This is a genomic window from Paracoccus albicereus (assembly GCF_024359525.1).
Taxonomy (GTDB): Bacteria; Pseudomonadota; Alphaproteobacteria; order Rhodobacterales; family Rhodobacteraceae; genus Paracoccus; species Paracoccus albicereus.
Genome location: NZ_JAKZEU010000006.1, coordinates 1 through 57,347, shown reverse-complemented (window position 1 = coordinate 57,347; position 57,347 = coordinate 1). Strand labels below are relative to the sequence as shown.

Sequence of the window (57,347 nt, the reverse complement as noted above, 5' to 3'; positions counted from 1 at the left end):
CACCCCGAACATCCGGTCCTGCGCGACGCCGATGCGAAATGGTATGTGCGCGAGGAACGCGGCGGCTGGATTCTCGGCCCCTATGAGGACGGCGCCCCCGCGCGCTTCCCCTATGAGGTGCCGGCAGGCTTCCGCGCCGACCTGTTCCCCCTGGACCTGGAGCGGATCGAGGAGGAATACATGTCCTTCATCCACCGCATCCCCTCGTCCGAGGAAGTCGGCCTCAAGGACGATTTCAACGGCCCGATCTGCTACACCCCCGATGGCAACCCGTTGGTCGGCCCGGCGCCCGGCCTGCGCAACATGTGGCTGGCGGAAGGGTTCAGCTTCGGGATCACCGCGGCGGGCGGCATTGGCCACTACCTGACCCAGATGATGACCGAGGGCGAGGCCGAGATCGACATGGCGAGCCTCGACCCCAAGCGGTTCGGGCGCTGGATGACCACGGAATATGCCGCGCGCAAGAACGAGGAAGCCTACGCCAACGTCTTCGTGCTGCATCACCCCGACGAGGAACGAGAGGCCTGCCGTCCGCTGCGCACCGCACCCGCCTATGACCGCCAGATTGCGGCGGGCGCGCAGATGGGTCAGGTGAACGGATGGGAACGGCCGAACTATTACGCGCCGCAGGGTTTCAGCGATCACGATTCCCGCAGCTTCCGCCGCGGCGGCTGGTGGCAATACGCGCGTGACGAGGCGCAGGCGCTGCGAGAGACGGCGGGCCTGATCGACGCTTCGGCCTTTGCCAAGCACGAGGTTTCGGGACCCGGCGCGACGCAATTCCTCGACTGGTTCACCACCAACAAGCTTCCCAAGGTCGGTCGCATCAACCTGACCTACGCGCTGACCGAAACCGGCACGACGCGGACGGAATACACGATCGTGCGGCTGGCCGAAGACCGCTACTACCTGATCTCCGCCGGTGCCTGGGCGGACTATGACAGCGACTACCTGCGCAAGATGGCCGAAGAGATGGGCGGTGAATTCGGCGCGGTCGACATCCACGATGTGACCAACCAGTGGGGTGTCTTCGCCTTGGCCGGTCCGAACAGCCGCGCGATCCTCGCCGACCTGATCCGCGATGCCGAGCCCGAGACGGCGTTGTCGAACAAGCGGTTTCCGTGGCTTTCGATGCGCGAGATCGAACTGATGATGGCGCCGGTCCGTGCGATTCGCGTGGCTTACACGGGCGAACTCGGCTGGGAACTGCATCATCCGATCGAATTCGGGCGCTACCTGTGGGATCTGCTGATCAAGGCGGGCGAGAAGCACGGGCTGAAGCTGGTCGGTGCGCGGGCGCAGAACTGGCTGCGGCAGGAGAAAAGCTATCGTGCCTTCGGAACCGAGCTGGGCCGCGACGCGACACCGCTGGAGGCCGGGCTGGACCGCTTCGTCGATCTGGACAAGGATTTCAACGGCAAGGCGGCGATGCAGGACAAGGGTATCCGCAGCCTTTGCGTGACGCTGCTGATCGACGGGCCCGACGATGCCGATCCCTGGGGTCGTGAAGGGCTTTTCGCCAATGGCGAGCGGGTCGGGCGCCTGACTTCGGGCGGATATTCGGTGGGATTCGGCAAGCAGATCGGCATGGGCTATGTCCGCCCCGATCTGGCGACACCGGGCACGAAGCTGAAGGTTCGGATGCTGGGCAACCTTTACGATGCCGAAGTGGCCGAGGATTCGCCCTATGATCCCACCAATGCGCGTATCCGGGTGGACGGCTGACGCCGTCCATTGCAGGAGCTGATGCCAAACAAAAAGGCCGGACCCGTGAAGGTCCGGCCTTTTTGTTTTGGAGCGGGCGATGAGATTCGAACTCACGACCCTAACCTTGGCAAGGTTATGCTCTACCCCTGAGCTACGCCCGCACTCCGTCCCGATGGCCTCAGCCGCCGGTGGAGGGTGATGTATGAAAGTCCGGCGGAAGGCGCAAGCGAAAAGTCGGAAATTTTCCGACTGGCGAGCGTCGGGTCGCTGACGCATGATCGCGAGACGGATGGAGGCGGAATGAAAAGCGGCGACGTGCTTGGCGAATTCGTGCGGCAGGCACTGGCGGAGGGGCGCGACCGGGCCGATGTCACCGCCGCGCTGACGGATGCCGGCTGGTCGGCGCGCGAGATCGAGGGGGCGCTGGACCGCTGGGCCGTCTCTCCGGGCCTGCCGCCGGTGCCACGGCCGTCGGCCTATGTATCGGCACGGGAAGCGTTGCTTTACGGGCTTCTGTTCATCGCGCTGGCCAACGTCGTCATCTACACCGTGATGCTGGGTTTCGGGATCATCAATCGGCTTCTGCCCGACCCGACAGAGATCTATTATTCGGGGCAGGGGGTCCTGCGCTGGCCCATCGCGGCGCTGATCGCGTTCCTGCCGCTGTTTTTGTACCTGAACCACCGGGCCAACCGGCGTGGTGACGATCAGGCCGCGCGGCAGCGTTCCTTGGTGCGGCGCTGGATCGCCTCGCTGGTGACGCTGATCGCGATTCTCGCGCTGGTCTGCGATCTGGTGACCGTGCTCTATGTGTTCCTGAACGGTGACCTGTCGTCGCGCTTCATCGCCAAGGTCGCGCTGGTCGCGATAGAGGGAGCGCTGGTGCTGGCCTATTGCCGGGAGGAGTTGGATGGCTAGGGCCGCGCAGGGATGGGCGACTGCGGCGATCTCCGCCCTTGCGGTGGTTGCCATCGCAGGCGGCATCATGATTGCAGGCGGTCCGGCACAGGGCCGCGCTGAGCGGCGTGACGACCAGCGGCGCGTCGATCTGAGCGAGATCGAGAACCAGCTTCGCTGCCTGTCGATGGAAGCACGCGCCTTCGTCACCGATCCGACCGCGACCGAATCCTGTCCGGACATCCCGCAACGGGCCGATCGCCAGACCGGCGAAGCCTACCGGATCGAGCCGATTGACGACGAGAACCTGCGGCTTTGCGCGACGTTCGAAACTGCGCCTGATCGGGCTAGGGGTCCGTTCAATCGCGAATTCGACGATCAGGGATGCCGCGTCGTCAACATCCCCGAGGCCATGTACCGCGACGGCGGCTGACGGCCAGCATCTGCCACGGCGCACTGCTGTCAGCGATCACTCGGCCGCCTTCACCCGCGCGTGGTTCAGCATCGGGGCGAGGTAGTGCCCGGTATGGCTGGCCTCGACGCCGGCCACATCCTCGGGCGTGCCGGTGGCCACGATCCTGCCGCCGCCATCGCCGCCCTCGGGGCCGATGTCGATGATCCAATCAGCGGTCTTGATGACGTCCAGATTGTGTTCGATCACGATCACCGTGTTGCCCTGATCGACCAGCTCGTGCAGCACCTCCAGCAGCTTGCGCACATCCTCGAAATGCAGGCCGGTCGTCGGCTCGTCGAGGATGTAGAGCGTGCGGCCCGTGGACCTGCGCGACAACTCTTTCGACAGCTTCACGCGCTGCGCTTCGCCGCCCGACAGCGTCGTCGCCTGCTGGCCGACCTTGATATAGCCAAGGCCCACCTGCATCAGCGCATCCATCTTTTCACGGATCGACGGTACCGCGGCGAAAAAGGACTGCGCGTCTTCGACCGTCATATCAAGAACGTCGGCTATGCTCTTGCCCTTGAACTGGATCTCCAGCGTCTCGCGGTTGTAGCGCTTGCCCTTGCAGGTCTCGCATTCGACATAGACGTCAGGCAGGAAATGCATCTCGATCTTGATGACGCCGTCACCCTGGCAAGCCTCGCAGCGGCCGCCCTTGACGTTGAAGCTGAAGCGGCCGGGTTTGTAGCCTCGTGCCTTCGCCTCGGGCAGACCAGCGAACCAGTCGCGGATTGGGGTGAACGCGCCGGTATAGGTCGCCGGGTTCGAGCGCGGCGTGCGGCCGATCGGACGCTGGTCGATGTCGATGACCTTGTCCAGATGCTCAAGCCCTTTGATCGTCTCGCAGGGGGCGGGGGTCTGTCGGGCGCCGTTCAGCCGCAGGCTCGCCGTCTTGAACAGCGTCTCGATGGTCAGCGTCGACTTGCCACCGCCCGAGACGCCGGCAACACAGACGAACTTGCCCAGCGGAAACTCTGCCGTCACGTCCTTGAGGTTGTTGCCGGTGGCCTTGACCACGGTGACCTTCTTGCCGTTGCCCTTGCGACGCTCGGCAGGCACCGCGATCTCGCGCGCGCCGGACAGATACTGGCCGGTCAGGCTGTCGGGATCGGCCGCGATTTCGTCCGGCGTGCCTTTCGCGACGACGGTGCCGCCATGAACGCCTGCGCCCGGACCCATATCGAAGACATAGTCAGCGTGGCGGATCGCATCCTCGTCATGTTCGACCACAAGCACCGAATTGCCCTGATCGCGCAGGTTCATCAGGGTGCGCAAAAGCCGGTCGTTGTCGCGCTGGTGCAGACCGATCGAGGGTTCGTCGAGGACGTAAAGCACGCCTGTCAGGCCCGAGCCGATCTGGCTGGCCAGCCGGATGCGCTGGCTTTCGCCGCCTGACAGCGTCCCGGCCGCCCGGCTGAGCGTCAGGTAATCGAGACCGACATTGACCAGGAAACCCAGCCGTTCGCGGATTTCCTTCAGGATCGCCTGCGCAATCTCGTTCTTCTGCTTGGACAGCGCGGCCGGCGCTTCCTCGATCCAGGCCAGCGCGTCGCGGATCGACAATTCCACGACCTCGCCGATATGGTTGCCGGCGATCTTGACCGCCAGCGCCTCGGGCTTCAGGCGGTAACCGTTGCAGGCACCGCAGGGGCGGTTGTTCTGATAGCGCTCGAACTCCTCGCGCACCCAGGCGCTGTCGGTTTCGCGCAAACGGCGCTCCATGTTCGGGATCACGCCCTCGAACACGCGGCTGACCTCATAGACGCGGCCGGCATCATCGAAGCGGAACTTGATCTGATCCTTCCCCGACCCGCGCAGGAACATCTGCTGGACGTCTTCGGACAGGTCCTTCCAAGGCGTCTTCTTGTCGAAACCGTAATGCTTGGCCAGCGCGTTGACGGTCTGCGTCAGATAGGCCGATTTCGATTTGGACCAGGGCGCGAGCGCGCCTTTTTCCACCGACAGCGCCGCGTCGGGCACGACCAGCCGTTCGTCAAAGAACAGCTCGACGCCCAGGCCATCGCAGACCGGGCAGGCGCCGAATGGGGCGTTGAACGAAAACAAGCGCGGTTCGATTTCGGGGATCGTGAAGCCCGACACCGGACAGGCGAAGTTTTCGCTGAAGGTGATCCGTTCGGGCTCGGCGCCCTCCTCGGTCGGTGCGGTTTCCAGCACCGCGATGCCGTCGGCCAGGTCCAGCGCGGTTCGGAACGAATCGGCCAGACGGGTTTCCAGCCCCTCGCGCACGACGATCCGGTCGACCACGACATCGATGTTGTGGCGGAACTTCTTGTCCAGCGTCGGCGGCTCGTCCAGATCGTGGAAGGCGCCGTTCACCTTGACGCGCTGGAAACCCTGCTTGCGAAGCTCGATGAATTCCTTGCGGTATTCGCCTTTGCGGTCCCGGACAATCGGCGCCAGCAGGTAGGCGCGGGTCCCTTCCTCCATCGCCATCACGCGGTCGACCATGTCCTGGACCTGCTGCGCCTCGATCGGCAGGCCGGTCGCGGGCGAGAAGGGCGTGCCCGCGCGGGCGAACAGCAGGCGCAGGTAATCGTAGATCTCGGTGACGGTGCCGACGGTCGAGCGGGGGTTCTTGCTGGTCGTCTTCTGTTCGATGCTGATGGCGGGAGACAGGCCGCTGATGTGATCCACATCCGGCTTGCCCATCATGTCGAGGAACTGCCGCGCATAGGCAGACAGGCTTTCGACGTAACGGCGCTGACCTTCAGCGTAGATCGTGTCGAAGGCGAGACTGGACTTGCCGCTGCCAGACAGGCCGGTGATCACCACCAGCTGGTCGCGCGGAATGTCCATATCGACGCTTTTCAGATTGTGTTCGCGCGCGCCGCGAATTTCGATGAACTTCTGTTCCATGGACCGCGCCCCTTCAGGTCAAGCGCATCAGATAGTCACGCAGGTCGAAAACGCAACCGGCGCATGGGAACATATCTAGAACATCCGAACAAGGTTTCTATCGGAAAGTGCCGCCTGATCGTCCTGGCGGCAGCTTGCCGCGCGGCTCAGCCCTTCAGACGAGCCGTTCGCGCTGACGCTTGCGCTGCATTGCGGCATTGCTAGGATGCGACGAACCAGCTTCAGGAGTGGCGCATGTTCAAGAAGATCCTCGTGGCAAACCGCGGAGAGATCGCGATCCGGGTAATGCGTGCCGCAAACGAGCTGGGCAAGCGAACCGTCGCTGTCTACGCGGAAGAGGACAAGCTGGGCCTGCACCGCTTCAAGGCGGACGAGGCATATCGGATCGGCGAAGGACTGGGGCCGGTCGCGGCCTATCTGTCGATCCCGGAAATCATCCGCGTGGCCAAGGAATGCCACGCCGACGCGATCCATCCCGGCTACGGCCTGCTGTCGGAAAATCCCGAATTCGTGGACGCTTGCGACAAGGCGGGCATCACCTTCATCGGCCCGCGGGCCGAAACCATGCGCGCCTTGGGCGACAAGGCCAGCGCGCGCAAGGTCGCGATCGAGGCCGGCGTCCCCGTGATCCCCGCGACCGAGGTGCTGGGTGAGGACTTCGAAGCGATCAAGGCGGAGGCCGCCGAGATCGGTTATCCGCTGATGCTGAAGGCGTCCTGGGGCGGCGGCGGGCGCGGGATGCGTCCGATCAACGGGCCCGAAGAGCTGATCGACAAGGTCCGCGAGGGAAGGCGCGAGGCCGAGGCCGCGTTCGGCAACGGCGAGGGCTATCTGGAAAAGATGATCCTGCGCGCCCGGCACGTCGAGGTGCAGTTGCTTGGCGACACGCATGGCGGACTCTATCACCTTTACGAACGCGACTGCACCGTGCAGCGCCGAAACCAGAAGGTCGTCGAGCGCGCGCCCGCGCCCTATCTGACGGAAGCGCAACGGCAAGAGGTCTGCGGGTTGGCGCTGAAGATCGGGCAGGCGGTCGGCTATGAATGCGCCGGCACGGTCGAGTTCCTGATGGATATGGAAAACGACCAGTTTTACTTCATCGAGGTGAACCCGCGGGTTCAGGTCGAGCATACCGTAACCGAGGAGGTCACCGGGATCGACATCGTCCAATCCCAGATCAAGATCGCCGAAGGCGCGACACTGGCCGAAGCCACCGGTGTCGCCAACCAGGCCGACATTACGCTGTCCGGTCATGCGGTCCAGTGCCGTGTGACGACCGAGGATCCGCAGAACAACTTCATCCCCGACTACGGCCGCATCACCGCCTATCGCAGCGCGACCGGCATGGGCATCCGCCTGGACGGCGGCACCGCCTATGCGGGCGGCGTCATCACCCGCTTCTACGATTCACTGCTGGTGAAGGTCACGGCCTGGGCGCAGACGCCGGACCAGGCGATCAAGCGGATGGACCGCGCCTTGCGCGAATTCCGCGTGCGCGGCGTCAGCACGAACATCGATTTCGTCATCAACCTGCTGAAGCATCCGACCTTTCTGAACGATACCTATACGACCAAGTTCATCGACACGACGCCGGACCTATTCCAGTTCCGCAAGCGCCGCGACCGGGCCACGAAGATCCTGACCTATATCGGCGACGTGACGGTGAACGGACATCCCGAAACAGCGGGGACACCGAAACCGGCCGCCGAGGTAACCCTGCCCGAGCCGCCCGCCCTGCGCGCCGATCCGGCGCCGGGCACGCGCCAGATGCTGGAGGAAAAGGGTGCGCAGGCCGTGGCCGACTGGATGGCCGCGCAGAAGCAGTTGCTGATCACCGACACCACGATGCGTGATGCGCACCAGTCGCTGCTGGCAACGAGGATGCGATCCATCGACATGGTCCGCGTGGCGCCCGCCTATGCCGCGAATCTTCCGCAACTCTTCAGCGTCGAATGCTGGGGCGGTGCGACCTTCGACGTGGCCTATCGCTTCCTTCAGGAATGTCCGTGGCAGCGGTTGCGCGACATCCGCGAGCGCATGCCGAACCTGATGACCCAGATGCTGTTCCGGTCCAGCAACGGTGTCGGCTACACGGTCTATCCCGACAATGTCGTTCGCGCCTTCATCAAGCAGGCGGCGGAAACCGGAATCGACGTGTTCCGGGTGTTCGACGCGCTCAACTGGACCGAGCAGATGCGCGTGGCGATCGACAGCGTGGTCGAAAGCGGCAAGATCTGCGAGGCGTCGATCTGCTACACCGGTGACGTGACCGATCCGGCCCGGTCCAAATACGATCTGAAATACTATGTCGACATGGGCAAGCAGTTGCGCGACGCCGGCGCGCATATCCTGGGCCTGAAGGACATGGCAGGCTTGCTGAAACCGACCGCCGCCGGGATGCTGGTCCGCGCGCTGAAGGAAGAGGTTGGCCTGCCGATCCACTTCCACACCCACGACACCAGCGGGATGGGCGGCGCCTCGATCCTTGCTGCCGCCGCAGCGGGTGTCGATGCGGTCGATTGCGCGATGGACGCGCTGTCGGGCAACACCAGCCAGCCGACGCTGGGTTCGGTGGTCGAGGCGCTGGCGCGCACCGATCGCGACACCGGCCTCGACATCGGTGCGATCCGCGAGATCAGCAATTACTGGGAGCGTGTTCGCGAGAATTACGCGGCGTTCGAGAGCGGCCAGCAATCGCCCGCCTCCGAGGTCTATCTGCACGAGATGCCGGGCGGGCAGTTCACCAACCTCAAGGCTCAGGCCAAGTCGATGGGGCTGGACGATCGCTGGCACGAGGTCGCCCAGACCTATGCCGACGTGAACGCGATGTTCGGCGATATCGTGAAGGTCACGCCGTCCTCGAAGGTGGTGGGCGACATGGCGCTGATGATGGTCAGCCAGGGCCTGACCACCAGGGACGTGCTGGACCCCAAGCGCGACGTCAGCTTCCCCGACAGCGTGATCGACATGATGCGCGGCAAGCTGGGCCAGCCCCCCGGCGGTTGGCCCGAAGCGATCCAGAAACGTATCCTGAAGGGCGAGAAACCGATCGAGGGGCGGCCGGGTGCTCAGCTGAAGCCGGTCGATCTGGAAGCGACCCGGCAGGAGGTCAGCGACGAGCTGGAGGGTCTGGCCGTCGATGACGAGGACCTGAATTCCTACCTGATGTATCCGAAGGTCTATCTCGACTACATGGGGCGGCGCCGCATCTATGGCCCGGTCCGTTCACTGCCGACGCGCACCTTCTTTTACGGGATGGAGCCGGGTGAAGAGATCACGGCCGAGATCGACCCCGGCAAGACGCTGGAAATCCGGCTGCAGGCCGTGGGCGAGACCGATGAATCGGGTGACGCCAAGATTTTCTTCGAATTGAACGGCCAGCCCCGCGTCGTCCGTGTGCCCGACCGCAAGGTGAAGTCCGAAGCGAGCGTGATGCCCAAGGCAGATCCCGCGAACCCCGCCCATATCGGCGCGCCGATGCCGGGTGTCATCGCCTCGGTCGCGGCCAGTGCGGGCGCCAAGGTCGCACAGGGCGACCTGCTTCTGACCATCGAGGCGATGAAGATGGAGAGCGGACTTCACGCCGAGCGCAACGGCACGGTCAAGGCGGTTCACGTCAAGGCCGGCCAGCAGATCGACGCCAAGGACCTGTTGATCGAGATGGAGGACGAGTGAGCGAGGTGCCGCGGAACGCGGGCGTCATCGCACCGCCGCCGCTGATCGTTCTTGCGGCACTGTTCCTCGGCCTCGGGCTTGATTCCGCCATTGGATGGGGCGGCGCTGCACCCGCTGGATGCGCGCCCTCGGCGTCATCACGGGACTCGCGGCGTTCGCGCTCGCCGGGCTTGCCGCGTGGACGATGCACCGCGCGAAGACCGCGATCGAGCCGTGGAAGCCGTCCACCAATCTTGTCACGACCGGGATCTTCGGGCGGACCCGCAATCCCATCTACGTCGGGCTTCTGCTGCTGCTTGCGGGTTTCGGGCTGTGGTTTGGCAGTCCCGGCATCGCGCTGATGTGGCTGGTCGCGGCTTCTGTCCTTCATGTGGGCGTCGTCCGTCGTGAGGAACGCTATCTGCAGACGATCTTCGGACAGGAGTTCCGCGACTACACCGCCCGCGTGCGGCGCTGGCTGTAGCTGGACGCACGCGCGCGCCCGTGCCACAGGTCGCGGTGAAGGAGCCCGCCATGTCCAGCGACACGACCGCCGAACTGCCCGTCATCCGCCTGCGTCCGAAATCCAAGCCGCTGGCAATCCGCCACGGTTTCCCCTGGGTCTATGCCGATGAGGTCGTGCTGGATCGCCGCAGCCGCAGCATTACGCCCGGCAGCTTCGCGGTGCTGGAGGATGCCGAGCGGCGGCCGCTTGCGCTGGTCACGGTGAATCCCGACAGCAAGATCACCGGCCGGGTCATGGACGCCGATCCGAATGCGCGGATCGATCCTGATTGGCTGACCACGTGCCTGTCCCGCGCGTTGGCGCTGCGCGAACGGCTGTTCGATCGGCCCTTCTACCGGTTGGTCCATGCCGAGGCGGATGGGCTGCCCGGCGTGATCATCGACCGTTTCGGCGATCATGCGGTGATCCAGCCGAACGCCGCATGGGCGGATCGCATGGCCGGCGATCTGGCAGCCGCGCTGGTAGCGGTGACGGGCGTCTCGACCGTGATCCTGAACGGGCAGGGGCGGGCGCGCAGTCTTGAAGGGTTGGACGAGCGGATGGAGGTGCTGATTGGGGCCACGCCCGATGCGCCGATCCCGGTGCCGATGAATGGCGCGATCTATCTGGCCGACCTGATGGGTGGGCAGAAGACCGGCCTGTTTTTCGATCAGCGCCCCAACCACGCCTTCGCACAGCGCCTGCATGGCGGCGGCCGGGTGCTGGATGTCTTCAGCCATGTAGGCGGGTTCGGGCTGGCGGCACTCGCCTCGGGCGCGGCGGGCGCCGTCTGCGTCGACGGCAGCGCCGCGGCGCTTGACCTCGCCCGCGGGGGGGCACAGGCGATGGGCATGGCCGAGCGGCTGGAAGCGCGGCAGTCGGACGCGTTCAAGGCGCTGGAGGGCATGGCCACCGATGGCGAGCGCTTCGACTTGGTGATCTGCGACCCGCCCGCTTTCGCGCCCAGCAAGCAGGCACTGGAGGCAGGCTTGCGCGCCTATGAACGCGTTGCGCGTCTGTCCGCGCCGCTGGTCGCGCCGGGCGGTTATCTCGTCCTTTGTTCCTGCAGCCACGCGGCCGACCTGACCGCGTTCCGCAATGCTTCGGCCCGCGGGATCGGTCGCGGCGGACGTCGGGCGCAACTGATCCAGACCGGGCAGGCCGGACCCGACCACCCGGTCCTGCCGCAACTGGCAGAGACCGGCTATCTCAAGGCACTGTTCTTCCGGCTGGACGGATGAAGGCGCTTCTCGACGCCAACGTGCTTTACCCGACCGTGCTGCGCGAGATCCTGATCGGGGTCGCGGCGGCCGGTCTGTACACACCGTCCTGGTCACAGCGGATTCTGGACGAATGGCGCCACGTCGCCGCGCGGCTCGGCCCGGAGGGCGAGACGGTGGCGGGCGCCGAGATCGCCCTGATGGTCGACGCGTTTCCCGAAGCGAAGGTTTCCGACGCAGGTGTCCGCACCGCCGGCTTCGACCTGCCTGACCCCGCCGACGCGCATGTGATCGAGGCGGCGCTGAACGCGGATGCCGATCTGATCGTGACTGCCAATCTGCAGGACTTTCCGCGTCGGGTGATCGCGCCCCTGGGGCTGCGTGCCATCCATCCCGACCCGTTCCTGACCGATCTTTGGGCCGCGCATCCCGATGCGGTCACTGCGGCCGTTGTTGCCGCGCACGCCAAAGCCGAACGACTGGGCGGGGCAATGCCCTTGTCCAACCTGATGAAACGCGCGCGGCTGCCCCGTCTGGGTCGGGCGCTGCGGCGCTGATCCGGGTTGTCGTTAACGCTAACATAGGCTAGAGCAAAGCCGGACAGCGAAGGAGAGTTTGATGGTTTCGCGCGTCATTCCGGTCGATGATTTCGACCTAGTGATCTTCGGCGCCACGGGGGATCTGGCCCATCGCAAGATCCTGCCCGGTCTTTATCGCCGCTTTGTCGCCGGCCAGATTCCGAAGACGGCGCAGATCATCGGCGCGGCACGAACCGAACAGGACGACGACGCCTTCCGCGCCGAGGCCAAGGCCGCAATCGTCGAGTTCGGCAAGGTCGATGAAGGTTCGGATACGCTCGCCGATTTCCTGCGTCATCTGGGTTACGTCTCGATCGACGCCAAGGGCGACGGGGGTTGGGACGAGTTGAAGTCGCGGATGCGCGCGGGCGCGATCCATGCCTTCTACTTCTCGGTCGCGCCCTCGCTTTTCGGCGATCTGGCCGAACATCTCGCCCGCTTCGGGATCGCGGACGACCACACCCGCATCGTCGTCGAGAAACCCTTCGGCCGCGATCTGGCCAGCGCCCATGCATTGAACGCCGTCCTGCGCGAGCACTTCAAGGAAGAGCAGATCTACCGGATCGACCATTATCTTGGGAAGGAGACGGTCCAGAACCTGATGGCCGTGCGCTTCGCCAACATCCTGTTCGAGCCGCTGTGGAAGTCCGAATATGTCGATCACGTCCAGATCACCGTCGCCGAGACGGTGGGCGTGGCCGGGCGCGGCAGCTATTACGACAAGTCCGGCGCGATCCGGGACATGGTCCAGAACCACATGATGCAGCTTCTGTGCCTGATCGCGATGGAGCCGCCCTATCATTTCGACCCCGACGCCGTGCGTGACGAGAAGCTGAAGGTGATCCGCGCGCTTGAGCCGTTGGAGCCCGGCGACATCGTGCGCGGTCAGTATCAGGCGACAGAGGACGCGCCGGGCTATACCGACGATGCCGAGAATCCGGCTTCTCGCACGGAAAGCTATGTCGCGCTGAAGGTCCGCATCTCGAACTGGCGCTGGCAGGGAACGCCCTTCTACCTGCGCACGGGCAAGAAGCTTCGGGCGCGCACGTCCGAGATCGCCATCACCTTCAAGGAGCCGCCGCACTCGATCTTCGACGATGAGGGCGGGCCGAAGGCGAACGAGCTGGTGATCCGCCTGCAACCGAACGAAGGCATGAACCTGAAAGTGATGATCAAGGAGCCGGGTCCGGGCGGGATGCGCCTGACCCAGGTCCCGCTGGACATGTCCTTCGCCGACGCGCTCGGCGACGATGGCACCGACATGCCCGACGCCTACGAACGGCTGATCATGGACGTGATCCGTGGCAACCAGACGCTGTTCATGCGTGGCGACGAGGTCGAGGCGGCCTGGGCGTGGACCGACCCGATCATCGAGGCCTGGGAAGGCTCGAAGATCCGACCCGAACCTTACGATGCTGGATCCTCCGGCCCTGAGGAGGCGTTGCGCCTGATGCACCGCGACAATCGTCGCTGGAGAGAAATACGGGCCTGAGCCAAGGAAGCCTGCCATGGAATTCGTCGAATATCCCGACCGCGAGATGCTGGCGCTGATGCTGGCCGACAAGCTGACCGGACAACTGGGCCAGCACCTGCGCACGAACGACCGTTCAAGCCTGTGCGTCCCGGGTGGCACCACCCCCTCGCCGGTCTTCGACAACCTGTCGGGCAACGACCTCGATTGGGGCCGGGTCACGGTCTTTCTGGGCGACGAACGCTGGGTGAACGGGGACCACAAGCGTTCCAACAGCCGCCTGCTGCGTCGTCATCTGCTGAAGGACAAGGCTGCCGCGGCCGATTATGTCGATCTCTACACAGGCGATCCCACACCCGAGGACGCGATCGAGGTGCTGGGTCAGCGGATCGAGCCGCATCTGCCGATTACCGTCGTGGTTCTGGGGATGGGCACCGACATGCATACGGCGAGCCTGTTTCCGGGCGCGCCGGGGCTGGAACAGGCACTGGCGCCTGACGCGCCTCCGCTGATGGCGATACGGGCGGAAGGCGCCGACGAGCCGCGCGTGACGCTGACCGCGCGGTTGCTGAGAAACGCGATCCACACCCATGTGCTGATCATGGGACCGGAAAAGCGCGAAGCGCTGGAACGAGCACGCAAGGCGGACCCGGTTGATGCGCCGATCCGCGCCTTCCTGGACGATGCGACGGTTCACTGGGCGGAATGAAGGGGGCGGACATGGGCGACATCTGGCGCAGGCTCGACGATCACCGCAAGGCAAGCATGGGGACAAGGATCGCGGACCTGCTGGACGCAGATCCCGGCCGTGCGGAAAGCCATTGCCTGCGCGCGGATGGCCTTGCCTTCGACTGGTCCAAGACCGCCATCGATGACGACGCGCGCGCGCTGTTGTTGGCCCTTGCGGGCAAAGCTGAGGTGGAAGCGCGGCGCGAGGCGATGTTCGCAGGCCAGCGCATCAACGAGACAGAGGATCGCGCCGTCCTGCACACTGCGCTGCGCAATCCCGGCCGCGCGGTGACGGTCGACGGCAAGGATGTGTCGATCGGAGTGCGCGACGGTCTGGCGCGGATGCGGGCTTTCGCCGATGCAGTGCGGTCGGGCGAGATCGCGGGGCAGGGTGGGGCCTTCACCGACGTCGTCAATATCGGCATCGGTGGATCGGATCTTGGTCCCGCGATGGCGACACTGGCGCTGGCTCCTTACGCCGACGGACCACGGGTGCATTTCGTCAGCAACGTGGACGGCGCCGATATCGCCGACACGCTGAAAGATCTGGATCCCGCGCGGACGCTGGTGATCGTGGCCTCCAAGACCTTCACCACGATCGAGACGATGACCAATGCCGAGACCGCGAAAGCGTGGATGGGCACGGGCGTCAGCGACCCCGGCAGCCAGTTCGCCGCAGTGTCCACCGCGATGGACAAGACCGCCGCCTTCGGCATCGAGGAAAGCCGCGTCTTCGGGTTCGAGGATTGGGTCGGCGGGCGCTATTCGGTCTGGGGTCCGATCGGCCTGTCGCTGATGCTGGCAATCGGACCGGACGATTTCGACCAGTTCCTTGCAGGCGGTGCCGCGATGGACGCGCATTTCCGCGCTGCGCCACTGGCCGAAAATATGCCGGTCCTGCTGGCGTTGGTCGGCATCTGGCACAATCAGGTCTGCGGCTATCCGACGCGCGCGGTCCTGCCCTATGACAATCGCCTCGCGAGGCTGCCTGCCTATCTGCAGCAACTGGAAATGGAATCGAACGGCAAGGGCGTGCGGCTGGATGGCAGCGATCTTGGCCGCGCCTCCGGCCCGGTCGTCTGGGGAGAGCCGGGGACCAACGGCCAGCACGCCTTCTACCAGCTCATCCATCAGGGCACGCAGGTGGTGCCCTGCGAGTTCATCCTCGCCGCCAAGGGGCATGAGCCTGACCTCGCGCACCAACACATCCTTCTGGCCGCGAACTGCCTTGCGCAATCCGAAGCCTTGATGCGCGGTCGCACGCTGGACGAGGCACGAGCGCTGATGAAGGCCAAGGGTCTGACCGGTGACGAACTGGAAAAGCAGGCTCGCCACCGGGTTTTTCCAGGAAACCGCCCGTCGACCACGCTGCTGATTTCGCAACTGACGCCCTATACGTTGGGCCAAATCGTCGCCCTTTACGAACACCGGGTCTTCGTCGAAGGCGTAATCCTGGGCATCAACAGCTTCGATCAATGGGGCGTCGAACTGGGCAAGGAACTGGCGCTGAAGGTCGAGCCGCTGCTGAAGGGGCAGGACGCGCCGGGCCATGACGCGTCGACCCGCCATCTGGCGCAGCTTTTCCGGCAGATGCGGGACTAGAGCGGGCGCGCTTGGGCTTTTCCTCGGCTCCGCAGCCCTCTAGGGTCGCGGTGCAGTGAAAGGATGCGGGCCATGTCGTTTTTTTCCAAACTGAAGGATCGTCTGACCCGCTCGTCCAGCAAGATCGGGCAGGGGCTTGACGATATCGTGGGAGAGGCGCCCGAGGTCGCGCCCCGGACCGGGACGGAGCGAGCCGAACCTGCGCCGGAACCGCCTGCCCCCACATCCGTTCCGCAACCCGCGCCTGATGAAAAGCTGCAGCCTGCGCCGACGCCAGCCCAGCAGCCGCAACCCGAGCGCACGGGCCTCGTCGGCCGCCTGTTCGGTCGCGACAATGCCCCGGCCGAGCCGCGCCGCGAATTGGACGACGCAATGCTGGAAGAACTGGAGGACATGCTGATCGCCGCCGATCTGGGCGTCGATACCGCTCTGCGCGTCGTGTCGAACATCGCCGAGGGACGGCTTGGACGCAAAGTCTCGTCTTCGGAACTCAAGGGCTGGCTGGCGGCGGAAATCGAGCGGATCATGGCGCCAGTCGCACGGCCCCTGCCGCTTTATCCGAAGAAGCCGCAGGTGGTGCTGGTCGTGGGGGTGAACGGCTCTGGCAAGACCACGACGATCGGCAAGCTCGCAAGCCAGTTCCGCGCGGCGGGCAAGTCAGTGGTGATCGCGGCAGGCGACACGTTCCGTGCCGCGGCGGTCGAGCAATTGCAGGTCTGGGGCGACCGCGCGGGCGTGCCGGTGATGAAGGCGGCCGAGGGAAGCGATCCCGCCAGCCTCGCCTATGACGCGATGACCCGGGCCGAGGCCGAGAGCGCGGACCTGCTGATGATCGACACCGCCGGGCGGTTGCAGAACCGTGCCGACCTGATGGAGGAATTGGCCAAGATCGTCCGCGTGATCCGCAAGAAGGACCCTTCGGCGCCGCACAACACGCTGTTGGTCCTGGACGCGACCACGGGGCAGAACGCGCTGTCCCAAGTCGAGACGTTCCGCAAGCTTGCCGATGTTTCCGGTCTTGTGATGACCAAGCTGGACGGCACCGCGCGGGGTGGCGTTCTGGTCGCGCTGGCGGACAAGTTCGGCCTGCCGATTCACGCGATCGGTGTGGGCGAGCAGATCGATGACCTTGACGCGTTCGAGCCGGGCGATTTCGCCCGCGCCCTTGTGGGGGCCTGACATGGTGCGTCGTCCGACCATTGCGCTGATCTCGACCGCTATGTCGCTTCTGGCTGCGACCGCCGGCGCATCGACCTGCGAAGGACGCAATCTCATCGACGCGCTGCCCGATGCGAAGCGCACGCAGATCGAGGCGGCGGTCGCCGACGTTCCCTATCACGAGGGCATCCTGTGGCGCGCCACGCGCGGACAGGCGACGATCACGATGGTCGGAACCTACCATTTCAGCGATCCGCGCCATCTTGAGACGGTTGCCACGCTGGAAGACGACCTGACCGATGCCGAGGTGCTGTTCGTCGAGGCCGGCCCAGAGGAAGAGGCCCGATTGACGCAGGCCCTGACCGAGGACCCATCGCTGATGATCGACCCCGACGGGCCGACGCTGCCCGAACGGCTGGACGACGATGAATGGCAGACCCTGTCGACGGCCATGGCCGAACGCGGCAGCCCCGCCGTCGTCACCGCCAAGATGCGGCCCTGGTATGTCGCGATGATGCTGGGGATTTCGCCCTGCATGATCGAGACGATGACGGCCGCAGGCGATGATGGCGGGCTCGACTCGATCCTTGTCGCGCGGGCCGAGGCACTGTCGATCCCGGTTCGAGCGCTGGAGCCATGGGACACGGTCTTCACGCTTTTCGCCGACCTGACGCCTGACGAGGAAGAGGACATGATCCGCGCGGCCTTGCCCGCCGCCGATTACGCCGACGATTACGCGATCACCCTGACCGACGCGTATTTCAGGGGCGACGTCTGGACGATCTGGGAATTCGGCCGCTTCGACGCCTACGACAAGTCGGGCATGACCAACGCCGAGGTCGATGCCCAGCTTGATCTGGCGCAGACCCAGCTGATGGACAAACGCAACCGCGCCTGGATCGCGCCCCTGACCGATGCCGCTGACAAGGCCGCGCAATCCGGGAAGGGCGTCCTCGCGGGTTTCGGCGCACTGCACCTGCCCGGTGAAAGCGGCGTTCTGCGGTTGCTGGAAAAGGACGGCTGGACGGTCGAAAGACTGGACGGCTGACCAGCCTTCAGCGTCCGCCCGGCCGACCTTCGCGTTTGGGTTTCGGGTCGGGATCGGTCAGACCGTGCTCGGGCTCTTCGCCGTCGTCGGGGTCAATGGGACCGGCCGAGGGCCCGTGCGAGAACCGCTCCATCAGGGCGTTTTCCAGCACCTTGTTCAGATCGCGCGAGCGTTCGACATAGGCCGCGTTCTGGTCCAGCGGCACTTCCGGCTCCCACACCTCTGCCAGTTCGCGCAGGCTCGCGCGGTCCAACCTGTAAAAGATTCGCTCCAGCTCGGCCGCCTCGTATTCCGACAGGCCCGCATTCTCCAGCACGTAGCGGCCGACGCGCAGGCTGGAATCGAACATCTCGCGCACGATGTGGTCGGCCCCCGCCGCGTAAAGCTGATAGACCGTGACCCTGTCGCGGGCGCGCGAGATGATGCGCAGGTCGGGCCGCTGTTCGCGCGCGTATCGCACCAGCTTGAGGTTGGCCGCGGGATCGTCCATCGCCGCCACCAGGATCTGCGCCTTGGCAAGCCCCGCGGCGTCGAGGATCTCGGGCCGGGTCGGATCGCCGAAATAGCCCTTGAAACCGAAGCGACGCATCAGCTGGATCAGCTTCAGATCATGGTCCAGCACCGTGGTCTTGAAACCCGACAGGGTCACCAGCCGGTTCACCACCTGACCGAAACGTCCGATCCCGGCGATGATGATCGGTGCTTGATCCTCGATATCGTCGGGGTGCTGCGTTTCAGACGCTCCATCGCCCATCCGTTTGGCGATCAGGTCATTGGCGATGAACAGAAGCGGCGTGGCCAGCATCGACAGCGCAACGACCAGAAGAAACCCTTGCGCGATCCCCGTGGGCAGGATCGCGAGTGTCACTGCGTAGGATATCAGCACGAAACCGAACTCTCCGGCCTGCGCCAAGGACAGCGTGAACAGGCTGCGGTCGCGGTCGGCAATATCCATGCGTCGTGCGATCAGGTTGAGCACTCCGGCCTTGATCGCGATCAGGGCTGCGGTGATCGCGAGGATGCGCACGGGCTGGTCGAACAGCATTACGAAATCCATCCCCGCGCCGACAGTGATGAAGAAAAGACCCAGCAGCAGTCCCTTGAACGGCTGGATCTGCGCCTCGAGTTCGTGGCGGAATTCGGAACCCGCCAGCATCACACCGGCCAGAAAGGTCCCGAGCGCGGGCGACAGACCGACAAGGATCATCAGCGAGGCGATGCCGACGACAAGAAGCAGCGCGACGGCGGTATCCATCTCGCGCAGGCGGGCCGCATGGACATAGCGGAAGACCGGCCGGACAAGATATTGGCCCACGACGATGACCAGCACCACGGCCGCCAGCGTGGCCAGTGCCGCCGCCCAGCCCGGCAGCGTCGCCATCGCTACATCGCCGATATGCTCGCCGTGATCGGCGCCCGTCGCCGGCTGATGCGCGCCAGCGCCCGCCAGTAGCGGCATCAGCGCCAGCATCGGGATCACGGCGATGTCCTGCGTCAGCAGGACCGAGAAGGCGTTGCGCCCGCCGGGCGTCGGCATCAGGTTCTTTTCGGTCAGCGTCTGCAGGACGATCGCCGTCGAGGACAGCGACAGGATCATCCCCAGCGTCAGCGCGATCGGGAAGGGCTGGCCCAGCAGCATCGCGATGCCGGTGATCAGCGTCAGGGTCAGAAGGATCTGCGCGCCGCCCAGGCCGACAAGCTTCTTGCGCATGTTCCACAAGGCGCGGGGTTCAAGTTCCAGACCGATCAGGAACAGCATCATCACGACGCCGAACTCGGCCACATGTTGCAATTCGGTGACCGCGCCGCCGGTCAGGCCCAGCACCGGACCGATCAGGATGCCGGCGCCCAGATATCCCAGGACCGACCCCAACCCGAACCGCGCCGACAGCGGCACGGCGATCACCATGGTGATCAGATAGACGGTCGCCAGCAGAAGGAAGTTGTCCATTACCGCCCGTCGAGCATCGGCAGTTCCTGGACACGGCCTCCTTTGTTGAAGGTGATCTTGCTGGACCCGATCTCCGTGATGGTACCGCCGTTGATCCGGTCACCAAGTCGAAGGGTGATGACGCGTCCGTTCGACAACCGGACAAGGGCACGGCTGCCTTTGCCGGCGCCGATCGTCCCGATGATCTGGGTCCGATTCAGCGTGATGCCGTCCTTGACCGTGGCGGTCGCCGCGACAGTCCCACTGCTGGAGGTGTTGGGGATCGCCGCGACCTCTGGTTCGTCCTCGGCTTCCGGGGGCTGATACCGCTGGTTGCGCGCGGCGGCCGCACGTGCCTCGGCTTCGGCCTGCGCGCGGGCGCGGGCTTCCGCGGCGGCGCGTGCCTTGGCCTCTGCCGCGGCATCGGCCGAAGCGCGGGCACGGGCGCGGGCTTCGGCCTGCGCCTGCAATTCGGCGTCCTGCGCGCGCTGCGCCGCGATCGCGGCGTCGCGCTGTTGTTGTGCAGCCAGGCTCGACGTCTGCGCGGCGGCCGCCGCAGCCGCTGCGATTGCGGCCGAACCGGCAGAGTTGTCGATCGCAGGCGCGGAGGGTGCCGAAGTGCCACCGCTGCGGCGGGGCGGGATCGACGACGATGTCAGCGCCGTCAGCGGAACCGCACCGGGCCGGGCAGTGCTGGCATCGACCGCAGCGGCAATCGCCGCTTCGACCGCGGCACTGCTGGTGCTGGCCGAGCCGGAGCCGGGGCGCGAGCGGGGACGATTGGACTGGGCAAGGCTGCCGCCGCGCGGCGAAGCGGTCGCCGCAACCGGCGTCGCGGTCGCTGCCGGGCGCGATTCAGGGGCCATCGCCGCCTGCAAGGCGCCGTTCACCGCAGCGTCCGACCGCGTGCCGCCTGGTCGCCGCTCCGGTCGGGCCTGAGCATAGCGGTGCAGGAATTCACGCTCCGTCGCGGTGAGCGGCGCCGGATCGAGGCCGGTCGAAAGGCTGGCCGTGCGCAGGTCGCGCTGAAGTTGTTTCAGCGACTCGATTTCCGAAGGGGTCAGCGCAGCCTCTTCCGCCGGCTCGGACGCGCTGCCCTGATCGAGGGTCGCGGGTCGTGACGGCGGACGCTGCGACAAGCCTCCGGCAACGGTCGGCGTGTTCGGCGGCGGTGTCGTCTGGACCGCCGCCGGGGCAGGAGTCGGCGCTCCCGTAGCAGCGGGCGCACTGACAGCGGAAGGGGCCGGGGCCGGCGCGGTCGCGGCGACAGGCGCCGTGACCCGTGCTGGGCGTACCGGCGGACGCGTTCCGGGAACGCTGACCGTTGCTGTTTCCGTGGCCGTGCCGGGCGGCGAAGGCAGGCGCGGCGCGGTGTCGGCGGGCGTGGCCGCCGGACGGGCGGTCTCTGTCGCAGGGACCCCGGACGTGCCTTGAGCGGTGGTCGGCGCGGCATCCGCATTCGGGGCAGTGTCTGTGCCCATCGCCTCGGTCAGCGCTGCCATCAGCGCATCCTGAGGAACCTCCGTCGCTGCTGTCGTCGAAGGGAGGTCAGCTTCAGGAGCGGTCGCCGTTTCCGCCGGAATCTCGGCCGGTTCTGCAGGGACGTCCGCCGGGGTGTCCTGCGGATCCGGTGTCGAGGCAGCAAGCTCGTCAGCATTCGCTGTCGTGTCCTCGCTCGGCACGACTGGCTCTTCGGTCGGCGCGACGGCCAGATCGGTCGCAGGAACCGCGAGCGGGGCAGGCTCGGCCGGCGACGTGGCCACCTCTGCTTCTGGCTCCGTCGTCGTGACCGTCGCTGCAGGAGCCTCGGTCGTCGTGTCGATCGTCGCCGTTTCGACAGGCGCTGTGTCCGATGCGGGCGATCCCAGCATCAGCCACGCCGCGATCAGCCCAAGCGCCAGCAAAGACAGCATCACCGGCAAGGTGCCGAGTTGCGGTATCAGCGATGTGCGCGCCTCGCCAATCGGCGCCCGGCGACGCGCCTTCCGGTTCAGAAGGGCCCGCCAGCCCGCGACGGGCGTTGCTTCTGCCGCGATGGCGTCGCGACGGGCACGCGCTTCGGCCGCGCGGGCGTGCACGGCCTCGGCACGCGGCGGCAGTCGTCGGGACGCCGTGGGGCTGGGTGTATCGTGACGAACCACAGGTCCGACAGGTGCTGTGACCGGGGTCGACGCCGCGACGTCCGCTGCAGGTGCCGGTGATGGTTCGGGGGCAGACACATGATGCGGCACGATCCGCGACATCACCGGGTCGACGCGCACCGCATCCGGCCCGGGTTGGGCGGCCGGCTCGGCGATGCCCGCCGCCGTGATCCCTGCCTGCGCCAGATCGACAACCGTCGATGGCGATGCACTCGCTTCCTCATCATCGCGTGCAAGCTTGCTGATGCCGAAATCGACCTCGCCCGGGAAGCGTTCTGGCGAAGGGCGCGCGACGAAGCGCGAGGGGCGGAAGCCCTGGCGAACTGCGAAATCCTCGGCCTCCAGCAAGGTCTGACGCGCGACGGCGGCGATCCGCATCGTGTCTTCGCGCGCCTCGCCGGATTGCGCCCAGGCGAAGGCCAGATCCTCGACCCGGTAGGGGGTCAGGCCATCCAGCGCGCGGGCGACGGCGACAGGCGGCTCCAGACCCGGCGCGACGGTCAGCGTCGTATAAAGAACCTGATCGTCCGGGATTACGACCAGAGTGTCCGGACCGCCGGACTCGACCCCGTCGTGATCCGCGTCAAGCGCTGCATCGCGTAGCGCACCAAGGCGCCCGGCGACATCGCCATCGTCGAACACCGCGCGACCGAGCCGTCGCCAGCCCTGCGGTCCGTGACCCTCCAGGATCACGGCATTCTGGGTGAAGCTCATCGCGAAGCGCGGTGCCGCCGGTCGTGTCATCTGTGCCTGTCTCGCCATTATCACCACCCGTTGCCCGATGTGGTGGAGTTTTCCATCAAGTACCGCAAAATGATGTATGAGAAAAGAAAAACTGCCGAATCCGTGAACGCTTTTCAGTGAACGAAACGCCCGCCCCAGCGTTCTCACCGCACCATCGTTTCAGCCAGAAGGACGTCCTCGATGCGCAACCGACAATTCCGGGTTTTCCCCACCGCCATGGCCACTGCCGTCGGGCTGGTCCTCTCCCTGTCCCACGGCGCCGCTGCAGCGCCGCACGGGCATGGCGGCAAGGGTCATGAGATGCGTCACGGCGAGGGTGGCGGTGCCTGCCACATGCAGATGCGTCGCCCCGCGAGGATCAGCGTGACGGGTGCGGGCGACGCGACGATCGCGCCCGATCTGGCGATGATCAACCTGGGCGTCACGACGCAGGCCGCCAGCGCCGCCGAGGCGATGGACGCGAACACGGCGCAGCAGACGCAGGTGATCGACGCCCTTGCCGCCGAGGGGATCGAGGCGCGCGACATCCAGACATCGGGGCTGAACCTGTCGCCACTGATGGAATATCCAGAAGGTCAGCCCCCCCGCGTGACCGGCTATCAGGCGCAGAACATGGTGACCGTCCGGGTGCGTGACTTGGCGGCGCTTGGCGGAACGCTCGACACGCTGGTCGGTGCAGGGGCCAACGAGATGAACGGCATCAGCTTCATGCGAGAGGATTCAAGCCCTGCCGAAGACGAGGCGAGGACCGAAGCCGTCGAGGCTGCGCGCCACAGTGCCGAGGTTCTGGCCGCGGCATCCGGGATGGTCCTGGGACCGCTGATGGAAATTCGCGATACGCCGCAGATGAGCGGCCCGCCGCGTCCGATGATGATGGCGCGCGAAGCGGCCGATGCGCAGGCGGTTCCAATTCAGGCCGGTGAACTGACGATCAACGCCTCGGTAGAAGTATCCTACGCGCTCATCAGCGCGGAATGCGCTGAAGAGATGCGTCGCGGAAATGGCGACGGTCCGGGCGGTGCGCCGGGTGAGGGCTCGGGACCTGAGGGCGCGCCCGATTTGCCGCCGGGCCACCCGCCTGTTCCCGGAATAGAGCCTGCGCCGGCAGCGCCGGGTGATGCACCAGTTGCCCCCGACGCGCCGACTGCGCCCGACGCGTCGGCACCTGCACCGACGCCGACGCCGGAGACCGATCCTGCGGCCGCCCCGGAAACTGCAGCGCCGGAGTCTGGCACTCCGGACGCTGCTGGCGAGGCAGCTGAGCCAGCCGCAGAGATGCCCGCGGATGCCCCTTCAACCGATCCCGCAGAAGGGACGACTGAAGGAAGCACGGACGCCGCGACAGCGCCGGCGAATTGATCTGACGGGCATGGCCTTCATGGTCATAGTCGGCCCAAACAAAGACGGCAGCGCCTTAGGGCGCTGCCGTTTTTTTTCCATCGTCAGAGAAAGATGAAATCGTCGACTGCATCAAGGTCGATAGAATCATACCTTGTTTCCTTGGCCAGTGTGCCGCCTTCCACCAGCGCAGCGTCAATCTGCGCGGGTTCTGACTGTCTGACGCGGACGTCAGAAACGGTTTCCAACTGCTCGAACATGGCCACGTTCGCTGCTCCTCACTGATCTTTCCGCGATCATGCCACGACAACGTCGTCTTGAGAGAAATAGCCTGGTTAACCCGCCATTAGTCTTTGCAGCTTTTTAACGTTAAATATGGATTACGGGCGCAACCCAATGACAGGCTTTAAGAATTTCCAGGTTCAAACGAAAGAAGGCCGCCCTGCAGGCGGCCTTCGACAGTCTTCCAAGCGGTCTGTCTGATCAGTTCTTGGCGTAGAATTCGACGACCAGGTTCGGTTCCATCTGCACCGCGTAGGGCACGTCGCCCAAAGCGGGTGTGCGGACGAAGCTTGCCGTCATTTTGTTGTGGTCGACGTCCAGATAGTCGGGCACGTCACGTTCCGGCAGGCCGACGGCTTCCAGCACGATCGCCAGTTGACGCGAACGCTCGCGGATCGAGACGACGTCGCCTTCCTTCACGCGGTAGGAGGCAATGTTCACCTTCTTGCCGTTCACCTCGATATGGCCGTGGTTCACGAACTGGCGTGCGGCAAAGATCGTCGGCACGAACTTGGCGCGGTAGACGACCGCATCGAGGCGGCGCTCCAGCAGGCCGATCAGGTTCTCGCTGGTGTCACCCTTCACACGCTCGGCTTCGGCGTAGATGCGGCGGAACTGCTTTTCGGTCAGGTCGCCGTAATAGCCTTTCAGCTTCTGCTTCGCGCGCAGCTGAGTGCCGAAGTCCGACAGCTTCTGCTTGCGGCGCTGGCCGTGCTGGCCGGGGCCGTATTCGCGGCGGTTGACCGGGGATTTCGCGCGACCCCAGATGTTTTCGCCCATCCGGCGGTCGATCTTGTACTTGGCAGACGTGCGTTTGGTCACGGCTGATCTCCTTTTGTCATGTCAAAAGGGCGTTGTCCTTTGGTTCCCGATCATTCGGTCGACCCGACAGGCATCCCCTTGCGGGGGCCGCCAACACCAATGAAGGCTGCGCTTATAGACGTGATTCCGGCGCTGTCAACCTTCCGGCAAAAACCCCTGCGCAAGCGGCAAGGCCGCCGCGCCGAGGATGCGCGCGCTGCGGCCCAGACTGCCTTCGACGATGGCCGGCGGATCGACACCGGCTTGCGGCAGGTCGGCCATCGCATTCTGCGTCGCGGCGACGATCCGGCTTCGGATCGCGGTCGGGACGGCACCGTCGATCACCACCGCATCCAGATCGCAGATCGTCGTCGCCGCAAAGCCCGCGAAGGCCAGCGCCTTGCCGGCATCCGAGATCCACGCGTCGAGAAGCGTGGACGGGACGTCCCAGCCGGAATCATCAGGCGGTAGCGCACGGCCCAGCGTCGATTCGAGCGTGTCCACCGACGCCACGTCCAGAAGTTGCCCGCCACCCGGCAACGGCATAGAGCCTGCGGCACCCGCGTTGCGCTTGGGCCCAAGCCGCAATCGGTCGTCCAGAACCAGGCCGCCGCCCGCGTAATGCGCGACATAAAGGTAAAGAAAGTCTGCGGGCAGATCGGATCGGCCAAATACCAGTTCGCCTGCGCAGGCCGAGGAGGCATCGTTTTCCAGTAAGACCGGAAACGGAAGCTCCGCCGCCAGTTCGGCGCAGATGTCGCGGTCGCGCCATCCGGCGAATTCGCGACCCCAGTCCCACAAGCGAAACGGCGCTGCGATGCCCAGCCCGGCGATGCGGTCACGCAATCCGTCGGGAAGACCGGCGGTGATCGATTCGAAGCCGTGGCGGGCAAAGGCGATGATGCGGTCGGGCTCGGGGTGGGGCTGCACCTCTTGGCGATGAACCCGGATCCGGCCAGCGAAATCGATCAGCGCAAGCTCCATCAATCGTCGGCCTAGTTTGAGTCCCAGGAAAAGTGCCCCGTCGGGTGCCGGTGCCAGCGGGGTGCGCGGCTGACCGACCTTGCCCCTCACCGCCTCACCTTCGGTCAGCAACCCAAGATCGATCAAGCGTCTTGATATATTGGTCAAGGCTTGGGCGGAAAGCCCCATCAACCGTGCCAGCGCCATGCGCGGCAGCGGTTCCTTACGGATCATCGACAGCAGCAGCCGCTCGTTATGGCTAAGCTCCGGCAGGATCATCGCGACGGCCTCCTTCCTTCTGCCTATATTAATCCACCAAACTGACTTATTGACAAGTGGCAAAGCTGGTGCATTTTAGGCGCATGAAGGGCGGGGGCCCTTGCTGTGGAGGAATCACCCATGAAGAACACCGTGAAGTCGGCTTTCCGCTTGTCGATCGCCGCATCTGTTCTGGCGCTGGCGGCGGGTGCCGCGCAGGCGCAGGAGCCTGTGAAGGCCTGTCTGATCACCAAGACCGACACCAACCCCTTCTTCGTGAAGATGAAGGAAGGTGCGCAGGCCAAAGCCGAAGAACTGGGCGTCGAGCTGAAATCGTATGCGGGTCAGGTCGATGGCGACAACGAGGCGCAGGTCGCGGCAATCGAAGCCTGCATCGCCGACGGCGCTCAGGGCATCCTGATCACTGCGTCCGACACCGCGGCAATCGTCGATTCGGTGCAGGAAGCACGCGATGCGGGCATCCTTGTCATCGCGCTTGACACGCCGCTTGACCCGATTGATGCGGCCGACGCCACCTTCGCCACCGACAACTTCAAGGCCGGCGAGCTGATCGGCCAGTGGGCCGCCGCCAAGATGGGTGACGAAGCCGCCAACGCCAAGATCGCGATGCTGGATCTGGCCATCTCGCAGCCTTCGGTCGACGTTCTGCGCGACCAGGGCTTCCTGTCGGGCTTCGGGATCGAGCTTGGCGACGAGAACAAGTGGGGCGACGAGGAAGACCCCCGGATCGTCGGCAACGAGGTCACCGCCGGCAACGAGGAAGGCGGCCTGACCGCAATGGAGGCTCTGCTGGCGCAGGACCCCGACGTCAATCTGGTCTACACGATCAACGAACCCGCTGCCGCCGGTGCCTATGAGGCGCTGAAGGCCGTTGGCCGCGAGAATGACGTGACCATCGTGTCGGTCGACGGCGGCTGTCCCGGCGTTCAGAACGTTGCGGACGGCATCATCGGCGCGACCAGCCAGCAATACCCGCTGGACATGGCCTCGCTGGGGATCGAGGCGATCGCGACCTTTGCCGCTGACGGCACCAAGCCGGCGCCGACCGAAGGCAAGGACTTCTTCGACACCGGTGTGCGGTTGATCACCGACGAGCCCGTCGACGGCGTCGAGTCGATCTCGTCCGCCGAGGGGCTGGAACTCTGCTGGGGCTGATCCCGCAAGACGCCGCGCGCTGAGCGCGGATATCGGATCGGGCGGCCATCGCGCCGCCCGTTTCGCCAAGGGCCCAAGCGCGGTCGGCCCGCCGCATTCCTAAAAAGGGAGGCGCCGAGATGGCGAACGAGAAGCAGCCTGTCGGCACGAATTTCGAGGACGGGCTCCAGGGCGCGGCCGAGAACGTCGCCGAATTCCATGCGACCGAAGGGCCGCTGAAGAAACTTCAGCACTGGCTGCACCAGACGCCGTCGGCGGTCCCGATGATCGTCCTGATCGCATCGGTGATCGTCTTCGCTCTGCTGTCCGACAATTTCTTCCGCGCCACGACCATGTCGACGATCCTGCAGCAGATCGCCATCGTGGGCATCATCGGCTGTGCGCAGACACTGGTGATCCTGACCGCAGGCATCGACCTGTCGGTCGGTGCGATCGCTGTGTTTTCATCGGTGCTGATGGGCCAGCTGACCTTCCGATTTGGCATTCCGGCACCGGCCGCGATCGCGCTTGGCCTTGCGGCCGGGGCCGCGATGGGTGCGATCAACGGGTTGCTGATCTCGCGCCTCAAGCTGCCGCCCTTCATTGTCACGCTGGGCACCTGGCAGATCTATCTGGCCGCCAACTTCATCTTTTCGCAGAACGAGACGATCCGCTCGCGCGAGATCGGCGAGCAGGCGCCCGCCCTGCAGTTCTGGGGCCTCTCGATCGAGCCCGGTGGGGTCAAGGTGCTTTACGCCGTGTTCCTGATGATCGCGCTGGTCGCGGTCATGTCCTATGTCCTTCGCCAGACCGCGTGGGGCCGCCACGTCTACGCGGTTGGCGATGATGCCGAGGCGGCCCAGCTGGCCGGCGTCCAGACAAAGCGCATGGTGCTGCAGGTCTATACGCTGGCCGGGTTGTTCTGCGCCATTGCCGGATGGGTGATGATCGGGCGCTTCGGTTCCGTCTCGCCCACCGCGTCGACCGGGCAGCTGGGCAATATCCAGTCGATCACCGCCGTCGTCATCGGGGGCATCTCGCTTTTCGGCGGACGCGGTTCGATCATCGGCATGTTCTTCGGCGCGTTGATCGTCGGCGTGTTCGAGATGGGCCTGCGCCTGGTCGGGACCGACCCGCAATGGACGTTCTTCCTCATCGGCGTGCTGATCATCTTCGCCGTCGCCGTGGACCAGTGGATCAGAAAGGTGTCGTCATGAGCGAACCCATCCTTTACGCCCGCAATCTCGTCAAGCGCTACGGCAAGGTCACCGCGCTCGACCATTGCGACTTCGACCTAATGCCGGGCGAAATCCTGGCCGTTATCGGGGACAATGGTGCCGGCAAGTCGAGCCTGATCAAGGCGTTGTCCGGCGCGGTCCAGCCCGATGAGGGCGAGATCACGCTGGAAGGCAGGAAGGTCCAGTTCGACACGCCGCTGGACGCGCGAGCGCATGGTATCGAATGCGTCTACCAGACGCTGGCGATGTCGCCCGCCCTGTCGATCGCGGACAACATGTTCATGGGACGAGAGCTGCGCAAACCGGGCTTCATGGGCAAGTATCTGCGCCAGCTCGACCGTCCGGCGATGGAAAAGTTTGCCCGCGCGAAGCTGAACGAACTGGGGCTGATGACGATCCAGAACATCAATCAGGCGGTGGAAACGCTGTCGGGCGGCCAGCGTCAGGGCGTCGCGGTGGCGCGGGCGGCGGCCTTCGGGTCGAAGGTCGTGATCCTCGACGAGCCGACGGCGGCGCTGGGTGTCAAGGAAAGCCGTCGCGTGCTGGACCTGATCCGGGACGTGAAGTCGCGTGGCATTCCGATCATCCTGATCAGCCACAACATGCCGCATGTGTTCGAGATCGCCGACCGCATCCATATCCACCGGCTGGGCCGGCGGCTCTCGGTGATCCGGCCTTCGGATTACTCGATGTCGGACGCGGTCGCCTTCATGACCGGCGCCAAGGTCCCGGAAGAGGCAATGGCGTGAACCAGGATAACGGGGTAGGGGGGCACCGCCCCCCCTCCTCCGGACTCCCCGCAGAATATTTCAAGACGGATGAAGGGGCGCGGCTTCTGTCGCACCTTTCCGCATTGCCCTCGCGCGCGGTTGTCGCGCTGGCAGGCGCGCCTGGATCGGGCAAATCGACCTTGGCCGAGGCGCTGGTCGCGCGAATTCCTGGGGCGGTGCTGCTGCCGATGGACGGCTTCCACCTGGATAATGCGATCCTTGATGCGCGCGGTCTGCGCGCGCGGAAGGGTGCCCCAGAGACCTTCGACGCCGAGGGGTTCGTGACCTTGGTGCAGCGCTTGGCACAGGGTGGCGAGGTCGTCTTTCCGATTTTCGACCGCGCCCGTGATCTGGCGGTTGCAGGTGCCGGTGTGATTGCCCGCGACACGCCGCTCGTGGTCGTGGAGGGCAATTACCTGCTGCTGAACCGGGCACCGTGGACCGCTGCCCGATACAACCTGACGCTGTTTCTGGACCGGCCTCAACCGGTTCTGGCCGCAAGGCTCACGGCGCGTTGGCAAAGCTATGGCAAGGAAGCGGAGGCGATTGCGAGCCATCTGAAGAACGACCTTGCGAACGCGGCGCTGGTCGCGGGCGGGTCGCGACCGGCCGACATCGTGTTGCGGGGCTAGTCGCTGAGCCGTCGCATCAGGCGCCAAGCCAAGGCTGAACAGATCAGGGTCGCCGTCGCCGCAGGGATGGCGGTGCCGTTATAGAACAGCCCGATCGGTGCCGCGATCAGCACCGACAGAATAGTCGCGACCGCCGACACGATCGAGGCTGCCATCCCGGCGATATGTCCCATGGTCTGCAGCGCCAGCGCGTTCAGGTTGCCGAAGGTGACGCCCGCCATGAAGAACACGCTGGTGACCCAGAAGAAGAACACCGGAAAACGCAGCGGCGCTGGCACCGCATCGGTCAGCAGCAGGATCAGCATCACCGCCGAGACGCAGGTCTGCATGATATAGGCCGCCTTGGCGATTCGACGCATGCCGAAGCGGATCACGAAGGTCGCGTTGAAGATCGTGCCGATGCCCGACAGCAACGCCATCGCCGCGAACCACAACGGAAACTCGTCGCCCCTGCCGTAGGCTTCCCCGAAAAGTTGCTGAGCGGAACTCAGCAGGCCGAACATCTGCGCGTAGCCCAGCGTCATCACGATTGTCGCCAGCATGACCTGCCGGTCGCTCAGCACCTCGATCGCGGCGGCGCGCAGGGTCGCGATGCGCAACGGACGACGCCGTTCTGGCGGAAGCGTCTCGGCCTGGCGCAGGTTCAGCCATGTCGCACCGCCAAGCGCGAAAAGGACAAATGCGGCGAAGACCCCGTGCCAGCCGAACGCGTCGATGATGACCGCGCCCACCGACGGTGCCATCGCCGGAACGAGGATGAAGATCATCATCACGAAGCTGGTGATCCGCGCCATCTCTCGCCCCGCGTAGAGATCGCGAACCAGGGCCAGTCCCACGATCCGTGGCCCGGCGGCGCCCAGCCCCTGTACGAAGCGGGCGATCAGAAGGAATTCCAGTGAGTTGGCGAACATCGCGGCGATGGCCGCTGCGATGTAGATTGCGAAACCCAGCGTGATCGTCCGCTTTCGTCCCATCGCGTCCGACAACGGTCCCGCAATCAGCGTGCCGACGCCCATGCCGCCAACAAAGCTGGTCAGGATCAGCTGGGCGCGATTCACGTTGTCGGGGGTCAGCGCCTGAGCGATTTCGGGCAGGGCCGGAAGCATCGCGTCGATGGAGAAGGCGAGGGTGGCGAAAAGGAACGCCAGCATGCCGATGAATTCCGGCAGCGGCAGGCGCCGGACAGGGGAATGGTCGATGGGGGACATCGCGGCAGAGCCTTTCGATTACCCCCGGCCCCTAGACCCGCCGCGCGGGATGTTCAAGCCCGGCCAGGCGCCTCACCCGTCAGGTCCTTGATGACCTGCGCCCACAGCGTTGCGGGCTGCGCGCCCGGGACGGCGTGGCGGTTGCCGATGATGAAGGTTGGCACCGCACTGATGCCGCGTTCGCGCGAATGCGTCTCGCGTGCGGCGATCGTGTCGCGATCCGCGTCCGAGGCCAGAAGTCGCGCGATCATCTCGCGGTCCATCGCCGCCTCGCCGGCGATGTCCGCCAGCGTCGAGGCGTCGCCGATGTCGCGGCTTTCCTGCCAGTGGGCGCGCATGATGGCATCGACCACCGGTCCCTGCCGATGCTCGACGCCGGCCCAGTGAATGACCCGGTGCGCATCGAACGTGTTCGGCTGGCGCACGACCGGGGCCAGGGTCAGCCCAAGCGCTGCCGCACGCTCGGCGATCTGCTGATCCATGCCGCTGGCACCGTCCCCGAACTTAGCGCGCAGGTAGTCACCGCGATCCATCCCCTCGGCCGGCATGTCCGGGTTCAGCTGAAACGGATGCCATGCGATCGTGAATGGATGGTCCGGACGGGCGGCTAGCGCTGCCTCGAGTTCGGCCTTGCCGATCAGACACCACGGGCAGACGGGGTCCGAGACGATGTCGAGCGTGACGGGTTGCTGGGTCATATCCGGTCCTTGCTGTGCGCCTCGCGCAGGGCGCGGCGATTGATCTTGCCGGTCGGCGTGCGCGGCAGGCTGTCCACGCGGATGTAGTCGCGCGGCTGCTTGTAGCGGGCAAGACCGCGTTCTGCCAGCGCGCGCAACGAGCCTGCCTCGGCCGAGCCGGTCCAGAAGGCGGCGATGATGCTGCTGCCCGGACCGACAGCGATCTCGGCCACGGCAACATCACCGGCGTCCGGGGCGGTGGCCAGCAGCTCTTCGATCTCGGGCGGGGCGACGCGGAAGCCACCGGCATTCATGATGTCGTCCGCGCGGCCGAGCAGGGTGACCGCGCCGTCGCCATCCGCCACGGCCTGATCGCCGGTCAGAAACCAGTCACCACGAAATCGCGCGGCCGTTTCATCGGGTTGGCCCAGATAGCCTAGAAACAGGCCGGGATCGTCGCGTCGGATCGCCAGCGCACCGGTCTGGCCTGCAGGCAAGGGGCCGTCGTCACCCAGGACCGCGACGTGCCTCCCGGTCTGCGCAAAGCCGGCGCTACCGTCCGGCGCCGGATGTGCGGGTGAGCCGGACAGGAAAGTCGAGCATTCCGACATCCCCATCGCTTCGTGGAGGTCGGTGCCGGTCCGCTCACGCCAGGCTTGGCGCAGGCCGGGGTCAAGCCTTTCACCGGCGGTCAGTCCATGGCGCAGCGTCTTGATGGGTGACCAGCCGGCCCGCAGCATCCGGCGGAACACGCCGGGCGCGCCTGCCAGCATCGTCGCACCGTGGCGCGCGGCCAGAAGCGGGATCTGCTCGATCGCCGTGCCTTCCTCGGGGATCAGGGCCGTCGCGCCGATGGTCCACGGATCCATCAGTCCGGTGCCCAGCGTGAACGTCCAGTTGAACGCGCCCGCATGCAACAGCCGGTCGTCGGGTCGCAGGTCGTACCAGCCGTCGAACATCAGCCGCCGAGCGCGAATCGCGCGATGCGCATGCATCACCGCACGTGGCTGACCCGATGAGCCCGAGGTGTAGACGATATAGGCCAGACGCTCGGGGTCACCCTGATCGTATTCTGCCGGCGGAAGGTCGGCGAAACCCGCCAGTGCGGCTTCGTCGAGCACCGGGGCCGGATCGTCGGGAAGAGGTATGCCCGGGCCGGCCACGATCATCGCAGGCTGGATTTCGGCCGCGATCTTGGTCGTCTCGCGCTCTGTCAGCATTGCCGAGGTCGGGACCGGGACGATCCCGGCCGCGATCGCGCCAAGATAGGCAATCGGAAACGACGGACGGTTGCCCAGCCGCAGCAGAATGCGGTCACCGGGTTGCAGTCCCGCGCGGGTCAGCCCTGTTGCGGCGCCGAGGATCGCAGCTTGCAAGCGTCCGTAGGACCAGCGCTCCGCCCGGGCCGGACCGATGACTGCAAGCGCCGTCTTGTCCGGTGTCTTAGCGCCTGCGCGCAGCACATGTTCGGCTAGATTCATGCAGGCTTCATCGCAAAGAAAAACGGCCCGCGCAAACGGGCCGTCGATGGTTTGCTCGCGCGGATGCGCGCGTCAATTCCAGTGTTCCGAGGCGGTTGCCTTCAGAGCAGCTGCAGGTCGCTGGCCGAGGAGCGGCCGTCGCGGCCCGCCTGCAGCTCGTAGCTGACCTTCTGATTGTCCTGCAGGCCGGTCAGGCCGGCACGCTCGACGGCGGAGATGTGGACGAACACGTCCTTGCCCCCGTCATCGGGTGCGATGAACCCGTAGCCCTTGGTGGAATTGAACCATTTCACCGTTCCGGTCGCCATGACCATTCTCCTTATCAGTCTCCCGGGCTGGATTGCCGCGGGCCGTGCAGCCTTTGTCTTGGTCGTCCGGCTGCCCCGATAGAGGGAGGCGGTAGAAAGGGCTCACGCACGAAAAGATGAACGATTCGTTAAGAAACGCAAGAGGAATCCCGCCGACGGCGAGTTCGCGCACCACTTCAGGGCGCCCATAGGCGACTTTCAGCGCAGGTCGGGCGGCAATGCCTCGGCCGAAAGCTGGCTGATCGCCGTATCAAGGTCGATGGTCTCGCTTCCTTGCCGGTCCAGCCGGCGCATCGAGACAGATCGATTCTCGACCTCTTTCATCCCGATTGCAAGGATCACCGGCACTTTTCCGACCGAATGTTCGCGCACCTTGTAGTTGATCTTCTCATTGCGCGTATCTGCTTCCGCGCGCAAGCCCGCTTGTTGCAGCGCTGCGACGACCTTGTGGACATAATCATCGGCGTCCGAGACGATCGAGGCGACGACGACCTGGCGCGGCGCCAGCCACAGCGGCAACTTGCCTGCAAAGTTCTCGATCAGGATGCCGATGAAGCGCTCGAAGCTGCCCAGGGTCGCGCGGTGCAGCATGACCGGGCGGTGCTTGGCGCCATCTTCGCCGATATAGCTGGCGTCCAGCCGTTCCGGCAGGACGAAGTCGACTTGATGCGTGCCGCATTGCCAGTCGCGCCCGATCGCATCCGTCAGCACGAATTCCAGCTTGGGTCCGTAGAAGGCGCCTTCACCGGGATTCACCTCGGGCTCGATCCCGGCGGCGCGCGTGGCCGACATCAGCGCCGATTCCGCTTTGTCCCAAACTTCGTCGCTGCCGGCGCGTTCTTCGGGCCGCGTCGCGAATTTCACGCGAAAGCTTTCGAATCCCAGATCGCGATAGACGGCCGACAGGAACTCGATGAAGCGCTTCGTCTCGGCCTCGATCTGGTCCTCGGTGCAGAAAATATGCGCATCGTCCTGCGTGAAACCGCGCACCCGCATGATCCCGTGCAGGGCGCCCGACGGTTCGTAGCGGTTGCACGACCCGAATTCGGCCATGCGCAGCGGCAGGTCGCGGTAGGATTTCAGGCCGACATTGAAGATCTGCACGTGGCAGGGGCAATTCATCGGCTTCAGCGCGTTGATCGTCTTCTGCTTGGCGTGTTCCTCGTCCACCTCGACGATGAACATGTGGTGCTGGTAATTCTCCCAGTGGCCGGATTCTTCCCACAATTTGCGGTTCACGACCTGGGGCGTGTTGACCTCGACATAACCGCCCGCGCGCTGGCGGCGGCGCATGTAATCCTGCAGCGTCGTGTAGATCGCCCAGCCGTTCGGATGCCAGAACACCTGGCCCGGCGCCTCTTCCTGCATGTGGAACAGGTCCATCTCGCGGCCCAGCTTGCGGTGGTCGCGCTTGGCGGCCTCTTCCAGCATCGTCAGATGAGCCTTCAGGTCGTCGCGGTTGCGGAAGGCGACGCCGTAGATGCGCTGCAGCATCGGGCGGCTGGCATCGCCCAGCCAGTAGGCGCCCGCGACATGGGTCAGCTTGAAGGCGTCGGCCGGCAATTGCCCGGTCGATTGCAGATGCGGGCCGCGGCAGAGGTCCTGCCAGTCGCCGTGCCAGTACATACGCAGCGGCTCGTCACCCGGAATCCGGTCGATCAACTCGACCTTGAACGGCTCGCCGCGCTGTTCGTAATAGGCAACGGCGCGGTCGCGATCCCAGACTTCGGTGCGCACGTCGTCGCGGGCCGCGATGATGCGCTTCATCTCGGCCTCGATCGAGCCGAGATCCTCGGGCGTGAACGGTTCGGTGCGGTCGAAATCGTAGAACCAGCCCTGATCGCGGACCGGGCCGATCGTGACCTTCGTGTCGGGCCACAGCGCCTGCACGGCCCGCGCCATCACATGGGCGAAATCGTGGCGGATCAATTCCAGCGCGGGGCCGTCGTCCTTCATCGTGTTGATGGCGATCGCGCCGCCCGTCTCGATCGGCCAGGCGAGGTCAATGTGCCGCCCGTCAAGGCTGGCCGAGATCGCACGCTTGGCGAGGCTTGGCGCGATGCTTTCCGCGACCTCCGCCGCCGTCACGCCGGCAGGATAGTCGCGCGCATTGCCATCGGGAAAGGTGAGGGAGATCTGGTCGGCCATATCGGCTCCTCGTCGGTTCGGCGCCCACGGAACGCCCGGTTGCGGGTATGTGACTGGCGACATGCGCAAAGCGGCCGCCCGTGTCAACGGGCGGCCGCCTGTAAGGACCAGAATTTGCGGATCACGTGCGGCGCGTTCTGCGCCGCATCGCAGCCAGTGTCCCGATGCCGCCCAGCAGAAGCAGACCCGCTGCTGGAACCGGGACGGGCGCGATTTCCGCCAGCATGTTGGGCCCGAACGTCCCCAGATGCGAATTCGACGGCTCGCGCGACGGGAAGACCAGCTGTCCGGTATTCGGCAGATCGCGGTTGCGCAGCAGCCTGATGACGTCGCTGGTCAGGCTGACCCGCCCGCCCTCCTGCGCGCCGTAGTTCGAATTGAAGATGCCGTTGCGTTCGCTGAACCAGGCGCCGAGCACGTATTCGGTGCCTTTGCTGATGGACACCGGCGAAAGCAGGTTCGCATAGCGGAACTGGCTGACAAGCGTCCCTTGCGCGCCGGTGATCGTGGCCGAGGCCAGCAGCGTCCCCGACAGCGAAAACAGGCCCAGTTCCGCGCGGCCCGCGAAGCCGTCCAGCCCCGCATCATAGGCGCCAAGCGCCGTGACGTTGAGGTTTTCAAGCGCTTCGAACCGGTAGCCAACGCTGAAATCCTGCGTCTCGACGACGGTCGCCGGCGTGTTGTTCAGGGTGACGGCGGGGCTTGTCGCGGCGCTTGCACCGGTACCGGCAAGGGACATCGCGACACAGAAGGCGGCAGCGGCAAGCGGGCGGATACGGGGGATGACCATGATGACCTCGTTGAAGACATGTGATGCCGTCGCTATGCACGGAAGGTGCGACGCTCTCGTGACATCCAGGAAGAAAGCTCATCATGGCAGACCGGTTGATGACGCCGCAAGGGCGCGACCTCGCCTACAACAAGAGTAACGGCACGGGGCCGGGGATCGTGTTTCTGGGCGGGTTCAAGTCCGACATGGACGGGACGAAGGCCCTGCATCTGGAGACCTGGGCCAAGGCCCAAGGCCGCGCCTTTTTGCGGTTCGACTATTCCGGCCATGGCCAGAGTTCGGGCGCGTTCGAAGACGGTTGCATCGGCGATTGGCTCGCCGACGCGGCCGCTGCTGTTGAAGGTCTGACCGAGGGGCCGCAGGTTCTGGTGGGCTCATCCATGGGCGGGTGGATCGCGCTGCTGCTGGCGCGCGCGATTCCCGAACGCGTCGCGGGTCTGGTCACCATCGCGGCGGCGCCGGACTTTACCGAAAACGGCTTCTGGGAGGGCTTCAGCGACGCCGATCGCGCGACCATTCTGAATAGGGGGCGGATCGAACTGCCCAGCGATTATGGCGATGAGCCGTATGTCATCACCCGTCGGCTGATCGAGGATGGGCGCGAGCATCTGGTGCTGAACCATCCCCTGCCTCTGCCGTTTCCGGTCCGGTTCCTGCAGGGGGCTGCGGATGCGGACGTGCCGGTCGATTGGGCGATGCGACTGCTGGAGCATGCCGAAGGCGACGATCTGCGCCTGATATTGGTCAAGGGCGCCGATCATCGGTTTTCGACCCCGGAATGTCTTGGCTTGATCGAGGCCAGCATTGAGGATGTCCTGCACCGCGCGCGGCGATGAAACGCATGCTGGCGGTCCTTGGCGCAATCGTCATCGGTGTCGCTCTGGTCTGGTTCTTCGGCCCGCGTGAGCCTGCCGTGCTGGGGCCAGTGGCCGTCGATGTTCCCGGGGTCGAGGCGCTGGATGACTGGGCCGCATCGACGGAGACGGACGTTCGCCCGGGCGCGGAACGCCGGATCGTCTGGGCCGAAACGGTGGGGCAGCCCACCGATATCGCGCTTGTCTATCTGCACGGCTTTTCGGCCAGCGCACAGGAAATCGCACCCGTGCCGCAGGATGTGGCCCGGACACTTGGCGCGAACCTTTACCTTGCGCGGCTGACCGGGCAGGGGCAGGACGGCGCTGCGATGGCGACTGCAAGCGTCGCCGACTGGTGGCGCGATACCGCCGAAGCGATAGCAGTTGCGCGGAAGCTGGGGCGACAGGTGGTGCTGATCGGCACGTCCACAGGTGCGACGCTCGCGGCCGAGGCAGCGCGTGATCCTGATCAGAAAGAGCAGATCGCCGGGGTGGTGATGATTTCACCAAACTTTAGGGTCCGAAACCCTGCCGCCGGAATGCTGACCTGGCCCTTCGCGCGACTTTGGGTGCCGTTGCTCGCCGGGCGCGAGCGCTGCTTTCAGGTGCTGAACGACGCGCATGGAGCGGCCTGGACCAGCTGCTATCCGACCGTATCGGCGCTGCCCATGGCAGCACTGGTCGCGCACGCGTCGCAAGGCGACTACGCCGAAGCGGACCAGCCTGTGCTGACGATCTGGTCGGATCGCGACCAGGTCGTCGATCCGAACGCAGCATTGCAGAAGTTGGAGGGTTGGGGGGGAGCTGTGACCCTGCATGCGGTCTATCCCGGTCCCGAGGACGACCCCTTTGCTCATGTCGTTGCCGGGGACATCCTGTCGCCGAGTTTGAACGAAGAGGTTACGCGCGCGATCGTCGATTGGGTGACGACCGCGCTGCGTTGAGCCGCTTAGAAGCTCAGCGTGTAGTGTTCGCCCATGTCGGGCTTTGATCCGGTGACCTTGGATTTGGCGATCTCGTAGAGGAACGAGACCTTGCCACCCGTCGCCCAGACCTCGGCATCGGTCAGATCCATGCGAACCAGTTGGACATCGGGGTCCTGCTTGCCATCCTCGAACCAGCTCGAGGCGACCGCATTCCACAATTCGTCCAGCTTCGCGCGATCGTCGGACAGGGCCAGCCGTCCCGAGACGCGGGCGTAAAGCCCCTCGCCGCCGTCGCTGACCAGATGGATGCCTTCCTGCGCACCGCCTTGCAGGGCGTCGACCAGATCGGTGCCCTTTGCGGTGATGAACCACAATGCGCGCTCGTCACGCTCTGCATAGTGCGACATCGGGATGAAGCGGGCGTCGGATTTCAACCCGAGCATGCCCGCGTTGATGTCGTCGAGACGGTCCCAGAACTTTTCGTCATGATCGGCCATGATGATCCTTTCGCGGCCGCGACCTTCGCGGCGTCGATCATCAACGGTGGCGCGCGCGCGACGGTTCCCCGCCGCCGGGCGCTCGTCGATCAGATGGCGATCTTCCGGCTGTCGGCCAGCGGATCCGAGATGCCGCAATCCGAACTCGGCGTCTCTTCGGTCTTTGCGCGGCGGCGTTTCCGCCCGACCTCGGGCTGCAGGCTGCTGTTCTCGTCGATGAAGTCGAGGACCAGCGGTCGGATGTTCAGACGCCAGCTTTTTCCGGCGAAGATGCCGTAATGGCCCGCGCCGGGTTCCAGGTGCTGGGTCTTCTTTTCGGCCGGGACGCCCGAACACATGTCCAGCGCCGCGACGCACTGGCCGGGTGCTGAAATGTCGTCGTCAGCCCCCTCGACGGTCATGATCGCGACGTCGCGGATGCTGCTGATATCGACGGGCTTGCCCTGCACGGTAAAGCGATTCTGCGCGATTTCGAGGTTCTTGAAGATCCGTTCGACGGTCGAGAGATAGAATTCGGCGGTCATGTCCATCACCGCCAGATATTCGTCGTAGAAGCGATTGTGGCGGTCGCCCTCGCTGCCCTCGCCACGGGCATCGGCGAAAATCTTGTCCACGAACGCCTTGGTATGTGTCTCGACATTCATGGCGATGAAGCTCGAAAGCTGCGCCAGCCCTGGATAGACCATCCGTCCCGCACCGCGATACTTGAAGCCGACCGACTGGATGGCGAGATGTTCCAACTGTCCCATCGTCAGGCGGTTGCCGAAATCGGTCACCTCGGTCGCGGCGGCATCCGGATCGACCGGTCCGCCGATCAGCGTCAGCGTCCGGGGCTGGGCAGCAGGCTCCTCTGCGGCCAGCATCGCCACGGCGGCCAGCGACAGCGGCGCGGGCTGGCAGACCGCGATGACATTCGTATCGGGTCCAAGATGGCGCATGAAATCCACGAGGTAGAGCGTGTAATCCTCGATGTCGAACTTGCCCTCGCTCACGGGGATATCGCGGGCATTGTGCCAGTCGGTGACGTAGACGTCGCAATCCGGCAGAAGAGAAGTGACCGTCGAGCGCAGCAGCGTCGCGTAATGGCCCGACATCGGCGCGACCAGCAACACCTTGCGTGGCTTGGGGTCCCGCCGCGCGACGCGGAAATGGACCAGATCGCCGAAGGGGCGCCGCAGTTCTTTCTCGACATAGACGATGTGATCCTGCCCCGCCTCGCCGGAAATCGGGGGAATTTCCCAGTCGGGCTTGATCACCATCCGCGAAAAACTGCGCTCGGTCACCTCGCCCCAAGCGCCCAAGACCCTCAGCATCGGGTTCGGTGTCAGTGCGAACGCCGGGTAGGACGCGAAGGCCCGTGCCGTGGCCCCTAGCCATTCGTTGGTGTTCCGGATCGTTTCCATCGTGTCGTAGGACGCGATACCGCTGAAGCCTCTGTATGCCATCTTTTCCAGCCTTCTTGCTGCGTCGCGGCAGAATGGGTGGGGATGTCGACAGCCGCATTTCGCGTCGGGAGTCGGCTTTACCCAAAGGGGGCCGTGCGCGTAGTATTCACAAGGCGTAAGGGGGAAGACGCATCATGGCAAGCACGACAAGGGTCTCACGTCGCAACGTCGGGCGCGCAGACAAGGCCGCGAAGCCGGGTGAAGCTGCCGAAAAACCGCAGGTTAAGTCCGATAATTCGACCGCCAAGGCAGAAAAACCGCCGCGCCGCAGTGCAGAAAAAGGCGACAAGGCGACGGGAGCCTCACAGTCCAGCAAAGCCGTAAAGCAGCCATCGAAAAGATCGCCCTCGTCCGCCAAAGGCAAGGATGGCGCGGGACCGAAAAGCCGCAGCAAGACTGCGACGACGCGTGCCGGATCGTCGCGCAAGGCTGTGGCCGAGATGTCGGCCAGTCCGACCCGCGGGACACGCGCTTCCACCAAGGCAAAAGCCGTGGCGCCATCGAGGGCACGTCTCTCCACAGGTGCGGACGAGGGCAGGGCGCCGGACCAGATCGCGTCGGATGCCTCGACGCGAGCAAGTGAGGCGCGGACGGCACATGCTGCGGGCGCACCGAACCCACCGACTGCGACACATCAGGAGAAACCGGGCGATGACGGGCCGGATGCGGGCGCCAAGGCAAGCGCGGGGCTGATCGCCAATCTGGAACGGATCGAGTCGCTGAGCCAGCGGCTGATCGCGGGGCTTGCGCAGCGTCCGACACCCAATCCGGGCGTCGATGGACCGGGCCCCGAACTCTACGCCTCTGCCGCATCGGCCTGGATGAAGATGCTGACCGAACAGCCGGCGCGGGTGATCGAGCAGCAGGTGAACTTCTGGGGCGAGACGCTGAAGCATTACGCCAAGGCACAGGACGCGCTGGTCAAGGGCCGCATGACCGCGCCCGAGGACGATCCCGACGAAGCCGAGGCGCGCCCTGACAAGCGGTTTTCCAATCCGCTCTGGAACACGCATCCGTTCTTCAACTACGTGAAGAAACAATACCGCATCAACGCGAAGGCCATGCAATCAGCCGCCGCCGATCTCGAGATGCCGGACCGGATTGCGCGGAAACGGCTCGATTGGCTGACCGGGCAGATCATCGACATGATGGCGCCGACGAACTTTCTCGCTACCAATCCAGACGCGCTGGAAAAGGCGGTCCAGACCGAGGGTGAGAGCCTTGTCCGAGGGCTGGAAAATCTGGTTCGCGATGTGGAGCAGAACCGGGGCGATCTGGTCGTATCGCTGGCCGATCGCGACGCCTTCACCGTGGGCGGGAACATCGGCACCACCGAAGGGAAAGTGGTCCACCGAGGTCCGCTTTACGAACTGATCCAGTACGCGCCGCGCACCGAACAGGTCCATGCGCTGCCGCTGGTGATCTTTCCGCCCTGGATCAACAAGTTCTACATCCTCGACCTGAAGCCGCAAAACAGCCTGATCCGCTGGCTTGTCGATCAGGGTCATACGGTCTTCGTTGTGTCGTGGAAGAACCCCGATCCGTCCTTCGCCGAGACGGGGATGGAAGACTACGTCGCGGCCTACCTGGACGCGTCCGAGCGGGTGATGGAGCGAACCGGCCAGAAGAAGCTCAACATCACCGGATACTGCATCGCCGGTACCACGCTGGCCGCGACACTGGGCGTGCTGAAGCAGCGCGGCGACGATCGGGTCAACAGTGCGACCTTCCTCACCACGCTGACCGACTTTTCCGATCTGGGCGAGTTTCTCACCTTCCTGCAGCCCGATTTTGTCGAGGGCATCCGCGAGGAAGTCTCGCGGCGCGGGATCTTTCCGGCGCAGCTGATGTCGCGCACGATGAGCTTTCTGCGCGCGAACGATCTGGTCTGGGGCCCTGCGATCCGCAGCTACATGATGGGCGAGACGCCACCCGCCTTCGACCTGCTCTACTGGAACGGCGACAGCACCAACCTGCCGGGCCGAATGACACTGGACTATATCGACGGGCTTTGCGTGCAGAACCGACTTCCGAAGCACGGCTTCACGGTGCTTGGTCATACGGTGACGCTGGCGGACGTGACGGTCCCGCTCTGCTCGGTCGCCTGCGAAACGGACCATATCGCGCCCTGGAAGGATTGCTGGAAGGGCGTCGCGCAGATGGGGGCGGACGACAAGACCTTCGTGCTGTCTGAATCAGGGCACATCGCCGGGATCGTGAACCCGCCAAGCAAGAAGAAGTACGGCCATTATGCGGGCGACGGTGGGTTTAGCGCGGATCACGCAGTCTGGAAGGATGCCGCCACGTTCCGAGAGGGCAGCTGGTGGCCGCTTTGGGGCGAATGGCTGGCCGCGCGCTCGGGCGACATGGTCCCGGCGCGGCAGCCGGAAGATGACCTGGGGGACGCACCCGGCGAATACGTGCATGAGCGCGCAACCTGATTAATTCTTCGAAAACAATTATCTAGGCTGAAAATTCGCTGGCTCGGCGGATTTTTGCTGCGGTGCAGCAGCAAAACCCTTGCAATGCTGCACCGCAGCATCCATATTCCTGTCATCGAAACAATGAATTCCGCTGGCCGCCGAATGTGACGCGGCCCAAGCATCGAAAGGAGCAATGACATGGCCAAGACCCCCGACTACACCAAGAACTTCCAGGACATGATGTCGAACTTCCCGATCGACACCAGCTCGATGCAGGACGCGTTCCGTTCGCAGACCGCGCTGGGCGAGCGTATGACCCGCGCCGCGCTGTCGGCCGCCGAGCGTTCGACCGAGATCTCCGCCCAGTGGGCCAAGGACTCGATCGCGCGCGTCGGCGAACTGGCTTCGACCAAGGAAGACCCGTCCGACTACGCCAAGGCGATGAGCGATTTCGCCTCTGCTTCGGCCGAGATGACCGCCGAGCACATGGCCGCTTTCGCCGAAGTCGCGAAGAAGCTGCAAATGGACACCGTCGATCTGATGCTGTCGGCCGGCAAGGACATGGCGTCGGACGCGCAGAAGGTGGCTGAAAAAGCGACCCGCGACACGCAATCCGCCGTCCGCAAGACGACTGCTGCCGCCAAGGAATGATCTGACCCTTTGAGGCCAGAGAACAGAAAAAGGGACGGGAGACCGTCCCTTTTTTCTTGCCTGAACCAGACCGGCGCCTGTCGATCCGTTCATGTTCTGCGAATTTTCTTTGCGTTTCGCCCAAGCGGGCGCCATCATGCTGCAAGTGCAACAGATGCCGGGGCGCAATCCATGAATGACAGCCAGAGCCCGCTTCTGATCAAGCGATATGCCAGCCGGCGGCTCTACAATACCGAGACCAGCGACTACGTCACGCTCGAGGATATCGCGGCCTTCATCCGCGCCGGACGCGAGGTGAAGATTGTCGACCTGAAATCCGGTGACGACCTGACCCGTCAGTACCTGCTGCAGATCGTCGCCGAGCATGAAAGCCGCGGCGAAAGCGTGCTTCCCATCGACGTGCTGACCGACCTGGTGCGCAGCTATACGACGCAGGCGCAATCCGTCGTGCCGCAATTCCTCGCCGCGAGTTTCGAAATGCTGCGTGAGGGTCAGTCGAAGGTGATGGAGAACATGGCGGCGATGAAGACGCCCATGACCGCCATGCCCGGTTTTGAGGCCTTGCAGCGTCAGCAGCAGATGTTCCTTCGCACGATGATGGGCGGATGGCGCAGCGGTAGCTCCGGCCCCGAACCGGATGAGATGGATGAGGCGACCTCTCCATCGGGAGAAAGCGGCAACGCGGATCGCAGCCGGGCCACGCCAAGCAGGCCGGCCGCGCGCACCCAGCCTGCGTCCGACGCCGTGCCGACAGGCGACGGCGATGACATGGCGGAAATCCGTCGCCAGCTGACCGAATTGCAGCAGCGCGTCTCCAAGCTCTGACTTGCACGCCCGGTCACGCCGCGCTACACGCGCGGCCACGGACGGTTGGCCGAGTGGTCGAAGGCGCACGCCTGGAAAGTGTGTAGGCGGGGAACCGTCTCGAGGGTTCGAATCCCTCACCGTCCGCCATTCTTCCTTCCTATCGGTTTAAAATTTAATGTATTTCCTAACGCCAAGCTTTCTGCGGTAGCAGTTGGGTAGCATTCGGCTCAACGAGGCAGATTGGTCCTGCCTTGCTCGACTATATAGGGTCGAGAACCTGACCGTAGTAGGGGGCCCTAAGCAATCCCGATCGTGGACGACTCAACCGCGATTGCGGTCGATCGACAGATGCAGTCGGAGAGAAGGCAGTGGCACAAATGTTCCGCCCTCTTGTCGAGCCCACAGCTACGCACGTTCTCCATAGCGCGCGCCGGGTCACTCGGGTGGCGCCGCACCTGGAACTTGACGGTGTTCAGCCAAGATCCGACGAGAAGGCGTGATCGGCATATTCCACCTTGGCAAGCTGCTTGATGAAACCGGTCACTTCGCCGCGAACCCAGCGGATAGAACCAGGCCCAAGACGGCGCGGCTGCGGGAAACTCGGATCAGAACGCAGCCAGCGGTCGACAGACGCCTCGCTCGCAGAGAGGATCTTGCAGAGTTCATTCTTGTTGATGAGGCGCAGGTCGTCGCCCGCGAAGCGCGTGTCTTTCGTCATTCCATCCTCTTTCGCCCTACCGAATGTGGGTCAAATATCGTTTGACTCAATCGCCCTCCGGACGCAGAGAAAGAGATGTCGAGACTCTCACTTGTGCGGCTGCCGAAGTGGCGGCTGCGCCGGAGTTTTCCTGCACAGCACAGACATTATAGCGATCAGGGCTTAAAGGCTGAAACGCGAATTGCCATTACGTCCTGATGTTCCTGTGGATATCGATTCCTAAGCCAGCGTCTGCTGATCCTAAACTCCGCCTTTGGCAATGGTCGGAGCCATTGCAACTAAGTTTCTAAAATGAAACGTGCTTCGGAACGACGTGATGTTCGCCTGATCAGTGTTGGCTACGCAGAGACACTGTAGGTGCCGACATGGCTCATAATTGCGCTATTGCGGTTACCCCGATAACGCCGTTTCTCTTTCGGATAGTGATCGTCCATGAGTGAACTGCAAGCCGCTGCGTCCTCGCAATGCTGGGCTAACTTGACCTAAGGACACATCTGCAAAAAAGAGGTAGACCTTCCAGTTTCCGGATTACCGACGGTTGCCGACATGGTTGAAGCGTCGTTCTCAACGCGTGCTATACACCCTCTTGACACAATCGCGACCCGGGCGCCTGACCGCGCGAAAGGTGCCTCGCGGGCTGAGAAGCAAAGTCAAGGCAGCGTGATGTCGGCCCATCATCTGTTTGTCAGCCGAGGGATAGCGCGCCGCGAAGTCGTTACCTTCATAGGAACCAGGACGCGCGCTGCCGACTGGTGTCTGCAATTGGCTCTCCCGGCCCCACGAGGCCTCAAAATTGTCAAGAGCGTTACACCTGTAACGCTTCTGTAACGCTCGATGTAACACCCTAAGTGTATGTAAGTATTGTATATATTTATATCTGTTACACTGTTACAGATAAATACAGAATTATATATATACACGTACACACACATACCCGCACATAGATACATTCACCCCGCGTAACAGGCGTAACACCGTTACAGCGTTGTTTTGAAACGATTTCGGTGTAACAGCTCGTCAGCTCATGCCGTAACGGTCGCTCTTTTCGCTCGTTTTCAGCGATATCCACAGTTTCAAGCTGTGCATCGCTTTGAGCTTTCGCTCCGAACGATTAGGCTTGCTCTGCCGACGACGAGAGCGGGATTGAGAGATGACGTGCAGCAGCCTTTATCGCAGAGCCAGGAGTAACCCGCGCCCTAAGCCCAAGCGGGTTGCGGGCCGGCGGATGCGCAGCCGTCCCGATTTATCCGTCGAGACGGTCATTGCTCCGCAGCTTGCGTTCGGCGCTTCGGCTAGCTTCGCGGGTGATAACGAGAGAGTGGCGACTATGGTCTTGGCTCACCCCGGCAAGCCGCTCCGCCAACTCCACCTCGCCGATCACACCGCGCGCCTCCAGATCACGCGCCAGGCGCTCGAGCAGCGCGCGGTGCTCGCGCAGGATCGCGGTCGCTTCGTCGAGGGCGTGGTCGAGTTTGCGCTGCAATCGGGCGCGGACATGCGCGGGCAGATCGAGGATCATCCGGCGCTCGGGCATGTCATCGACCGAGAGATGGCCATGATCGCCGAGGCCGAAGGCGAGTTCACCGGCGATGAGAAGCTGCGTCGCCTTCGCCAGGTCACTGCGTGGCTCGCCTCCCGCGCCTCCAGAGATATCGCCGAGGACGAGGCGCTCCGCGGCGCGGCCGGAAAGATGACCGATGCAGTGGCGGTGGATTTCCGCTTCGGTCAGGTCCGTGCGATGCCAGCGCGCCAGCGTCTCCGCGCCCTCGCGACCGATGCGCAGAGCCTTCACCACCGCAAGATCGAGCGCGGTCATCACCACGGCGTGGCCGGCTTCATGGATCGCGGCACGGCGCCGCATCGCTTGCGGCATATCGGTGACATCAGGAGCCAGCGCCCGACGCAAATCCGCTTCGGTCAGCAGACGCGCTTCGCGTCGCGCGCTGGCCCGCGCGTTGCGGACGGCCGCCGCGCAATCGGCACCGGTGCGGCCAAGCGCCAATTCGGCAAGCATGGCCAGGTCAGCATCGGGCAGATCAGTGGCAAGGTGCTGGCGCAGGATCGTGGCCAGTGCCGCGACGTCCGGCAGTGGAATGTAGACCAGGTCATCGAAGCGTCCCGCCCGACGGATCGCCGGATCAATCCGGTCAGGATTGTTGCAGGCGCCGATGACGACGACGCCCTCGCGGCCTTCGACTCCATCGAGCTCTTCGAGGAGGCCGGCGATGACTTTCTCTTCGTAAGCCTGGTTGCTCGAGCTTCTTCTCGACGTGCGGCTGCCGAAAGCGTCGATCTCGTCGATGAAGAGGATGGCGGGCGCCTGTGCGACAGCGCGCTCGAAACTCTCGCGCATCGCGCGCAGCATGTCGCCGAGGTGCCCGTTCGCTTGCCACGCGCCGTAGCTGCCGGCCTCGAGATGGATCCCCGGCTCGCGAGCCATCGCGCGGGCGAGCTCGGTCTTGCCGCAGCCGGGCTGGCCGGCGATCAGCAGGCCGCGATGGACGTCGCGCCAAGGCAACTCGTTCGCCTGCCACGCTCGCAGATCCGTGACGATGCCGGTTGCGATACGCTGTGCCTCACCGAGGCCAGCGAGATCGGCGAGGCGAATGCCGCAATCCCCGGTCGAAACGCTGGAGGACGGTTTGCCGGGGATCTTTCCTTCAGCTGCTGGCCCTGCCGCGGCCAGAGGCTCGCGCAGGTGTGCCGCGGCCGCCTCGGCGCTGTCGCAGCGCAGGGCCAGCATCAGCTGCAGCATCGGCAGCTGTGCAAGTTCCATATCGGAGGGCAGCAGCTCGCGCACCGCAGCTGCGTCCGTTCCTGGGTATGCGCCCGCGAGCAACGCGGCGACGATCTCGCGGTCGAAGCCGCGCATCGTCAGAACCGTGGCCGGCGCGGCGCCAATGATCTCTTCAGGCGCGATCGCGGGTGGCAGCAGCAGGATCACCGGCGCGGCGTAAGCCAAAGCCGCCGCGAGATCTTTCGCCAGCAAGTCGAGAAGCTTGCTCTCGCCGCGGACGTGATGCGCGCCGTTGACGAGGATGACAGCACCGGGACGGTATCGGCCCATCGGGTCGTCGCAAAGAGTCAGCCCTGCGGGCAGCGCCGCCTTCAGCAGCATGGTGATCTCGTGCGTGAACGCTGCATCGACATTGCCGAGCACGATCAGCGCGTTCTTCGTCAGCGCCGCCTCGAGCGTCGCGCGACTGCCAAGTGTCGCGGCGAGCGCGAGGATCAGAAGGTTCTGGCGATGGGTCAGAGACGCCGGCGCTTGAGGCGCCTTGCCACGATCGCGCGATGACGTGCTTGTCTCGTCGCTGGCGCGACGATCGAGAGTCTCGCCGAGTTCATAGAAGCCCGCTGCAGATGTGTCGGTCGGCTTGGCGAGCAGGCTCTGGCGAATCTCCGCCGCGAAGGCGCGCCAGTTGGACGTGGATGCTGGAGTCTCGGTCATGGCGACCTCCGGAAGGTTAGTGAAGGGAAAGGGAGCGAGCCTGGCCGGCTCCTCGCACTCAACTCCGTCTCACAGTGAGGGCGAGGACGAGGGCGAGACGGCCAAGGCCGAACCAGGGCGAGAGCCGGGATCGGGCGTCCCAACCCCGGCTCCCGGAGGCTCAGCGCCGCATCTTGTTACGTTGCCGGAAGCGTCCGCGACGCTGCTTGCGCGTCTTGCGCTTGCTGCGCGAACCGGGCCCGGTCTCCTTGTCCGCCTCCATCGCAGCTGCCGCACTCTTCGCAGCCTTCGCCCGCCGTGCGACCACGCCCTTGACCCGGATCTCGAGCGCATCGAGCAGGCTCATGATCTCCGCCTCGATGACCGAGTCGTAGAGCTCGCTCACGCAGTTCACCTGGCCCGCGAAGACGGTGCGATCGAGAACGGCGTCGGGGTAAAGCCGGCGCAATGTCAGGTGCAGATCCTTTTCCATCCGGATCGCGTCGCGACCCGTCGGGATCTCGATGGTGCGCAGCAGCATCGCATATTGATCCCGTTCGGTCGTTAGCTGGAACTGCAGCCGAGAACGCGGATCGCGCGAGAAGCCGACCTTGATCGCATCCGTCCCGTCGGCCAGGACAAAGCGCATCGCGTAGATGTAGCTTGGGTCCCGCGTCCAGCCATCGCTGCAGCCGCCGCACGCGAAGCGGCCGGTGCGCATGTTCGCGATGGCGACACGCTGCACATGGCCACAATCGTGGCGGTAGAGACGGTAGTTCAGGTTACCGTCAGGATCACTGCCGATCAGCGCCCAATCGCGTGCGGCTGCTTCCCGCTTGAGCCGTTCCTCAAGGCACACGGCGCAGCGGATTGCGGTCTGCTCCTGCCGAACCCGTTGCAGCAGCTCTGTCTGGCGCTCCGTCTCATGACCGCAGGCGAGCCGGATGCGGAGATATTGCGAGCGATCTCCGCGGCCGAGATAGGTGACATCGGCTGCGCGGCATAGCTCGCGGCGAGCTACCTCGAGACAATGCGGGCAGATCGGCACACAGGTGCGAAGCACGAAGATCTTCGTGACCATCTCCAAGCCGCAGATCTCGTGCCGCAGCACAAGGTGGTTTTTGTCACGGACACGAGCCGTGATCTCGTAGCCTTTCTCGTCAGCAAAGCCGTGCCACAGATCCGGGATGTCGCGATCGAAGATCGGATAAGAATGGCCACAGACGGTGAGGGTGGGACGCAGGGTGAAGTTGGGCATGGGAAGCCCTCCTGTGATCAGGTGAGAGGAAGACAGCATCCAGCGACCGCGCAGGCGCGTGACGCCTGCGGCGAAGGCAGGCTGGAGGACAGGCCGGACCCGGTCAGAAACCGGGCTAGTTCAGCCGATGCTGTCAGGGGGGAAGTTGGAGGTCAGGCCGCCAGGAGCTCGGCGTCGCGTTCAGTCTCGGCTTCGAGACTGACGCCATCTTGCAGGTAGAGAGGGAGGCCAGCCATCTGCGAGATGCGCCGGTCGGCCGCGGCCAGCAGATGCGCGACATGCAACGCTGCGGTGCCCTCGCCGGGGACGGCCAGATAGGTGGCGAACTCCGGCTTGCAATCTGCATAGCGCCGGAACGCCGACGCGGTGCCTTCACGGACGAGCGTCGCGAGGATCAGCGTCATCCGGCGAAGTGGGACATCCTCGGCGCAAGTCGGGGTGAGAGCGGTGATCGCCGCCAGTTCCGCGTAAAGCGCGTCCTGCGCGTCGTCGGCGGCGTCGAGCTTGTCCTGGTATGCGGCGTCAACCGCATCGACCTTCGCGAGGTCGCGCTCAGCCGTGACGTGTTCTTCGAGGACGGTGAGAAGGGCCGCGAACGCAGTCGCGAGAGGGGAAAGGGGAGGCGCTTCAATTGCAGCAGGGGGAGTGGTATTGAACTTGGTAGCCATGGGAGCTCCTTCGACGAGTTTCGATGGTAGGTCCTCGGCAAGAGCCCAATCTCTGCCTAGGACCGCCTAAATATGACGTTGTAAATTCGAAAAATCAATAATGATATCGTGAGATGGTAAAAAAAACTTTGGTTGGGCGCCCACGGGTCGATACCGAGCCTGTCACTCTGCGCCTACCTCGCGAAATTATCGAGATGATTGACGACAGGCGGCGGCTCGAAAAGGACCTTCCGACGCGACCGGAGATGATCCGTCGCGCCCTTGTGCAATGGTTCGAGAACACCACTCCCAGCGGTAATCATTAAGTGTCTGGTGACGAACCTGCGCGTCGATCCCTGGCCCAGCAATGATGACACGATACTGACGGTTCGCGTCGGGTGAGTGTGAACCGTCGCCACACCGACGAATTGGAGCACTTTAGCGTCCAGCGTGACACGGAGGTCCGGATCCGACGGCTTTGGAGGACACGGCTGCAGTCGAGGCCGACGGATTTGTTTGGCGTGTCTGTTTACCCTGGCCTCGTCAGGATCATTGAGGGCTGGGAGCAAGACACCGCTCCCAGCGAGTTCGTGTCGTAACGGTCACTTAGCTGGCCCTACTAAGTCCTCGCCGTCGCCTCAGAAGCTCTTTGTTAGGAACAGCTTCAGGTTGCGACCCGGTGCTGGGCCAGTGAGATAGGTCGCAGGCACATAGTCGCGGTCGGTCAGGTTATCGATACCCATATTGACCTCGACACCCCGCAGCGGACCATTCTCCGGCGACCAGATGGCGTAGATGTCGTAGACACCGTAACCGCCCCTGTGGTCCCCGCTAGGCTTGTCGCGGCCATCTGCAATGATCCCTCGGCCGCCGATCCGCCATTCGGGGCTCGCGTTCCAGTCGGCAGACAGGATCACCCGATCATTCGGAAGCGTATCCAGAACCGTGCCGTCCTGATCCTCGCCATCGACGACGGAGATTGCGCCCCCGAACTGCCAAGCTCCCGTCAGGTAGCTTGCTTCCAATTCGCCACCGCGAAGGTAGGCGCGCTCGACGTTGACATAGGCCGGAGTCGGGGCAGGGGCGTTGGTGCGCACGATCAGATCGTCGATATGGTTGCGAAAGAGGGTCAACTTCAGCGCGGCCTCGTCGCCCGGCCGCACGAGGTCCTGTGCGCGATAGCTGACGCCGATCTCGACATTCTTGCCCTGTTCGTCCTTCAAGTCGGGTGAGGCTGCGCCGCCCGCGAACCCGTCATAAAGCTCGTCAACCGTCGGCATCCGGTTCACGAATGCCAGCGATCCGAAGGCCGACCAATTGTCTGTCAGCCGGTAGAGGACCGAGATCTGGGGCTCGATTGCCTCCGAGTCGACCCGGTCAGAGGTGATGGCAACACTGTCCTTCGGCTCTGTGCGCTGTCGTTCATAGCGCAGGCCGCTGTTGACCGTGAAACGGCCCCATTCCAGTTCCGACCAAGCGAAGGCCGCTGCTGAGCGCGTCAGCCCCTCCGGGTGAGACGAGGATGGGGTGGTGCTGGACCGATCCTGCCGGAACGTCTCGACCCCCGCCGTCAGGTAGTGGCTGTAGCCTGACCCGGACAGATCGGCCACGTTCTGCGCCTTGAGCCGCCACAACGCATAGTCGCGTCGCCCGAGAAGGCTGTCCATGATCGGTTCCGCCGGAACGCTGCCCTGCTGCACATCCTTGATCGTGTTCGTATAGGACAGCGTCACTGTCGCGTCGATGTAGCGGTTGTTCTGCGGATCCCAGCCCCATTCCAGGCGCGCGACCTGATCGCGGGTCAGGATGTCGCCAAGACCCCAGCCGGTAAAGCCCGGAAACAATCCGATCTGTGCGCCCTCGAGTTGGTTGAAGTCCTGATCGTCACCCTCGGCTTCCAAATGCTGATAGGACAGCTCGACATGGTGGTCACCGAAGGTCTTGCGCGCCTTCAGAAGCAGGTTCGCCGTGTCGGCATTGGCCCTGATGATGGTGTCGCCGTCGCTGTCGGTCGTGTCGCCCAGTGTGCGGTAAGCGAAGGCGGCCAGCGCCTCGAAATCCTCGCGGGGCCGCCAGCCCCACGCGACGCTGGACAGCGCCCCATCGGGATTCGACGCATAGCCCAGCTTAACCCGCCCGCCGCTGGTCTGACCCGGCGCGATCAGATCACCCGGATCGATCGTTTCCATCGCGATCACCCCGCCCAACGCACCCGAGCCGTAAAGCGTTGATGCACCCGGTCCACGCAGAACTTCGACGCGCTTGAGAAAGTCGGGTTCGACGAAGAGAGACCCTTGGCGATACGACTCGTAGTATTTCTTTTCACCATCGATCAGCTGGACAATCCCGGCTTCGGACGCTGCGGTGCCGGATGAGCCGAAGCCGCGGATATTGAACCCTTGGCCGAAGAAGCTACTGGAACCGACGCCTGAGACCCCGGGGATCGTCGCCAGCACGTCACCGATGGTGCCTGGCCGGATCTGTTCCAACTCTTCAGAGTCTACAACGCTTGTCGATTGCGGGACCTGCGACGCGACCTTGTCGACGCCCGCCCGAAGGATCAGCGGGTCGAGAATGTAGGGGTCAGCGCCCTCCTGCGCGAAGCTTGGCAAAGCGGTCGCGGTCGTGCCGAGCAACAGAACAAAAACGTTAATTCGCAAAGACATCGCCGGATACTCCGTTCAGCATGAATGGGAAAACATGCTGGCCCGATGCTGGCATCTTGCGTTCGATTAACAGCCTGATTAAAACTGTCAAGTATTGTTGCCCCACTTTCGGGCTTCCTGACCAGAGGTTTTGCATGAACGCCCTGACGCCCTCCCGCCTTCGCGAGCTGAAGCGCGACGCCACCGTTCGTCCCTTCGATCTGGCCCAACAGCTTTCCATCCCAGAGGCCGCTCTGGTCGAGGCAGATCTGAGTCTGGGAGCCGTCCGGCTTGACTCGACCATCGGGCGGCTGATCCCGGCCGTTCAGCGATTGGGCGAGGTCATGGCGTTGACGCGCAACCGGTCCTGCGTGATCGAGAAGCTGGGAACCTACAATGAGTTCCATGACGGCGATCATGCGGCGATGACCGTGGACGCCGAGATCGACCTTCGCATGTTTCCCCGCCAATGGGTCCACGCTTATGCGGTAGAGGCAAAGGACGACAGCGGCACCAGACGCTCGATCCAGGTCTTCGACGCGGCGGGCGATGCGATCCACAAGGTCCATCTTCGGACTGAGTCCGATTTGGCGATGTGGGACGCGCTGCTGACCGATCTCGCACTGCCGGATCAAAAGACGATGTCAGATTTTGCCGAGCGTCCGGCGCCGGAAGGTGCACGGATGGCCGACGACAAGGTCGGGATCCTGCGCGCGGAATGGTCGCGGATGACCGACACGCACCAGTTCAACACGCTCGTGCGCCGCCTGAAGATGAACCGTCTCGGCGCCTACCGAGCGGTGGGCGAGCCGTTCGTGAAGCCGCTTGTGACCGATGCGGTCCCCGCGATGCTGGAAGCCGTGCGCGACCGTGACCAGCAGGTCATGCTGTTCGTCGGAAACGCCGGGTGCATCGAGATCCATTCCGGGCCGATCCGCGAATTGAAACCGATGGGTCCTTGGCTGAACGTGATGGACGACCGCTTCAACCTTCATCTGCGCGCCGACCATGTGGCCGAGGTCTGGCTGGTCGACAAGCCGACCAAGCGGGGCGCGGCCATCTCGGTCGAGGCGTTCGACGCGGAAGGCGCGTTGATCTTCCAGTGCTTCGGCATGCGCCCCGAAAAGGGCGGCGATGCCGAAGGCTGGGCGCGGCTGGTCGAAGACCTGCCGACGCCGGTGGCGCCATGACGATCCGCCTGACCGTCGCCGCGCTGCTTGCTCTCGCAACGCCGGCAGCGGCCGACCCGCATCCCGAAGCGCAGCGCATCCTGTCGATCGGCGGTTCGGTCACGGAGATTGTCTATGCCCTGGGACAGCAGGATCGGCTGATCGCGCGGGACACGACGTCCAGCTTTCCGGCCGAGGCGCAGTCGCTTCCCGATGTCGGCTACATGCGCGCCCTGTCTCCCGAAGGGGTTCTGTCGGTCAGACCGGATCTGATCCTGTCGGAAGACGGGGCCGGACCGCCCGAGACGATCGCCGTTCTGCGGCAGGCCGACATTCCGTTCGAGACGATCCCGGCCGGGACCAACGCCGACGGTCTGGCGGCAAAGATCGAAGCCGTCGCCAATGCGTTGGGTGTCCCCGATGCAGCCAAGGCGCCGGTCGCGGATCTGCGCGCCGATCTGGCGGCCCTGGACGCATCGGCCCTCGACGGGGATCGCAAGCGGGTCCTGTTCATCCTGTCGCTGCAGGGCGGGCGAGTGATGGCCTCCGGCACGGGGACCGCAGCCGATGCGATGATCCGGCTGGCCAAAGCCGACAACGCCATTGCAGCCTTCGAGGGTTACAAGCCGCTGACCGACGAGGCGATCACCGCTGCCGCGCCCGATGTCATCGTGATGATGGACCGTGGCGAAGCGACCGGCAGCCATGACGCCGCCTATGCGGACCTGCTGGCGATGCCCGCAATCTCGACGACGCCTGCGGCAAAGGCGGGGGCGGTCATCCGCATGGACGGGCTTTACCTGCTGGGCTTCGGTCCCCGCACGGGCCAAGCGGCGCGCGACCTGCACCGGGCCATCTATGGATCAGGCCATGGTGGCGCTTGAGGCCGATGCCGGACGGCTCGACGGAGACCGCGCGCATCTGGGTCGCAACATCGCCATCCTGCTGTCCGTTCTGCTTTTAAGCGTCGCGATCCTGTCTCTTGGTCATGGCGCGTCGGGCGTCTCGGCGTGGACGGTCCTGATTGACTGGATGACCGGGCAAACGGTCGATGTGACGGATCGTGTCGTCCTGTTCGACATCCGCTTGCCGAGACTGGCGACGGGGATCCTGGTCGGCGCGTCCCTAGCTGTCTCGGGCGCGATCATGCAGGGATTGTTCCGCAACCCGCTGGCCGATCCGGGCCTGCTGGGCGTCAGCGCCGGCGCGGGACTGGGGGCGATCGCAGCTCTCGTTATGGGCGGCCTGCTGCCCCCGGCCGTCGCTGCCGCGGCGGGCTGGCATCTGGTGTCCCTGTCAGCCTTTTTTGGCGGCTGGATCGCTATGCTGACGCTTTACGCGATCTCGACGCGGCAAGGACGCACCTCGATCGCGACCATGCTGCTGGCTGGGATCGCGCTGGCCGCGATGGTCGGCGCGGTATCAGGCCTGATCGTCTACCGGGCTACCGATGACCAGCTTCGCGACCTGACCTTCTGGGGCCTCGGCTCGCTTGCAGGGGCCAGTTGGACAAAGCTGGCTGCCGCCGCGCCGCTGATGCTGGTTGCGCTTGCGGCCAGCCCGCTGATCGCGCGGGGACTGGACGGTCTGGCCCTGGGCGAGGCGATGGCCGCGCATGTGGGAATCCGCGTGCAGCGCGTGAAGGCCGCAGCGATCCTGACCGCAGCTGGCGCGACCGGAGCCGCCGTGGCGATTTCCGGTGGGATCGGCTTCGTCGGCATCGTCGTTCCGCATCTGCTGAGGCTGGTCGCCGGTCCCCGGCATCGCTGGCTGCTGATCAACTCCGCTTTGCTGGGCGCAACCGTGCTGGTCGGGGCCGACATGATCAGCCGCACGATCATAGCGCCTGCCGAACTGCCCATCGGGATCATCACCGCCATGATCGGCGGGCCGTTCTTCCTGTGGGTGCTGCTGTCGAACCGAAGGACACTGGACGCATGAGCCTTGTCGCGCGCGGTCTTGATGTCGACCTGGGCAAGCGTCGCGTTCTTCGCGGCATCGACCTGACCGCGCCGGCGGGTCAGCTGACGGCCATCATCGGACCCAACGGCTCGGGCAAAACCACGTTGCTGCGCTGCCTGACCGGCGAGATCGCCGCGACGTCCGGGACGGTTTTCCTCAACGGACGGGACACCGCCCTGATGCGCCCCGAGGACCTTGCCTCGGTTCGCGCGGTGCTGCCGCAGCAGACGACGCTGAGCTTTCCCTTCACCGTCGCCGAGGTCGTGTCGATCGCGCTAACGGCGAGTCCGACCCCGATGGCGGATCGGGCCGGTCTCGTCCGCAGCGCCCTGTCACAGGCGGGCCTGCCGGGCTATTCCGGTCGCCTGTATCAGCAGCTTTCCGGGGGCGAGCAGCAGCGCGTGCAACTTGCCCGAGCGCTGGCGCAGGTCTGGACCCCGACGGGTCGCGACGGGCCGCGCTGGCTGTTTCTGGACGAACCCGTCAGCAGCCTCGACATCGCGCACCAGATGCATGTCATGGAAACCGTTCAGGCCTATGCCCGCGACGGCGGCGGCGTTATCGCCGTCATGCACGACCTAAACCTGACAGCGATGTTTGCCGACCACGTCATGCTGATGTGCGCTGGCAGGATCGTGGCGAGCGGCACGCCCCAGGACGTCATGACCGACCGTAATCTCTCAGATGTCTATAATATCAAGATCGTGAGGAACTGCGTGCCGGCTGACGGCATCTGGGTTCTCCCACAGGCGAGCTGATCCGTAGCTTGCGGTCCAGCTAGCGTCGTATGTGGCATCGGTTCCCTTTGTTCGACCTGTCAATCAGGTTTCTGCGCAGGCTCGACCGCAATAGCTGATGACCTTCGGTGGGTCGCTTGTGGTGGTGCTCAGCCGTCTTTGGCAGCAGCGTGAGTGGCCTCGGTGGAAATCTTACCGGATGACAACCTCAGCCCTATGAAGATGAGCACCGTTCGATCAGAACGCTTCCTCGCTGCCTATCTCGCACGACATGGGGTCAAGGTCATCGTCGACCGACTTCCAAGCGAGGGAGAGCGGATCGAGAAGGTTCTTGCCCGGCACGCCACCGATCTTGATGCGGACATGATCGTCATGGGCGCGTGGGGCCATTCGCGCTTGCGGGAGCGCATC

The 57,347-nt window shown here is 64.7% G+C and carries 47 protein-coding genes and 2 tRNA genes (1 of these 49 running past the window's edge); 28 read left to right on the top strand and 21 right to left on the bottom strand.

Annotated features, from left to right (window positions below; translation table 11 throughout):
* Positions 1-1,725 carry the 3' portion of a GcvT family protein gene (locus MLD63_RS15545; RefSeq protein ID WP_255330832.1) on the top strand. 765 nt of this gene lie to the left of the window's left edge, so 1,725 of the gene's 2,490 nt are visible here — the last part of the coding sequence; its start codon lies off the left edge, out of view; it ends in the stop codon at positions 1,723-1,725.
* A 68-nt stretch (positions 1,726-1,793) separates the two neighbouring features.
* Here the strand turns inward: MLD63_RS15545 and MLD63_RS15540 are convergent.
* Positions 1,794-1,868, bottom strand: a tRNA-Gly gene (locus MLD63_RS15540).
* 139 nt (positions 1,869-2,007) lie between these two features.
* Here MLD63_RS15540 and MLD63_RS15535 point away from each other — a divergent pair.
* A complete protein-coding gene (locus MLD63_RS15535) occupies positions 2,008-2,625 on the top strand; it encodes a DUF5671 domain-containing protein (protein ID WP_255330831.1) in 618 nt (205 codons plus the stop codon).
* Positions 2,618-3,037: a hypothetical protein gene (locus MLD63_RS15530; protein WP_255330830.1), complete on the top strand. Its 420-nt coding sequence runs from the start codon at positions 2,618-2,620 to the stop codon at positions 3,035-3,037. The genes MLD63_RS15535 and MLD63_RS15530 overlap by 8 nt, the downstream gene beginning before the upstream one ends.
* A gap of 36 nt (positions 3,038-3,073) precedes the next feature.
* Here MLD63_RS15530 and uvrA read toward each other — a convergent pair whose 3' ends face one another.
* The gene (gene uvrA, locus MLD63_RS15525) at positions 3,074-5,938 is read right to left on the bottom strand and encodes an excinuclease ABC subunit UvrA (protein ID WP_255330829.1); all 2,865 of its coding nucleotides are present in this window, start codon (positions 5,936-5,938) and stop codon (positions 3,074-3,076) included.
* Positions 5,939-6,172: 234 nt separating this feature from the next.
* Here uvrA and pyc point away from each other — a divergent pair, with 234 nt between their 5' ends.
* The 9 genes from pyc (at position 6,173) to MLD63_RS15480 (ending at position 17,903) form a co-directional block, all read left to right on the top strand.
* Complete coding sequence (gene pyc, locus MLD63_RS15520) at positions 6,173-9,613, top strand: pyruvate carboxylase (RefSeq protein WP_255330828.1); 3,441 nt, start codon at positions 6,173-6,175, stop codon at positions 9,611-9,613.
* A gap of 118 nt (positions 9,614-9,731) precedes the next feature.
* Entirely contained in the window at positions 9,732-10,076 is a 345-nt protein-coding gene (locus MLD63_RS15515) for a methyltransferase family protein (protein WP_255330827.1), read from the top strand.
* Between the two features lie 50 nt (positions 10,077-10,126).
* Positions 10,127-11,338 (top strand): RSP_2647 family RNA methyltransferase, encoded by a 1,212-nt coding sequence (locus MLD63_RS15510; RefSeq protein WP_255330826.1) that lies wholly within the window; start codon positions 10,127-10,129, stop codon positions 11,336-11,338.
* Positions 11,335-11,874, top strand: a complete 540-nt coding sequence (locus tag MLD63_RS15505; protein WP_255330825.1) for an RSP_2648 family PIN domain-containing protein — start codon at positions 11,335-11,337, stop codon at positions 11,872-11,874. Before MLD63_RS15510 ends, MLD63_RS15505 begins: the two co-directional genes overlap by 4 nt.
* A gap of 61 nt (positions 11,875-11,935) precedes the next feature.
* The gene (gene zwf, locus MLD63_RS15500) at positions 11,936-13,387 is read left to right on the top strand and encodes a glucose-6-phosphate dehydrogenase (RefSeq protein WP_255330824.1); all 1,452 of its coding nucleotides are present in this window, start codon (positions 11,936-11,938) and stop codon (positions 13,385-13,387) included.
* A gap of 16 nt (positions 13,388-13,403) precedes the next feature.
* The gene (pgl, locus tag MLD63_RS15495; RefSeq protein WP_255330823.1) at positions 13,404-14,075 is read left to right on the top strand and encodes a 6-phosphogluconolactonase; all 672 of its coding nucleotides are present in this window, start codon (positions 13,404-13,406) and stop codon (positions 14,073-14,075) included.
* A gap of 11 nt (positions 14,076-14,086) precedes the next feature.
* Positions 14,087-15,697, top strand: coding sequence for a glucose-6-phosphate isomerase (gene pgi / locus MLD63_RS15490; protein WP_255330822.1), 1,611 nt, complete (start codon positions 14,087-14,089; stop codon positions 15,695-15,697).
* 72 nt (positions 15,698-15,769) lie between these two features.
* Positions 15,770-16,876 (top strand): signal recognition particle-docking protein FtsY, encoded by a 1,107-nt coding sequence (ftsY, locus tag MLD63_RS15485; protein WP_255330821.1) that lies wholly within the window; start codon positions 15,770-15,772, stop codon positions 16,874-16,876.
* The gene (locus MLD63_RS15480) at positions 16,821-17,903 is read left to right on the top strand and encodes a TraB/GumN family protein (RefSeq protein WP_255330820.1); all 1,083 of its coding nucleotides are present in this window, start codon (positions 16,821-16,823) and stop codon (positions 17,901-17,903) included. Before ftsY ends, MLD63_RS15480 begins: the two co-directional genes overlap by 56 nt.
* 7 nt (positions 17,904-17,910) lie before the next feature.
* Here MLD63_RS15480 and MLD63_RS15475 read toward each other — a convergent pair whose 3' ends face one another.
* Together MLD63_RS15475 and MLD63_RS15470 are read right to left on the bottom strand one after the other, a co-directional pair.
* Positions 17,911-19,854: a monovalent cation:proton antiporter-2 (CPA2) family protein gene (locus MLD63_RS15475; protein WP_255330819.1), complete on the bottom strand. Its 1,944-nt coding sequence runs from the start codon at positions 19,852-19,854 to the stop codon at positions 17,911-17,913.
* The gene (locus MLD63_RS15470; protein ID WP_255330818.1) at positions 19,854-22,718 is read right to left on the bottom strand and encodes a hypothetical protein; all 2,865 of its coding nucleotides are present in this window, start codon (positions 22,716-22,718) and stop codon (positions 19,854-19,856) included. Before MLD63_RS15470 ends, MLD63_RS15475 begins: the two co-directional genes overlap by 1 nt.
* A gap of 216 nt (positions 22,719-22,934) precedes the next feature.
* On the opposite strand from MLD63_RS15470, the gene MLD63_RS15465 reads away from it, so the two are divergent.
* Positions 22,935-24,077, top strand: a complete 1,143-nt coding sequence (locus MLD63_RS15465) for an SIMPL domain-containing protein (RefSeq protein WP_255330817.1) — start codon at positions 22,935-22,937, stop codon at positions 24,075-24,077.
* Positions 24,078-24,160: 83 nt separating this feature from the next.
* Here the strand turns inward: MLD63_RS15465 and MLD63_RS15460 are convergent, their stop codons facing one another.
* The 3 genes from MLD63_RS15460 to MLD63_RS15450 all read right to left on the bottom strand — a co-directional run bounded on the left by MLD63_RS15460 (position 24,161) and on the right by MLD63_RS15450 (position 26,381).
* The gene (locus MLD63_RS15460) at positions 24,161-24,322 is read right to left on the bottom strand and encodes a hypothetical protein (RefSeq protein ID WP_255330816.1); all 162 of its coding nucleotides are present in this window, start codon (positions 24,320-24,322) and stop codon (positions 24,161-24,163) included.
* 217 nt (positions 24,323-24,539) lie between these two features.
* A complete protein-coding gene (gene rpsD, locus MLD63_RS15455) occupies positions 24,540-25,160 on the bottom strand; it encodes a 30S ribosomal protein S4 (protein ID WP_255330815.1) in 621 nt (206 codons plus the stop codon).
* 135 nt (positions 25,161-25,295) lie between these two features.
* The gene (locus tag MLD63_RS15450; RefSeq protein WP_255330814.1) at positions 25,296-26,381 is read right to left on the bottom strand and encodes an ROK family transcriptional regulator; all 1,086 of its coding nucleotides are present in this window, start codon (positions 26,379-26,381) and stop codon (positions 25,296-25,298) included.
* A 120-nt stretch (positions 26,382-26,501) separates the two neighbouring features.
* On the opposite strand from MLD63_RS15450, the gene MLD63_RS15445 reads away from it, so the two are divergent.
* From MLD63_RS15445 to MLD63_RS15430, 4 genes are all read left to right on the top strand, one after another.
* The gene (locus tag MLD63_RS15445) at positions 26,502-27,536 is read left to right on the top strand and encodes a sugar ABC transporter substrate-binding protein (RefSeq protein ID WP_255330813.1); all 1,035 of its coding nucleotides are present in this window, start codon (positions 26,502-26,504) and stop codon (positions 27,534-27,536) included.
* A gap of 119 nt (positions 27,537-27,655) precedes the next feature.
* Complete coding sequence (locus MLD63_RS15440) at positions 27,656-28,732, top strand: ABC transporter permease (protein WP_255330812.1); 1,077 nt, start codon at positions 27,656-27,658, stop codon at positions 28,730-28,732.
* Positions 28,729-29,502, top strand: coding sequence for an ATP-binding cassette domain-containing protein (locus tag MLD63_RS15435; protein ID WP_255330811.1), 774 nt, complete (start codon positions 28,729-28,731; stop codon positions 29,500-29,502). Before MLD63_RS15440 ends, MLD63_RS15435 begins: the two co-directional genes overlap by 4 nt.
* A gap of 86 nt (positions 29,503-29,588) precedes the next feature.
* Positions 29,589-30,155 (top strand): AAA family ATPase, encoded by a 567-nt coding sequence (locus MLD63_RS15430; protein WP_255330945.1) that lies wholly within the window; start codon positions 29,589-29,591, stop codon positions 30,153-30,155.
* Here the strand turns inward: MLD63_RS15430 and MLD63_RS15425 are convergent.
* From MLD63_RS15425 to MLD63_RS15400, 6 genes are all read right to left on the bottom strand, one after another.
* Positions 30,152-31,363 (bottom strand): multidrug effflux MFS transporter, encoded by a 1,212-nt coding sequence (locus MLD63_RS15425; protein ID WP_255330810.1) that lies wholly within the window; start codon positions 31,361-31,363, stop codon positions 30,152-30,154. The two genes, MLD63_RS15430 and MLD63_RS15425, sit on opposite strands and share 4 nt — an antisense overlap.
* A 53-nt stretch (positions 31,364-31,416) precedes the next feature.
* Positions 31,417-32,061, bottom strand: a complete 645-nt coding sequence (locus MLD63_RS15420; protein WP_255330809.1) for a DsbA family oxidoreductase — start codon at positions 32,059-32,061, stop codon at positions 31,417-31,419.
* Positions 32,058-33,521, bottom strand: coding sequence for a class I adenylate-forming enzyme family protein (locus MLD63_RS15415; RefSeq protein ID WP_255330808.1), 1,464 nt, complete (start codon positions 33,519-33,521; stop codon positions 32,058-32,060). Before MLD63_RS15415 ends, MLD63_RS15420 begins: the two co-directional genes overlap by 4 nt.
* 101 nt (positions 33,522-33,622) lie before the next feature.
* Complete coding sequence (locus MLD63_RS15410) at positions 33,623-33,829, bottom strand: cold-shock protein (RefSeq protein WP_255330807.1); 207 nt, start codon at positions 33,827-33,829, stop codon at positions 33,623-33,625.
* A 198-nt stretch (positions 33,830-34,027) separates the two neighbouring features.
* On the bottom strand, positions 34,028-35,977 hold the full coding sequence (thrS, locus tag MLD63_RS15405; RefSeq protein ID WP_255330806.1) for a threonine--tRNA ligase: 1,950 nt from the start codon (positions 35,975-35,977) through the stop codon (positions 34,028-34,030).
* A 121-nt stretch (positions 35,978-36,098) separates the two neighbouring features.
* Positions 36,099-36,767 carry a DUF4082 domain-containing protein gene (locus tag MLD63_RS15400; protein WP_255330805.1) on the bottom strand — a complete coding sequence of 223 codons (669 nt, stop codon included), beginning with the start codon at positions 36,765-36,767 and terminating at the stop codon, positions 36,099-36,101.
* Positions 36,768-36,850: 83 nt separating this feature from the next.
* Here MLD63_RS15400 and MLD63_RS15395 point away from each other — a divergent pair, with 83 nt between their 5' ends.
* Both MLD63_RS15395 and MLD63_RS15390 read left to right on the top strand, forming a co-directional pair.
* Entirely contained in the window at positions 36,851-37,603 is a 753-nt protein-coding gene (locus MLD63_RS15395) for an alpha/beta fold hydrolase (RefSeq protein ID WP_255330804.1), read from the top strand.
* On the top strand, positions 37,600-38,565 hold the full coding sequence (locus MLD63_RS15390; RefSeq protein WP_255330803.1) for an alpha/beta hydrolase: 966 nt from the start codon (positions 37,600-37,602) through the stop codon (positions 38,563-38,565). The genes MLD63_RS15395 and MLD63_RS15390 overlap by 4 nt, the downstream gene beginning before the upstream one ends.
* A gap of 5 nt (positions 38,566-38,570) precedes the next feature.
* Here the strand turns inward: MLD63_RS15390 and MLD63_RS15385 are convergent, their stop codons facing one another.
* The 3 genes from MLD63_RS15385 to MLD63_RS15375 all read right to left on the bottom strand — a co-directional run bounded on the left by MLD63_RS15385 (position 38,571) and on the right by MLD63_RS15375 (position 40,916).
* The gene (locus MLD63_RS15385) at positions 38,571-39,044 is read right to left on the bottom strand and encodes a pyridoxamine 5'-phosphate oxidase family protein (protein WP_255330802.1); all 474 of its coding nucleotides are present in this window, start codon (positions 39,042-39,044) and stop codon (positions 38,571-38,573) included.
* Positions 39,045-39,133: 89 nt separating this feature from the next.
* Positions 39,134-40,489 (bottom strand): polyhydroxyalkanoate depolymerase, encoded by a 1,356-nt coding sequence (gene phaZ / locus MLD63_RS15380; RefSeq protein WP_255330801.1) that lies wholly within the window; start codon positions 40,487-40,489, stop codon positions 39,134-39,136.
* Positions 40,490-40,595: 106 nt separating this feature from the next.
* Entirely contained in the window at positions 40,596-40,916 is a 321-nt protein-coding gene (locus MLD63_RS15375; protein WP_255330800.1) for a hypothetical protein, read from the bottom strand.
* A 262-nt stretch (positions 40,917-41,178) separates the two neighbouring features.
* On the opposite strand from MLD63_RS15375, the gene MLD63_RS15370 reads away from it, so the two are divergent.
* From MLD63_RS15370 to MLD63_RS15355, 4 genes are all read left to right on the top strand, one after another.
* Positions 41,179-42,930 carry a PHA/PHB synthase family protein gene (locus MLD63_RS15370; protein ID WP_255330944.1) on the top strand — a complete coding sequence of 584 codons (1,752 nt, stop codon included), beginning with the start codon at positions 41,179-41,181 and terminating at the stop codon, positions 42,928-42,930.
* Positions 42,931-43,110: 180 nt separating this feature from the next.
* On the top strand, positions 43,111-43,563 hold the full coding sequence (locus MLD63_RS15365) for a phasin family protein (protein WP_255330799.1): 453 nt from the start codon (positions 43,111-43,113) through the stop codon (positions 43,561-43,563).
* 171 nt (positions 43,564-43,734) lie between these two features.
* Positions 43,735-44,388: a polyhydroxyalkanoate synthesis repressor PhaR gene (gene phaR, locus MLD63_RS15360; RefSeq protein WP_255330798.1), complete on the top strand. Its 654-nt coding sequence runs from the start codon at positions 43,735-43,737 to the stop codon at positions 44,386-44,388.
* 39 nt (positions 44,389-44,427) lie between these two features.
* Positions 44,428-44,517, top strand: a tRNA-Ser gene (locus MLD63_RS15355).
* 325 nt (positions 44,518-44,842) lie between these two features.
* Here the strand turns inward: MLD63_RS15355 and MLD63_RS15350 are convergent.
* The 5 genes from MLD63_RS15350 to MLD63_RS15330 form a co-directional block, all read right to left on the bottom strand.
* On the bottom strand, positions 44,843-45,088 hold the full coding sequence (locus tag MLD63_RS15350) for a helix-turn-helix transcriptional regulator (RefSeq protein ID WP_255330797.1): 246 nt from the start codon (positions 45,086-45,088) through the stop codon (positions 44,843-44,845).
* Positions 45,089-46,331: 1,243 nt separating this feature from the next.
* Entirely contained in the window at positions 46,332-48,539 is a 2,208-nt protein-coding gene (locus MLD63_RS15345) for an AAA family ATPase (protein ID WP_255330796.1), read from the bottom strand.
* Positions 48,540-48,699: 160 nt separating this feature from the next.
* Positions 48,700-49,776 (bottom strand): GIY-YIG nuclease family protein, encoded by a 1,077-nt coding sequence (locus MLD63_RS15340; RefSeq protein WP_255330795.1) that lies wholly within the window; start codon positions 49,774-49,776, stop codon positions 48,700-48,702.
* A 152-nt stretch (positions 49,777-49,928) separates the two neighbouring features.
* Positions 49,929-50,444: a hypothetical protein gene (locus tag MLD63_RS15335; protein WP_255330794.1), complete on the bottom strand. Its 516-nt coding sequence runs from the start codon at positions 50,442-50,444 to the stop codon at positions 49,929-49,931.
* Positions 50,445-51,061: 617 nt separating this feature from the next.
* Positions 51,062-53,089, bottom strand: coding sequence for a TonB-dependent receptor domain-containing protein (locus MLD63_RS15330; RefSeq protein ID WP_255330793.1), 2,028 nt, complete (start codon positions 53,087-53,089; stop codon positions 51,062-51,064).
* 134 nt (positions 53,090-53,223) lie between these two features.
* On the opposite strand from MLD63_RS15330, the gene MLD63_RS15325 reads away from it, so the two are divergent.
* The 5 genes from MLD63_RS15325 to MLD63_RS15305 form a co-directional block, all read left to right on the top strand.
* Positions 53,224-54,258, top strand: coding sequence for a hemin-degrading factor (locus tag MLD63_RS15325; RefSeq protein ID WP_255330792.1), 1,035 nt, complete (start codon positions 53,224-53,226; stop codon positions 54,256-54,258).
* A complete protein-coding gene (locus tag MLD63_RS15320; RefSeq protein WP_255330791.1) occupies positions 54,255-55,121 on the top strand; it encodes a heme/hemin ABC transporter substrate-binding protein in 867 nt (288 codons plus the stop codon). The genes MLD63_RS15325 and MLD63_RS15320 overlap by 4 nt, the downstream gene beginning before the upstream one ends.
* Positions 55,108-56,178: a FecCD family ABC transporter permease gene (locus MLD63_RS15315; protein ID WP_255330943.1), complete on the top strand. Its 1,071-nt coding sequence runs from the start codon at positions 55,108-55,110 to the stop codon at positions 56,176-56,178. Before MLD63_RS15320 ends, MLD63_RS15315 begins: the two co-directional genes overlap by 14 nt.
* Positions 56,175-56,957, top strand: coding sequence for a heme ABC transporter ATP-binding protein (locus MLD63_RS15310; RefSeq protein WP_255330790.1), 783 nt, complete (start codon positions 56,175-56,177; stop codon positions 56,955-56,957). Before MLD63_RS15315 ends, MLD63_RS15310 begins: the two co-directional genes overlap by 4 nt.
* A gap of 195 nt (positions 56,958-57,152) precedes the next feature.
* On the top strand, positions 57,153-57,347 hold a 195-nt coding region (locus MLD63_RS15305), incomplete at its 3' end, for a universal stress protein (protein ID WP_255330789.1).

What these genes read in the sequence shown, in the direction of transcription:
- MLD63_RS15535 (WP_255330831.1), top strand. Translation starts at nt 2,008, where the DNA reads ATGAAAAGCGGCGACGTGCTTGGCGAATTCGTGCGGCAGGCACTGGCG.
- MLD63_RS15530 (WP_255330830.1), top strand. Translation starts at nt 2,618, where the DNA reads ATGGCTAGGGCCGCGCAGGGATGGGCGACTGCGGCGATCTCCGCCCTT.
- uvrA (WP_255330829.1), bottom strand. Translation starts at nt 5,938, where the DNA reads ATGGAACAGAAGTTCATCGAAATTCGCGGCGCGCGCGAACACAATCTG.
- pyc (WP_255330828.1), top strand. Translation starts at nt 6,173, where the DNA reads ATGTTCAAGAAGATCCTCGTGGCAAACCGCGGAGAGATCGCGATCCGG.
- MLD63_RS15515 (WP_255330827.1), top strand. Translation starts at nt 9,732, where the DNA reads ATGCGCGCCCTCGGCGTCATCACGGGACTCGCGGCGTTCGCGCTCGCC.
- MLD63_RS15510 (WP_255330826.1), top strand. Translation starts at nt 10,127, where the DNA reads ATGTCCAGCGACACGACCGCCGAACTGCCCGTCATCCGCCTGCGTCCG.
- MLD63_RS15505 (WP_255330825.1), top strand. Translation starts at nt 11,335, where the DNA reads ATGAAGGCGCTTCTCGACGCCAACGTGCTTTACCCGACCGTGCTGCGC.
- zwf (WP_255330824.1), top strand. Translation starts at nt 11,936, where the DNA reads ATGGTTTCGCGCGTCATTCCGGTCGATGATTTCGACCTAGTGATCTTC.
- pgl (WP_255330823.1), top strand. Translation starts at nt 13,404, where the DNA reads ATGGAATTCGTCGAATATCCCGACCGCGAGATGCTGGCGCTGATGCTG.
- pgi (WP_255330822.1), top strand. Translation starts at nt 14,087, where the DNA reads ATGGGCGACATCTGGCGCAGGCTCGACGATCACCGCAAGGCAAGCATG.
- ftsY (WP_255330821.1), top strand. Translation starts at nt 15,770, where the DNA reads ATGTCGTTTTTTTCCAAACTGAAGGATCGTCTGACCCGCTCGTCCAGC.
- MLD63_RS15480 (WP_255330820.1), top strand. Translation starts at nt 16,821, where the DNA reads ATGACCTTGACGCGTTCGAGCCGGGCGATTTCGCCCGCGCCCTTGTGG.
- MLD63_RS15475 (WP_255330819.1), bottom strand. Translation starts at nt 19,854, where the DNA reads ATGGACAACTTCCTTCTGCTGGCGACCGTCTATCTGATCACCATGGTG.
- MLD63_RS15470 (WP_255330818.1), bottom strand. Translation starts at nt 22,718, where the DNA reads ATGACACGACCGGCGGCACCGCGCTTCGCGATGAGCTTCACCCAGAAT.
- MLD63_RS15465 (WP_255330817.1), top strand. Translation starts at nt 22,935, where the DNA reads ATGGCCACTGCCGTCGGGCTGGTCCTCTCCCTGTCCCACGGCGCCGCT.
- MLD63_RS15450 (WP_255330814.1), bottom strand. Translation starts at nt 26,381, where the DNA reads ATGATCCTGCCGGAGCTTAGCCATAACGAGCGGCTGCTGCTGTCGATG.
- MLD63_RS15445 (WP_255330813.1), top strand. Translation starts at nt 26,502, where the DNA reads ATGAAGAACACCGTGAAGTCGGCTTTCCGCTTGTCGATCGCCGCATCT.
- MLD63_RS15440 (WP_255330812.1), top strand. Translation starts at nt 27,656, where the DNA reads ATGGCGAACGAGAAGCAGCCTGTCGGCACGAATTTCGAGGACGGGCTC.
- MLD63_RS15435 (WP_255330811.1), top strand. Translation starts at nt 28,729, where the DNA reads ATGAGCGAACCCATCCTTTACGCCCGCAATCTCGTCAAGCGCTACGGC.
- MLD63_RS15425 (WP_255330810.1), bottom strand. Translation starts at nt 31,363, where the DNA reads ATGTCCCCCATCGACCATTCCCCTGTCCGGCGCCTGCCGCTGCCGGAA.
- MLD63_RS15420 (WP_255330809.1), bottom strand. Translation starts at nt 32,061, where the DNA reads ATGACCCAGCAACCCGTCACGCTCGACATCGTCTCGGACCCCGTCTGC.
- MLD63_RS15415 (WP_255330808.1), bottom strand. Translation starts at nt 33,521, where the DNA reads ATGAATCTAGCCGAACATGTGCTGCGCGCAGGCGCTAAGACACCGGAC.
- MLD63_RS15410 (WP_255330807.1), bottom strand. Translation starts at nt 33,829, where the DNA reads ATGGCGACCGGAACGGTGAAATGGTTCAATTCCACCAAGGGCTACGGG.
- thrS (WP_255330806.1), bottom strand. Translation starts at nt 35,977, where the DNA reads ATGGCCGACCAGATCTCCCTCACCTTTCCCGATGGCAATGCGCGCGAC.
- MLD63_RS15400 (WP_255330805.1), bottom strand. Translation starts at nt 36,767, where the DNA reads ATGGTCATCCCCCGTATCCGCCCGCTTGCCGCTGCCGCCTTCTGTGTC.
- MLD63_RS15395 (WP_255330804.1), top strand. Translation starts at nt 36,851, where the DNA reads ATGGCAGACCGGTTGATGACGCCGCAAGGGCGCGACCTCGCCTACAAC.
- MLD63_RS15390 (WP_255330803.1), top strand. Translation starts at nt 37,600, where the DNA reads ATGAAACGCATGCTGGCGGTCCTTGGCGCAATCGTCATCGGTGTCGCT.
- MLD63_RS15385 (WP_255330802.1), bottom strand. Translation starts at nt 39,044, where the DNA reads ATGGCCGATCATGACGAAAAGTTCTGGGACCGTCTCGACGACATCAAC.
- phaZ (WP_255330801.1), bottom strand. Translation starts at nt 40,489, where the DNA reads ATGGCATACAGAGGCTTCAGCGGTATCGCGTCCTACGACACGATGGAA.
- MLD63_RS15365 (WP_255330799.1), top strand. Translation starts at nt 43,111, where the DNA reads ATGGCCAAGACCCCCGACTACACCAAGAACTTCCAGGACATGATGTCG.
- phaR (WP_255330798.1), top strand. Translation starts at nt 43,735, where the DNA reads ATGAATGACAGCCAGAGCCCGCTTCTGATCAAGCGATATGCCAGCCGG.
- MLD63_RS15350 (WP_255330797.1), bottom strand. Translation starts at nt 45,088, where the DNA reads ATGACGAAAGACACGCGCTTCGCGGGCGACGACCTGCGCCTCATCAAC.
- MLD63_RS15345 (WP_255330796.1), bottom strand. Translation starts at nt 48,539, where the DNA reads ATGACCGAGACTCCAGCATCCACGTCCAACTGGCGCGCCTTCGCGGCG.
- MLD63_RS15340 (WP_255330795.1), bottom strand. Translation starts at nt 49,776, where the DNA reads ATGCCCAACTTCACCCTGCGTCCCACCCTCACCGTCTGTGGCCATTCT.
- MLD63_RS15335 (WP_255330794.1), bottom strand. Translation starts at nt 50,444, where the DNA reads ATGGCTACCAAGTTCAATACCACTCCCCCTGCTGCAATTGAAGCGCCT.
- MLD63_RS15330 (WP_255330793.1), bottom strand. Translation starts at nt 53,089, where the DNA reads ATGTCTTTGCGAATTAACGTTTTTGTTCTGTTGCTCGGCACGACCGCG.
- MLD63_RS15325 (WP_255330792.1), top strand. Translation starts at nt 53,224, where the DNA reads ATGAACGCCCTGACGCCCTCCCGCCTTCGCGAGCTGAAGCGCGACGCC.
- MLD63_RS15320 (WP_255330791.1), top strand. Translation starts at nt 54,255, where the DNA reads ATGACGATCCGCCTGACCGTCGCCGCGCTGCTTGCTCTCGCAACGCCG.
- MLD63_RS15315 (WP_255330943.1), top strand. Translation starts at nt 55,108, where the DNA reads ATGGTGGCGCTTGAGGCCGATGCCGGACGGCTCGACGGAGACCGCGCG.
- MLD63_RS15310 (WP_255330790.1), top strand. Translation starts at nt 56,175, where the DNA reads ATGAGCCTTGTCGCGCGCGGTCTTGATGTCGACCTGGGCAAGCGTCGC.